Below are 56,833 nucleotides of genomic sequence, written 5' to 3'. Positions count from 1 at the left end.
ATTGCGATAAACACAATAAACCTGCTCCGGCTTTAACGCCTGGATAACATGAGATACGGCACCAATCACCTGCCCTTTAGGAAGGGTATCTAGCTGGGCGGGCGGTAAGTCCAACATATAAATATTCGAAAACTGATAGGCCTTGGCTGCCAGCTCAATTTCTTTCTGTCTTTGTTCAATTTGCTCAGCACTATACCCTGATGCTTCGCTCATCCCGGTAACCAGTAACCAACTGACCTGATACCCTTCTTGAATAAGGCGTAATATTGTACCGCCGCACCCTAATGTTTCATCATCGGCATGTGGAGCCACCACCAACACTGATTTATTCATAAAATTTTCCGGAAATTTCTTTACACCAGCTTTTCTTTGACCAACCACTTCGGATCAGACAAATCAATATCTTGGATAAACTGCTCAATAATTTGTGCCGCTTGGCCACTGCCATAAGGGTTTTCCAGTTGGGCCACAAAAGTACGATAAACATTATCAAAGACCGCTTGCTCGATAGCATTGACAATATCTTCCTCGCCGTAGCTGACAAACTTCACATTACCTGCATTCAACCGACCGCGTTGGCGATGGCCAATATTGATTACTGGCAACTGGTACATCGGGGCTTCCAAAATGCCCATACTGGAATTACCCACCAACGCTTTAGCATTGCGCAAGAGGTTGACGAAAATAGAGCGAGGCAATGTTTGCTGCAAAATGATTCTATCTGATTCAAACGCTTTGTATGCCTGAATAATTTCAAACGAGCCCGGATCGCTATTAGGCGTAATACATATGGCTTTCAAATCATGCTTAAGGCATGCACGGTCAATAGCAGTCAGTGCCGCTGTCATCTGTTCGTAGGCTTGGTTTTGCTCAGAAGAAAGAGGGTGCTTTAATACCACCATATAATTGTCTAACGTTGCACCTACAAAATCAGAGACAACCTTCATATCCAAAGCCGGTTCTTGACGAATATTATCTAATCCCGGCGTCCCACAAAATGCAATGCGCCAGCTGTCTTCACCCATTTTTTCTAAATTATCAGCATAGGACTTGGCCGTCGTAAAGTGGACATGAGCCAGCTTGCTCGCCGCCATCCGGATCGGATCATCGGCATTGCCCCATACAGGATCGCCACCACCAATGTGAGCTACCAATACATCCATGTAATTACCGACGATCGTTGTTGCAATGCTCTCTTCGCGATCACCTACCACCAGCAGCATGTCAGGTTGTTCCCTCTCGACTGTCTGGGTCAAGCCTGTAATCAATTGACCAACCGCTTTACTTCGCTGAGTCGCGCGGTTTGTCGTCAACAACGTATCAATTCGATCAGCAATCGTAAAACCATCACTGAGAATACGATCCGCCGTATTACCATGCCAATCAGACAAATGCGCACCAGATACCACAACTTTCAATTCGTAGTCATCGCTATCGTTAAATCGCTTAATGACTGGGTATAAGATGTCATACTCAGATCGAATTCCGGTAACCGCCAGTATGCGCTTAATTTTCTTCATTATTGATATCCAAAATATATGGTAGAGCCTGGCTTAAAGCCTGAATAGCCCCGACTCCCTCTCCCCCTAGCCACAACGCATTCAGCCCAGCACGCTTTGCGCCCAGATAGTCATTTTCGACATTGTCTCCCACCATAAGTGCCTTGGCTGCTGACACCTCGAAATGTGCTAACACTTGCTGGAAACAACGGGGATCAGGCTTCTCAATACCTTGTGAGTTATTCCTTGCATAAAATACAGCATCACACCAAGGTTCAATGCCCAAACTCTTTACTTTATTTTGTTGCACCGCAACTACACCGTTGGTAAGGAGAGCAATTTTACAACCACTCTCCTTCAGTATCTGCAGTACATACCGAGTCTCTGTAGGAAGCTCAAGTGTGGTTTCAATTGAACGGTAACAATCAAACAAATAGTCATGGTTCAGCTGACTATATATGTCGGCCCCGAGTAAAGTATCTTTAAGGATATCTCGGCTAACCTTACGATCAACGTGTTCAAACGCTTGACTCAAGATCCCATGCTGGTAACCGTAACACTGTTCAAAATGGCTGAAGACAGCTGAAAGGTAAGTCTTTTCCGGATACAACGTATCATCAAGATCGAAAATAGCCAGCCGTATCATCGTAAGAAGTATTCTTGGTAGGTACGATACATTTTCATGCCCCACTGAATAGGCACAGCAGGGAGCGACTCTCCATTTATAATACGGATAAAGTGCGGAACCCAGTTCTCTGTTGCAGCAAACCCCAAGGCCATCCCTCCGGCAATGCGCGGGTTAACCTCAACCAAAGAAACCTCGCCATCAAGAACAAAGCATTGCACATTGATAGGCCCAACGAAGTGCGTTGCGTTGGCCAACTTTCCTATCACTTGCTCAATGTATTCATTGCGCTCAACCACCCCTCCCATGGATTTACCATTAACGATACCCAACCTTTTTCTCGGCACAATATATATAGGCTGGCCGTCTGCATCAAAAAGACAATCGACGGTATACTCATCCCCTGATAGAACCGTCTGAGATATATTACCTTCGCCAAAGCGTTCAGCACGCAACGAAGGTGAGTGCTCAATGAATACTCCTACACTACCTCTCCCTTTCCTTGGTTTAACCAACGGATAATCAGACTGAAGTGAAGACTTGGCACAAGGTAGCCCATACAGCTCAAAAAATTGGGCCGTATGCCACTTATCCTGAAAGACTTCAACCGTCTTTACCGGTGAAACCAACACCTTGACTCCAATAGCAGCAAAAGCCTCACGCCTTTGTGCCCAACCGAGCAGCATCTCATCAAATGAAGGGATCACGATATCAATCCTGTTTTCTATCAGACGCTGCTCCACTTTCTCCCACAGTTGAGGGTCATCTTTACAAGGAAAGATCACAAATTCATCAGCAAACACATTTGCAGCGCAATCCGATGAAATGTCCGAGGCAATAGCAATATGCCCAGCTTCCTGAATCGCCTTAATCATGTAAGCGCTGACAGGACTTCCTGAGGCCTCGATAAGAACACGTCTAGGCATTTGACTCGTCTTCTCGGTTTGAAAGAACCATAAACGTTCTGACATCGTAGGGGGTTCTGGTCAGATCGTTAAAATCCGTAATCGTATTCTGAAACACAATACGAAATTGAGTATCAGCCAATAGCGCTTCCGTTTTGGCACTATCGAAATAAGACTGGATAGTTCCGAACTCATGGGCGGTCTGCACAACCTCCTCCAGACTTGTAGAATGGTTCATCGGCGCACCAACCAAACTAATAAATACATAACCATCCGTGACACGATCCAACTCCAAAAGGCTTCTTTGGGCAATATCAAAATGCATGCTATCCAGCACTGATTCTGCGATCGCAACGGAAAATTGGTTATCTTGAAAAGCTAACGTACCATCTCCAGTGATCAGACTAAAACGCTCAGCGAGATCCGGGTACAACGCTTTGGCCTTTTCGATCGCAGAGCTAGAAATATCGACCCCTGAAGGCATTAAGCCGAAATCGGCGAGAAGCTTCGTCTGAGCACCAATACCACAGCCGAAATCCAATGCTTGCGTCCCCGAAAAGTGCTCATCGTAATAAGCAACATGCTCAAGATCACAGCGCTTTCCAACAAAACGAGATAGAAATTTTACGCATTGCTCTTTAGGGTAAAAAATATGGTTTTCTTCCCTTAAATAACTGGCTTCCCAGCTGTTTTTATATACCTTCATCCCTATATCCCAAGCAAAAAATATTTGACGCAGAAATACACTCACCGAAAATGATTTTACTCATAAACAGCAACAGCGCAGTTAGGCTGGTGGGGGAAATGTTCAAAGCGTAGAGAGTTAATACCTAGCACTTCTTGCACAGCAATTGTCTCACCTGGCCAGCTGTCACAGCTAAGCTCGTCAAAAACCAATACAGAGCCTTTAAATAACCTCGGTTTAATCGCTTCCAAGACGTCCCGGGTTGGCTTGTAGATATCCATATCAAAAATAGCCATGCCAATAAGTAACCCCGGATGCTGCTCTAACCACGTATTAATCGTTTCGGATGCATCACCTTTAACCAATTCATTTTTCTTAATATGGCTCAGTGGGCTTTGCTGTTCGTGTGCATCAAGAATGGTTTGAAGTACATGTTCGTAACCAGCATCGGTTGCATAATCACCAACATTTGCACCCGCATCCAAGTCACAGACTTGGGGGAAGCCTTCAAACGTATCGAAACCAATAAGTTTCCGCTGGTGATTATAAGGTTCATACATACCACGAAGGCTTTGTAATATGCTTAGTCCGCTGCCCCACTGCACACCAAATTCGCAGATAACACCGGGCTTGCCCAACAACTTCTGGTAGATCCAATCATAATATAAAATCCTGGAGATACTCTGCCTACGCAATGTTACCAAAGCGTGCTGATTCCAATTTTCACCGAGTTTGGGAACAAGATTTAGATGAATATCTTTTAGCTGATCCAAGCTTGATTCTTCACTTTTACTGCGGATGAAGCCTTCACCCTTTTGGTTTTGTTTCATCTTTTCTCCAGATAATCGTTATTTGGGTGGCTCACCCTCAACCCATAACTGGTGAGCTAGGCAAATTCACCAAATGTGACTCGAGGTATTCTGAGTAAACCAAAGGGCCGCGCATCGCATTCGCGAACATCGGTAGCCTGTGCATTAGCTGCCAAACAGGACGAGTCATTACTCCGGCATTATTGGTTTCAGCGAGCAGGGCATCACGTGCCTCTACGCTTGGGCAGATAACAGCATTTAACCAGTAGTTTGAGCTAGCATAATCCGGCTCTTTAACAAATTGCCATTCACTGCTGGCAAAAAATGCTTGATATTGGGTGGCCAATATCCGTTTGTGCTGTAAACAAACATCGAGGCCTTCCATTTGTGCACAACCTAGGGCCGCATTCAAATTAGGCATACGATAATTAAAACCCGGCTCATCATGATAAAATTCATAGGGATGCGGTACCTTTGCCGTCGTAGTAACATGTTTGGTATGTGTTCCTTGCTGGACACTTTGACACAAGACCATTCCCCCACCACCCGTTGTGATGATTTTATTACCATTAAAGCTCAGTGCACCAAACATACCCAATTTACCGGTATGTTGGCCTTTGTAGTAGGAACCTAGGCTCTCTGCCGCATCTTCAACCATGACTAGCCGCCATTTTTGGCAAACGGCGAGTAACTCTTCAAGCTCGACAGGATGGCCAAAGGTATGCATCGGCATCACCGCCTTGATCCTCTGCCCTGTTTTTTTATGAAAACAGCCTTTTGCAGTCAATATCGCATTCTCAGCAAGATAACTTTCGACCGCTATTGGACATAGGCCTAAACTAACCGGCGATACATCAACAAAAATAGGCTCAGCACCCATGTGATACAACACATTACATGTCGCCACAAACGTCAGTGCCTGAGTCACGACTAAGTCCCCCCTCTTGAGTCCAGCCATGTGCAGCGCAGCATGTAAAGCCGCGGTACCATTCACTGTCGCCACCGCTTTGGCACATCCTGTATATGCTTCTATTTTATTTTCAAACTCATCGACATACCGGCCAACACTGGATACAAAGGTGCTGTCGAGCGTCTCGTTCACATAGGCTTTTTCATTGCCGTTGAATATTGGGGCATGAAGCGGGATAAACTCTTTTGACTGATAGGTATCTTGGATAAAGTTAACAATTGATGCAGGTTGCATTGTGACTCCTACATCTTACTGTCTAAGTACTTGCCAGTTTCTTTGTGAGCAAAGTCAGGAAGCATATAAAAAAACAACTCGATAATCTGTTCTTTGGTCCAAGCTTTATTTGCCTTCAGCTGGCATATTTTAGACTCAAATTCGCGCAACAAATCCTCATCAAAACTCAGTTCGTTTTTGATGATACCGAGGTCGGCAAAACGAGCCATATCTAAAGACTCATTTTCAGTAAAAAACTCCTCAAAGTCTTTTTCACCAGTTGTATCGCTTGTTGAAAATAAACACGGCCAATATCCTTTCGCAGGCAGTGTACTTACCAACTCTCTTGCTTCCTCTTCGCTTTGGCAGAGGTAAGGTTCGAACCCTCGCTGCTTAAGGTATTCAACCGCAATATCAGCAAAGGACATCAAGTGCAGGGCATCACTCAATTTAGGAAAAAAGATATCGCGGTTATCACCCAACAGACATGACATTAGACACAGCTCCCCGGATTCCTGCGGAGTAACAAAATAGCGTTTAATATCACTTGGTGCGACAAGCGGTTGCCGCTTTTGTATGCGCTGATTAAATCCATGAAGTAATGAACCATCAGAAAAAGCAACATTGGCAAAACGGGCCGTAGATATTGGAATTTCTTTGCTTCTACGCATAAGGAACATCTCCATGATCCTCTTTGATGCCCCCATCATGTTAACTGGGTTTGCTGCTTTGTCGGTGGAAACACAAAAATACTTTTTCACACCAGATTCAATTGATTGCTTGAGTGTTTTGTCTGTATTGAACACATTAACATCAATCATGCGCATTAAGGTGAAAGGGTCTTTCTCGCTGCGAACGTGCTTTAATGCTGATAAATTGAGAACATAGTCAAACTGACCATCAGCATTAATGAATGCGTCATATTCCACTGAGCCAATATCCAGCGCAAAGGTTTGAAAATCACCGTCGATATAACCAAAAGAACTGCGAATATCACGCACGAGTTCGACTAGGTTGTTCTCACTAAGATCAACGACATGGATTTTTTGAGGATTTCGTTTAAAGATTTCTTTGCAAACCGCCTGACCGATTGAGCCAGCACCTCCAAGCACCAAAAAGCGTGATTGCGAGACCAAACGAGACATCTCTTGTTCAAAACAAACAATATCACTTTCAAATAAAGGGGTTTCGCGTCCAATTAACGATAACATGGCACTCATATAGGTTCCTGTCGGTATCCTTAAAACTGTCATCCTTGCCAGCAAAGCGACCTAAATCATACTGGGTTTGGGCATGCCAAACACAATAAAGGCTTAGAAAAGAAGACATCTAAACTCATTTTTCAGAATGAAATTGTAATACGTCATTTTTTGAGATGAAAGAGGCTACACAGACTTATAACGGTCATCATCCACACTAATCCATGCACTAATGATATCCCATCATGCTAGCTCTAAGACACTTAATCCTTTAAGGCAATAGGGTGTCACTATCATGATGCAAGAACTGAAATTGCTCCCCCGAGAACGTACCAAAATAAAAAAACGGAAGAGTTTTCACCCTTCCGTTTCTCTTCTAATTCAACAGCCTGAATTAGCTGTTTGCTTCACGCTCTGCGATAAATGCCAACGCCATCTTGATACGAGCCGCTACGCGCTCTTTACCAATCAGCTGCATAACTGCATCAACAGATGGTGACTGACCTTGACCGGTAACCGATACGCGTAATGGCATACCTACTTTACCCATACCAAGTTCCAGCTCTTCACAAGTTTCTTTAATCACATTGTGAAGGTTTTCAGTCGTCCACTCTTCAAGTGCTTCAACCTTGGCCAGAGCCAACTCAAGTGCTCCCTTAGCCACTGGGCGTAGGTGTTTCTTCGCTGCGCCGGCTTCAAATTCACTGAAGTCTTGGTAGAAGTAACGAGACTGCTCAGCAAGCTCGATAAGCGTATTACAACGCTCACCCACCAACTTAATCACATCAGTGATTGCTGGGCCGTCTGTGATAGCGATTTCTTTTTGATCTAGATGCCACTGCAGGTACTCTGCAACGTACTCTGGCTCTGCCGTCTTGATATAGTGGTTATTCAACCACAATAGCTTGTCAGTATTGAATGCAGACGCCGACTTGCTGATTGAATCTAGGCTAAATAGCTTGATCATTTCTTCTAACGAGAAGATTTCCTGATCACCGTGTGACCAACCTAGGCGAACCAAATAGTTCAAAAGCGCTTGAGGCAAGTAACCTTCATCACGGTACTGCATCACACTAACTGCACCATGGCGCTTAGACAATTTTGCACCGTCATCACCCAAGATCATTGCACAGTGGGCAAACTCAGGTACAGGGGCACCCAGAGCTTCATAGATGTTGATCTGACGAGGAGTGTTGTTGATGTGATCTTCACCACGTACAACTTGAGTAATCCCCATATCCCAGTCATCAACAACAACACAGAAGTTGTAGGTTGGGCTGCCATCTGTACGGCGAATGATAAGATCATCCAGCTCGCTGTTGGCAATTTCAATACGACCACGTACATGGTCATTAAATACCACCGTACCCTCTTTCGGGTTACGGAAGCGAATAACAAACGGTGAGTCTTCTGTCGCTGCTGCGTTAGCCGCTACAATTTTTGGGTGGTTTGCATCATAACGAGGTTTTACACCTGCAGCCATTTGCTCTTCACGAAGCTCGTCCAGTAGCTCTTTCGGGCAGTAACACTTATATGCCTTGTCTTCTGCAAGAAGTTGGTCAATAAGCTGGTTATAACGATCAAAACGTTTGGTCTGGTAGTAAGGACCTTCATCCCAATTCAGACCCAACCACTCCATACCTTCAAGAATGGCGTCGATCGCTTCCTGTGTAGAGCGCTCAAGGTCAGTATCTTCGATACGAAGAACAAATTCGCCACCCATGTGTTTAGCGAACAACCAAGAATATAGAGCCGTACGAGCACCACCAACGTGCAAAAAGCCTGTTGGGCTCGGTGCAAAGCGAGTTTTAACCGTCATTGAACATTACCTAGTTTATGAAGGAGCAGCAGCACCGAAAGCGTGCCACTGCAAAAAAATATGGCTGATATTCTATCATTGTTAAGCAAATCTACAATCTTATCTCTTTAACGTAGCGCAATTGCCACGTACAGATTGGCCGCAACTCGCTGTAAGGTGTCACCTATACCCCAGCCCCTTGAAGTTGCTCGGGGATAAGTTCTCGTGCAAACGAATAAAGGCACTAATACACAGCACCCAAACAAAGTTTCATGAGGTAAAGAATTTTTTGTCAAAGCAAATGACAAAAAAATCAACTCTATACTTTTTTAGAAAAAGCCAAAAACACTGAATAACACCCACCATTTAAAAAACTTTATTTAATAAGCGAAAGAGCCTGAATTGGTTATTATTTTTCTTTGCTAAATTACCGATAAAAATTAATATCAACCCAAAGAGAAAGCAAAACACCAAAAATTAAAACCGTAAAAAAAGTTATATCTCAAAAATAAGATACTCTGTTTTTACACGTCTCCACACCACTCACAAACACAGAGTAAGCCACTGAATTAAAACAATAAAAAGCAAGCAGAAAAATTAAACTTAATTCTTTGTATAAATTTAGGTTAATTTTCGAAATTTTTTTGACCTTTCCCTTGTCCTATACATAAACTGAATTGAAGTGATAAGCAACGGAGTTAATTATCTGAATTTAAGCAATGGATAGCTTTACTCTCTTTATCTAAAGAACAACTGAGGTTTATATGAAAAGTGTAATTGTTGTAGCAATGGCCACATTTTTATTTATATCAGGTAATGCACTAGCAAACTCAAGCTCTAGTTCTGGTGGTGCAAAAGCATCATCTGCTGCAGGTCCATGGATCGACTGTATCCTGCCCGATGGCAAAGTTGAGTATATGCCACTGATGATTTGCAAAATTCAGAAGAATGGCAAAGTTAAATAGCACTTTGATTAGGGAGTGGTAGTCATACCCCACTCCCATAGAATTTTTTCTGCAGTTACTGAGACTGTGCCCAATGCAGGAAGGTTTGTTTCTGTTCAGCCGTCAGGCGAAGATAATCAGCCTGCAGAAGGATCAAAGCGTTATCATTTACCGCTAATGAAACTTTAGGCTGGGTTTGTTGTGTCTTAGTCGCAACAGCTTGCTGTGCTGCTGGCTCTGATGCGCTGGTTAGAAGCAACTGTGGCCTTACATCTTTGGCAACAAAACCTTGAGCAAGATTATAGTCGTCAAGCTCTTTTACATAATCGCGCATCATACCTGAAGTACGAAGTAGAATACCTTGATGAAAAGTGTCCAAAGATTGGCTTCCTTCATCAATTTTCATCACAGGATTTTTATCAAAGCCATTGATTTGATGGTCACGGACAATATGCCTTGTAGGGCCAACTGATAATTCAGTATCTGTAACATCAAACGTCAGCACGACGGGTTCTGAAATGAGCTTTTTATATTCACCGCTATATGACACAAGTTTTGATACTCGAACCACTAATTGATTAGCGCCATTATCCAGTGTTATTGATTCAGGGCTTTTGGCAAGAAGTCCCATCGACTCCCCATTGGCAACCAGCAATTCCAAGTCTTTATCAAATGTTACCTCTACTGCCGCGTTGGCTATTCCGGCAGATAATAAAGCAGTAGTGGCAATAAAGGTTTTCAGTGTGTTTTTCATATCTACCTCTAGAAGAAAAAAGCGAGCATCTGATCCCGATGCTCGCAGTTGTGTTTATACCGTTCTAAGCAAACTTAGAAGTAGTACTCGGCACCAAGTAGTACGCGTGTACCGTCATGCTCATCGCTATTGCCAAGCATGTCGTAGTTACGAACATCCAAGAACAGGTAAGTGCTTGGTAGTAAGTAACCTAGACGACCTGTGATTGCTTGAGAAGCAGTATCTTTAGTGAATACACCGTTACCATCACGGTCGACAGCCTTGTCTGCATCTGTTGTTGCAGCATAGCCGAGTTTGTAAACCCACTTATCATTCATGATGTACTGCGCAGTTGCAGAGTAGGCATCTTGTTGATTGTCAGTCAAATCATTCCACATTGGCTTATATGCAGCAGTGAACTGGAAATCACCTACCCACAAAGTACCACCAAGGATTGCATAAGAGACATCACCGGCTTTTTCGCCATCACTGTCCTTGTACGATGCTTGGGTATAGTAACCAGCATGGATATTGAACATATCTGTGGTGTAGCCAGCTGCAATACTTGATACTATTGCGTCGTTAGTCTCTGTCATACCACTTAGAGTTGCTTGCATCTTGAAGCCGCCCCAGTTAGCAGAGTCGTAGCGGACGACGTCGTTAGCACGGTCTTGGAAGCCAGCATCGATAGCATTGTGCCAATCGAATACGTTACCTAGACCTGGGTTTGAGTGAGGCCAATCGACGTAATCGTAAGCAGCGACTAGCTGACGACCGATTTTGACTTGACCAAAGTTATCAAACTCAAGACCTAGGTAAGTATCACGACCACCGAAAGAGCCTTGGCCATCGCCATTACCTTCACGGTTCCATGCGTTACCCGTTTCGATCTGGTAGATGAAAGCAGGGCCAAAGTTGTCATAGGCAACTTTACCACGTAGACCTAGACGAGATTCAATTTCAACAACAGTGTTGTCTTCTGCACCTTTTGCATCAGCTTGCCATAATTGCAAACTACCTGCTGCCTGACCGTATAGCACTACGCTCTCACCAGCAAGTTCGATTGCTGCATTCGCATTGCCTGCTACTGCGGTCATTGCAATAGCCGCACCCAATAGAGAACGTTTGAACATCTTATCCATGGAATAAACTCCTAAAAATACTAGCTGTGTTTACTTGTGCCCAAAAAGGTTGGCCGCCGTGGGCAACAAGTAACTCTCCCGATATGTTAGCCGGGTAGATACCCCGACCAATTCATATTTTTTCGTTTTAAGCTGAACTGCTATCTAACTTCACCCCTAAGACTACTTTCACAGCAAAAAACATCAAATAGAACTTAATTTATTGTTTAAAAAATATGACTCAGTGCAAACTTTAGGGCGATTAGTGATCCGGATCAACCCTACTCAACCTAAAACTAAAAATAACTAAAAAAACCTTTCCCAACATATACTTAAAGTTAACTAGCCTTGTATTTCATTGTTCAGGGATGTTTTTGACACATTCCTTTGTAATTGATTACATCTATTTCACCGGCCAAAAAACAGGTAAAAAGCCCTACTGGTTTCGAGTCAAAAAATAACTATAAAAAAATACCACCCCCATAAAAAAACAGCTCTAAGGACATAGCCTTAGAGCTGTTTAACGTTAATTCCGTCAATAAATTATATTTTAACGTTTTTAACGGGCCATGAAGTCTACAAGCTGTTGCTCATCCCAGACTTCGATGCCAAGTTCTTGAGCTTTGGCCAGTTTTGACCCAGCAGCTTCACCAGCAACCAGCAAGTCTGTCTTCTTAGAAACACTTCCCGTTACTTTGGCACCCAGATTTTGCAGTGCTAACTTGGCATCTGAACGCGTTAACTGCGACAAGCTGCCTGTCAAAACAACAATTTTTCCTTCCAGAGGCAATTCAGCATCATCAGCGCGCTTTTCAATCGCCGGCCAATGGATACCGACCTCGATAAGATCTTCAATCACTGTTAGGTTATGCGCTTCACGGAAGAAGTTATAAACATGGGCAGCAACTATCTCACCAACATCTGAGACTTCAACCAACTGCTCTTTGCTTGCGGCTTCAATCGCTGACAAGGTTTCGAAGTGACCAGCCAAGTTAGCTGCTGTCGCCTCGCCCACTTCTCGAATACCTAACGAATATAAGAAACGTGCAAGTGTGGTTAGCTTAGAGGCAGCCAGTGAATCCACAAGCTTTTGTGCAGACTTCGGCCCCATCCTTTCCAATACGGTTACTACACCCGCTGACAGTTTGAACAGATCAGCTGGCGTTGCCACCATTTCGCGATCAACAAGTTGTTCAATAATTTTTACGCCACAGCCATCCACATCCAATGCTTTACGAGATACAAAATGCTTCAAGGCTTCTTTTCGTTGTGCCTGGCAAAAAAGACCGCCAGAGCAGCGAGCAACAGCTTCACCTTCCACTCGTTCAACTTTTGAATCACAAACCGGGCAAGTCTGAGGAAAAACAATCGGCTTAGCATCGGCTGGACGACGGGATTCAATAACAGAGGCAATTTGCGGGATCACATCACCGGCCCGACGGATCACCACCGTATCACCGACCATTACGCCAAGACGGGCAATTTCATCGGCATTGTGCAGCGTTGCATTACTGACAGTCACACCACCAACAAAGACAGGCTCTAATTTTGCCACCGGGGTAATTGCACCGGTTCGTCCAACTTGGAACTCAACATTTTTCAACGTGGTGAGTTCTTCCTGAGCCGGGAATTTATAGGCAATCGCCCAGCGAGGGGCGCGAGCGACAAAGCCAAGCTGCTGCTGAAGCGCAATATCGTCAATCTTGATCACCACACCGTCGATTTCATACGGCAGGGCTTCACGCTTATCACCGATCATCTGGTGGTAAGCAATCACTTCATCCATGCTGCCCAATTGGCGGATCTCCGGACACATCGGCAGACCCCAGTCTTTTAGCTGGACTAAGCGTTCATACTGGCTTGGTGCCAGATCTAAACCTTCCACGATCCCCACTGAGTAAGCATAAAAACTCAAAGGGCGAGTCGCGGTGATCTTTGAGTCAAGCTGACGCAAACTACCTGCAGCTGCATTACGGGGATTGGCAAAAGCCTTTTCGCCTTTCTTCAACGCTTTTTCATTCAGCGCATCAAACCCTTTTTTCGGCATGAATACTTCGCCACGGACTTCAAGGCGAGCCGGCCAACCTTCACCGCGAAGTTTCAACGGTATCGAACGGATAGTACGAACATTCTCAGTAATATTTTCCCCGGTAGCACCATCACCTCGGGTGGCTGCCTGGATCAATACGCCATTTTCATACATCAAACTTACCGCCAAACCATCTAGTTTCGGCTCACAGCAGTAAGTCAGCGAGGATTCCGACAACAAGCGATCCAACATTCGTTTCTCAAACGCCTGAAGGTCGTCATCATTGAATGCATTGTCCAACGACAGCATCGGAATTTCATGGGTGATCTGGGTAAAGCCGTCAAGCGGCTTACCACCAACTCGCTGACTAGGGGAATCCACGGTCACAAGCTCTGGGGATTCAGCCTCAATTGCCAGCAACTGCTGCATCATACGGTCGTATTCAACATCAGGAATTTCCGGGTTGTCTTCTACGTAATAGCGGTGACCGTGATAGGCGAGAAGTTCACGCAACTCGTCGAGCTGCTGCTGAATGTCGTGGCTCATATATGTACCTGTTCTAATACCAAGTCGCTTTACCCTCTACGGGTTAGCTCGGAAAAGGATATAAAAAAACAAGGCCCCTTATACCAAAGCGTATAAAGGGCCAATTTGTATTCGTTCCACTCAACGTGGTTATAACTTATCAGTCAACAGTATAACGTTGGGCTTTATCTCGGTAGCCGCTGATCCGATGTGGAGTGATCAGGTTACGTTCATGATCAAGCACATCACCACCTAGGCTATCAGCTATACGCTGAACGGTTTGCAACATAACGTTGAAGCTCTGGTCTGCCCGACCAACCGCACAAGGAAGCATCAAATAAAATGCAACTCCCGGCGTTTCAAAGCTATCGCTACCGCCTTCAGGGAAATGCGCCGGATGTACCATATTGGTAACGCTAAAGATAGCAGGCCCAGTACCAGCCGCATCAACATGACGATGATAGACTGAGTTTTCACCAAAAATCAGGTGGTTTTGCTCAAAGGCATTGAACAAGCGGCTGCCGCGGAATAACTCACCATTACGAGCATGGATATTCAGCACCAGATAGTCAGGAGGAAGCACTTCGGCCTCCGCTGGTTGTTCTGGCTCTTCAACCGGCTCCGGGGCTTCGACGTCTAAGTTCGCTTCAACGACAGACTCGAACGCTGCAGGCGCTTCCGCCTCCGCTGTATTGGCTGGCTGGCTCAATTCAGGAACAACGGCCTTAACTTCTGCGGCAGAAGCATTCTGTTCTGGGTTAGTTAAACTAGCGGCGTGTTGAACAACTGGCTGAGCACTTTCGATTGACTCAATGGATACTGTTTCATTAACAGTTACTTGCTCTGCACTTTCAACATTTAATACAGGCTCGACTTTTTCAGCGACCTTATTGTTAGGCTGCTGAATAGGAGACTGCGGCGCGATCGGCTCTTGCTTCACAGCTTGCGGCTCAACTTGAGTATGAGACTGTGACTCAGCTAGCTGAGTACGACCCAAAGGCGCAGGTGCTGACACTTTCTCGACCACGGGCTCTTCAGTCGGTATGTTCTTAACTTCAGGAACAGTAGCCGCTTCATTTTGCACAGCTGCTGGAGGAGGAGTGGCAATAACTTGCCCGTCCAACAGCGGATCAGCACCCAGCTTCGCACCAAAGTGCAATTCTGGCTCTTTCCTTTCCTGGCGTGGCGAATCCGCAGTCGCGGTTTCAGAGCCTAAAACCCTGACATTACCAACACCATCCTTATCAAAACCTTCCGAATCTCGGGAAGCCTTATCCAACTTACCCAGTGGCTTCTCACCAAATTTTGCAGGCTTTTCCTTTCGGCTACTCCACAATCCGTGAAGTAATAGCCCTGCAATAGCAAGCGCACCAACAATAATAAGAACCAGACGCAATTCCTGCATATGAATACTCTGAATTTACTTTTAACCCATAACCGGGTAAATCAACATCAGGATTACATCCTCTGGCAAGCCAGTGTGTAACCTCAACTACTTAGCTTGGCACTTTTTATCACAAACTGACATGACATTATGACAATAAAGTGCAAATTAAAAAGCCAACGACAGCCCTACACTGAAGTCATTTACAACATTCATTATGGACTTAACTTTACTCTAATGTATCAAAACTCAAATCAGAATGAGAAGGCGAATGTCGTTATTCGTTCAAGATAGTGCTACCGAACACAAAAATGAACAAGCTTTGACCGTTTTTGCCATCATCTGGTCGACTCGAAACGGCGTTAATTTGCTTATAGCTATTAATCACCGTTACTATCAATGCCAACACAGATCACCCATTTTTGTATTCTGATTACTTGCCAAGGAGCCTATATGCAATCATCCCGGCAGCCCCACCCCCAACTTTCAGCCCCGTTGAGTGGTGCCGGTTATTTCTTTCGTGGTATTTCGCTGGCAACCCAGCCGGGTACACGGCGCTTCGTGCTATTCCCACTACTGATTAATATCGTTCTTTTCGGTACGGCATTTGGTTTAGTGCTAAGCCAGCTAGGGGCATGGATTGACGGTTGGATGAACCAGCTGCCAAGTTGGCTCGACTGGCTTTCCTATCTACTGTGGCCATTGCTTGCCATTGCTACCTTGGTCACCTTCTCCTACCTGTTCAGCACAATAGCCAACTGGATCGCCGCACCTTTCAATGGCCTACTCGCCGAGCACCTAGAAGCCAAGCTAACCGGCCAGAAAGCACCAGATACTGGGATCACAGGCGTGATGAAAGATTTTCCGCGGATCATGCACCGCGAGTGGATCAAGCTGAAGTATTACCTGCCCAAAGCTATCGGGCTATTCATTTTGCTGTGGATCCCTGCCGTTGGCCAGACAGTCGGTCCGGTACTGTGGTTCTTGTTCAGTGCCTGGATGATGAGTATCCAGTACGCCGATTACCCGTTTGACAACCACAAGGTCCCTTTCACGACAATGCGCGACGCACTGAAAACCAAGCGCGGTACATCCTTGAGCTTTGGTAGCTTGGTCATGCTGTGCACCATGACACCTATCGTCAATTTGTTCGTGATGCCAGTAGCCGTTTGTGGCGCAACGGCCATGTGGGTCGACCACTACCGCGAGCAGCACCGTTACTATTAATTATGGGGCTAGAGCCTAGTTCCTAGAGCTCTGGGCTCTGGGCTCTGGGCTCTGGGCTCTGGGCTCTGGGCTCTGGGCTTTACAGAAACCATTTACGATTATCATGGAGCGTCAAACTGCTACTTCCAATTTATACTCCTTCTAGGAACTAGGATCCCGTTCTTCCTGTTTTTCCTGTACTCCCTCTAGAAACAAGTTTCTCATTCCTAGCAGTCCCATATAACAATAAGATATAACTACAAATTACTTTGCAAACGTTGTTTAAAGGTTATGCTTAACGTGTCTTATGTTTTTAAACGCGTTACGAAGGAACGACAACAATGAGCAAGATCTACGAAGATAACTCCCTGACAATTGGTAACACTCCGCTCGTTCGCCTTAACCGAGTTAGTAAAGGAAACGTATTGGCTAAGGTTGAAGCCCGTAACCCTAGCTTCAGCGTTAAATGTCGTATCGGTGCCAATATGATTTGGGATGCCGAAAAGAAAGGTATTTTGAAAGAAGGTGTTGAGCTTGTTGAACCAACAAGTGGTAACACAGGTATTGCTCTTGCGTTTGTTGCTTCAGCCCGAGGCTATAAGCTAACGCTAACCATGCCAGAGAGCATGAGCCTTGAGCGCCGTAAGCTGCTAAAAGCGCTGGGTGCAAACCTTGTTCTGACCGAAGCACCAAAAGGTATGAAAGGTGCTATCGAGAAGGCAGAGGAAATTGTCGCTTCCAACCCTGAGAAATACCTGTTGCTTCAGCAGTTCAACAACCCAGCAAACCCGGAAATTCACGAAAAAACAACGGGGCCTGAAATTTGGGATGCGACCGAAGGCGACGTCGATGTGTTCGTTTCAGGTGTTGGTACCGGCGGTACACTGACAGGTGTTAGCCGATATATCAAACAGCAGAAAGGCAAGGCAATTACGACGGTTGCTGTCGAACCATCCGAGTCACCGGTTATCACTCAAGCGCTTAATGGCGATGAAATCAAGCCGGCGCCTCACAAGATCCAAGGTATTGGTGCAGGCTTCATTCCTGGCAACCTTGAACTTGATTTGATTGATGAAGTTGAGCTTGTGAGCTCAGAAGATGCGATTGATATGGCACGCCGCCTGATGGAAGAAGAAGGCATCTTGGCAGGTATTTCTTCTGGCGCGGCAGTAGTCGCAGCAAATCGCATCGCTGAACGTCCGGAATTTGCCGGCAAAAACATTGTTGTTGTGCTACCAAGTTCAGGTGAGCGTTATCTGTCATCAGCACTGTTTGCCGGCATCTTCACCGACAAAGAAACCCAACAGTGATCACACTTTTAGGTGTTACCACTCCGATAGTGACCCAAAAGCCTCCCTCTGGGGGGCTTTTTTGTTGCATTTTGACCGAAGCTTTAATATAAATCCGTTGTGTTTTATTTTTAGCTTCAAAATAAAAGGTCAAAAAACAAACTGGCCGAAGTTAGAAAGTGAGAAAAGTCACTAAAAATTGACTTGGATTAATCTCAAACACCGAACTGTTGGGTAGTTTATAATCCCAGTTAGCGAGCTTAGCGTAAACAGGTTAAGCTTACTTTCAGTTACGTTAATATTAAATAAATAATATCTATATCGGGGTGAAAAATGTATCAGAAGCAAGTTGAGATCACTGCAGAAAACGGTCTACACACTCGTCCAGCGGCTCAGTTCGTTAAAGAAGCAAAAGCTTTCGAAGCTGACATCACAGTGACTTCAAACGGCAAAAGCGCAAGCGCTAAGAGCCTATTCAAGCTTCAGACTCTAGGTCTAGTAAAAGGCACAGTAGTAACTATCGCTGCTGAAGGTGCTCAGGCTCAACAAGCTGTTGACCACCTAGTTGCTCTAATGGACGAACTGCACTAATACGCAGTCTGTTTATTACTTCCCCTAGTTTCAAGTATATTTTAAGGTAAGGCTATGATTTCAGGTATCCTGGCGTCTCCTGGTATTGCTTTTGGTAAAGCACTACTTTTGCAGGAAGAAGCGATTGTTCTAAACAAAGCGCCAATTACTGCGGACCAAGTTGAGAGCGAAATTCAGCGTTTCTTCGACGCTCGAAAAAAATCTTCTGAGCAACTAGAAGTTATCAAAGAAAAAGCACGCGTGACCTTCGGTGAAGAGAAGGAAGCCATCTTTGAAGGCCACATCATGTTGCTTGAAGATGAAGAGCTAGAAGAAGAAATCATAGCCTTCATTAAAGAAAACAATGCCTCTGCTGATCTTGCTATCTACAGCATTATCGAAGAGCAGGCAGCAACGCTTGAGTCATTGGATGATGAATACCTAAAAGAACGTGCTACCGACATCCGCGATATCGGTAACCGTTTTGTGAAAAACGCACTAGGTATCAGCATCGTCAACCTAAGCGCTATCAATGAAGAAGTTATCCTGGTTGCTAACGACCTGACACCTTCTGAAACTGCGCAAATCAACCTAGATTACGTACTTGGCTTCATCACTGATATCGGTGGTCGTACTTCGCACACCTCTATCATGGCCCGTTCTCTAGAGCTACCTGCTATCGTAGGTACAAACGACATTACAGCTCAGGTTAAGAACGGCGATATGCTGATTCTTGATGCAATCAACAACAAGGTTGTAATCAACCCATCTGACGCTGAAGTAACCCAATTCAAAGCGATCCGTGACGCAAACATTGCCGAGAAAGAAGAGCTAGCAAAACTTAAAGATTTGCCAGCTATCACTCTTGACGGTAAGCAAGTGGAAGTCTGCGGTAACATCGGTACAGTAAAAGACTGTGACGGTATTAACCGTAACGGTGGTGAAGGTGTTGGCCTGTACCGTACCGAATTCCTGTTCATGGACCGCGATGCACTTCCTACCGAGGAAGAGCAATACGCAGCATACAAAGACGTTGCAGAAGCAATGCATGGCGAGCCAGTGATCATCCGTACTATGGATATCGGTGGTGACAAAGATCTACCTTACATGGATCTGCCACAAGAAATGAACCCATTCCTAGGCTGGCGTGCGGTTCGTATCAGCCTTGACCGTCGCGAAATCCTACGCGACCAGCTTCGCGGTATCCTACGTGCATCTGCGCACGGCAAGATCCGTATCATGTTCCCGATGATTATCTCTGTTGAGGAAATCCGTGAACTGAAAGCGGCGATTGAAGAATACAAAGCAGAACTTCGCACTGAAGGCTTGGCATTCGACGAAAACATCGAAATCGGTGTAATGGTTGAAACACCAGCAGCAGCAGCAATCGCTCACCACCTAGCAAAAGAAGTTGAGTTCTTTAGTATTGGTACTAACGACTTAACCCAGTATACTCTTGCTGTTGACCGTGGTAATGAGCTGATTTCTCACCTTTACAACCCACTATCACCTGCAGTCCTAACAGTGATCAAGCAGGTTATCGATGCTTCTCACAAAGAAGGCAAATGGACAGGTATGTGTGGCGAGCTAGCGGGTGATGAACGTGCAACCCTATTACTTCTAGGTATGGGCTTGGACGAATTCAGCATGAGCGGAATTTCTATTCCACGCATTAAGAAGATTATCCGCAACGCTAATTTTGCTGATGTTAAAGCAATGGCTGAGCAAGCGCTTGCTATGCCTACTGCTGCTGAAATTGAAGCTCACGTAGAAAAATTCATCGCAGAAAAGACCATCTGCTAATATAGCTGCAGATAGAATAAAAACGCTTAGGAGCAACGATATGGGTCTGTTTGACAAATTAAAGAAGCTGGTTTCTGATGACAACACTGAAGCTGGTGCTATCGAAATCATCGCACCACTTTCTGGTGAAATCGTAAACATCGAAGATGTGCCAGATGTTGTTTTCGCAGAGAAAATCGTTGGTGACGGTATCGCTATCAAACCTGCTGGCAACAAAATGGTTGCACCAGTAAACGGTACTATCGGTAAGATCTTCGAAACTAACCACGCTTTCTCTATCGAGTCTGACGACGGCATCGAGCTATTCGTTCACTTCGGTATCGACACAGTTGAACTGAAAGGTGAAGGCTTCACTCGCATCGCAGAGGAAGGTCAAACTGTTAAAGTTGGCGACACTGTTATCGAATTCGATCTAGCACTTCTAGAAGAGAAAGCGAAATCAACTCTTACTCCAGTTGTTATCTCTAACATGGACGAAATCAAAGAGCTGAACAAACTTTCTGGCGCAACAACTGTGGGTGAAACTCCAGTTCTTCGCATCAAGAAGTAAGATTGTTTCAATCTTTGTTAAAAAGCGCTGCCCTCGGGCGGCGCTTTTTGTTTTGGGAAGAACCTGGTTTCTAGAAACAAAAAATCCCCGATCAAGGATCGAGGATTTATCATTTACTCTGGTTCTGCTTTTGCTCTTCCTAGGAACTAGGATCCAGAACCTAGGAACTCAGTTTCTATAACGAGTTAAGCATCTCGACTGAAGGTGCGAAGAAGTAAGCACCGGTTACGGCTGTCGTGAAACGCAGCAGCTGATCGGTTTTACCGTCTGTGTGACCATACATGCTCTCCAGCATCGCTTTGAAGTTATGCTGGGTGTGACAGTATGCGATGAACAACAAGCCGTGATCACCGCTTACAGAGCCATATGGCAAGCTATGACGAACTATCTTCAGTCCCTTACCTTCTTCTTTAATATCAACACGACCAACATGTGAGGCTGCCGGAACGTCTTCCAGTTCGATAGAGTCAGGTTTGGTACGGCCGACCACTTTCTCCTGTGCCTGGATATTCAAGCGATTCCAAGCCGGTAGGTTGTGGACAAAACGCTGTAGCATCACAAAGCTGCCACCAGCGAAGTCACCCTCTTTGATCAGTGCAACATCCTGGCGCGCTTCTAGCGTTTTCGGGTTCTCGGTCCCATCGACAAAATCAGTCATATCGCGTGAATCAAGGTATTTGAAACCGTAGGTTTCGTCCATGATTTCCACATGCTCGGCGATTGGTGAAATAAATTGGCGCAGTAGGTAGAAATTCAAGTCATGGCGGCTTGAGTTAAGGTGCAACAGAACATCGCCGCCAGTCGCTGGAGCCGTAACTTGACCTTCACCTAGCGCTTCGAAATCATCGAACTCTGCTGGCGCCCCTTTTTCTAGAGATGCCCAAAATGTCTTGCCGAAAGCAATACTGGCACGAAGTTCAGCGCCCGGCTGCTGGCTGTTGATCTCATCGACCAATGTATGAACTTGCTGGCAACGCTCAATAAGCGCCTTGGTGTCACCTGTTGCCTTCATGACAACATACAATGCGAACGGTCCTGCTTCAGGCAAAATCAAAGGTTGTGCCGTAGCCATATTTTTCTCCTAACTTATTATCGTCGTTCATACCCAAAATGGCTTAGGTATACAACATTATGATGCTCAAAGTATAACGAGATTACATCAAGGAAAATTGATCATTGTCAGCAGAGCTGAGCTTACACAAGGCAAATCAATCACGTAAATGCACAATATCACCAACGGTTATATCAATTATTACAAGGTCATACTCATCGTTCTCTCACCCAAGCAGCTTATAATAACGCTGAAAAGCTCTGAATTGTTCAATTAGTGTCTAATTTAACCTGCTATGATGGGGTGAAATTTATACAATCACAACATTAGCTCAAATCAATAATAAGGATAAGATCATGGAAACGGGTTCATCATCATTTCCGACTAAAGACGTAGCTGGCACCCTCTACCAAGCCAAACAAACCCAAAAACTGGTTGATACCCACCAGGCGAGTACAAACAAGTTTGAGGATGATCCGAAAAAAGATCCTGACACTGTTGTTATCTCGGCCGATAACAAAGCACAAACCCAAGAAGACCGATTAATCATCAAGAAAAAGGTGGCCGATGCCATTAATGATCATCGTCCCAACAAGCCTAACTTCTATAGCCAAAACATCACCCCAGACACGGGTACAGGCAGTGGCTCTGTGCTAGATACTGCAGTTTAAGCCTTCCAAGCTACAGGCAGCAAAAAGCCCGCAACCGCGGGCTTTTGAATATCTCAAGGTGATCTTTAGTGTTATACCGACGTCACTTCAACCTGAAGCTTCACCTGCTGATCACCACTGTTATCCAGACCTTCGAACTTCGTTGGCGTATTTAGGCCAGTAGATAGCGTTGGCGATACCAGTGTGCGCCAGCCGCCGTCATCGAGTCGCTCTTGGACCTTGAACGCAATTTTCACTTCCTCTGCTGACACTTCCAGCAATTCGGCACTGCCAACTAATTCTCGGCTGCTATCTTCGCTATCAAAACTGCTACCAAAGAAGACTGTCTCTTCTCCAGGCAATAATGACAGCGAGGTATTCACCGACTGGGTACTACCTGTCGCACCCGTCAGTTCAAAATTCACATCTAATAGCCAATCGGCCATGGCTAACGGGCTTAGCAGTGCGCTGAACAGCACCAACCCTTTACCCCAATCACTCATTGTACTTACCTCTCTACGGGCTTGTCCGCAAATGTATTTCTGACCCTAGAGCTTCTAAGCAGGTACCCTCCAAGCCAGAATGTCAGCAGCAGGCTGACCGCTCGGGTCCAGCTGAAGGCCCCGTGGGTCAACATCAGCTGATACATTTGCAAAACACAATCTGTTGTATAGGTCAGCAATAAGATCCCTTTCCCATGCTGCCATACCAAATTTATTAATTTATTATTTTTGTGTCGGTAACCGGCCAGCCACATATAGATAAGTGCAGGGAGTCCCAACAGCATTGCCAGATATAAGTTATCTCGCAAGGGATACAAAACTTCCAAGATTTGGGCACCTTGCTGGCGACTTGCTCCCGCCATGACAAAAATGACCCATCCCTTGGCACTGAACAACCAGCAAAGCCACAACATGGCTGATGGTTTCAACAAGCCATGCTTGTCGAAAGCTTCTATCGGATATAACACTTCTTTTCCCCGTATCTCACTGCTTAGTCTGCAATGGAGGTTTCACCATGGTATTTCAATAGCCAATTTTATCTTTGGCTGTGATAGGCATGATTTTATCTACGGGAGCCGATATAACAACACTGTTCAGTACTAGACACACCTTAATCTATCTGGTCACAACTACCACTCAGAGTGGTAATTTCTGTGGTTCAACGCACTATTTGAGCGTTCATCTTGTAGGTAAGATCACGTTTTGTGGGATGAGTAAGGTGATTTTTCTAGTTTTATTACAGAAATCACATCAGAAATAAATATGCTCACTTTCTAGTGATTTACCGGAATACCCATTAATATTCATCATGTTAATGGATATTAATACAAAATACCGCCTGTTCAGTATTTGTTCATGTGATGTAAGATTCCTACCTCTTTAGAAGGATGAAAATGACAGAGATGTGCGAATTGATATTGACGACGGTATAATCCAACGACAGAAAATGATGGATCGGATTAACGATGGTAAACAAGAAACCTCAAGGGACTCCGTCCCCAGAAACCCAAGCAGAAGCAATGAAGATTGCGCGTGCAACTCAAAAGCCAGGGCAAACCAAAGAACAAACTAAACTGATAGCCCAAGGGATCCAGCACGGTATCGAGCAATACAAAAAACAGCAGAAAGCCAAAGCCCGTGAACGTGATAAGCTACGCAAGAAGCAAACTAGGGATAGAGCCCAAGACATTGAGGACACGACTGTAGAAACCACAGAACCACGGCAAGAGATCGTCGAGAGTAAACAACACTGGCTCCCGTGGTTGTTGTTGCTTGCCTCTTGGCTGGGCTTTATTGGTTACCTTCAACTCGGTTAAATCTAACAAGGACTCACGGATGATTGAACAACATCGTTTTCGCTTTATTCCCTTAGTGGCCATGCTAGGAATGTTGGCGGGGTGCGGCAGCCCAGACTCGGCTTCTTATCACGATACAGTTAGAGTAAACCAGCCTTGTGGGGAAAAGCCTAACTGCGTCAGTACCATCGATACCCGAGCAGCGCACAATTTGTCACCGTTCGAACTGAGCCGCAGAGGCCTTGAGCAATGGGAGCACATTGAGCAGTTAGCACAGTCTCTTCCGGGAGCTTCCCTCGCTAGCAAGACAGACGATTATTTCCGGGTGGAATGTACCAGCAAGATCTTCCGATTTGTTGATGATTTCGAAGTCAAAAAACAGGCCAACCAACTTGTCGTCCGATCCGAGTCCCGTACCGGGTATTCCGATTTTGGTGTTAATCGCGACCGTGCTGATAGCTTTCGGATGATGCTGGAGAAGGAAGGATACCTACTAAGTAACAAATAGCGTAGAATACAAGACAAACTTGCAAATGATTATCATTTGAATCTAAAATCAAACGATAGCTTGATGGAGGATCGCAATGAGCATTGCCAGTTATCTGTTGTTCGGTGTTTTAGGCTTGCTAACCATGTTATTGGTCCAGGGATTTGAAGCCAGTTTCCTCTTGCAGGGCCCTGCTGACTCTTCAGCCCTCACTGGTAGTTTAACGTCATGGCTACTCATCGACGGCATCTGGTTAGCCCTGATTGCTATGGGCCTGTACCATAAGTACAGCAAAAATTAAAAAAGCCATGCTACTCAGCATGGCTTTTATTTATCGAAGGCTAGGTACGCCTCTAGATATTCTTATCCTTACCTAACGACAATAGCATGATAGAAATCACAGCTACAGCCGCAAAGCCAGACAGGATAATAACAGGCATGGCCGCATAACCCAGTACATGCCAGAAGATAGATTCTAATGTACTCATTGTTTCTCCTTATCCGAAGCTTACTGCCAACCTTCAATGTCTTTCATATCAGGCAGTTTATGGGCAATACCCTTGTGACAATCTACACAGGTCTTATCACCTGATGCTAGGGCCGTTGAGTGCTGTTTCGCACTTCGACTGCCCTGCTCGGAGAAGTCCATGTATTCGAATTCGTGACAGTTACGGCACTCCTGCGAATCATTTTCTTTCATCCTGTGCCATTCCCGATTAGCAAGGTGCCCCCGCCGCTCCTCGAACTTCTCTTGAGTGTCAATGGTACCGATTGCATGGGCCACCAGCTCTTTCGATGCCTGTACCTTACGAACGATTTTATCTGTCCAGTTATGTGGTACGTGACAGTCTGAACAGATTGCGCGCACACCCGAACGGTTTGAAAAGTGAACCGTTTCACGGATCTCTTTCACGATCGGTGCGTGGCAGCCAGCACAGAACTCTTCAGTATTAGTCGCTTCCATACCGGTATTGAACGCACCCCAGAACAGCAAGCCGCCCATAAAGCCCATAAAAAGAACCAGACCCACTGCGACCTTACTTGGTGAGGAAAACCTACGCCAAAAGGTTTTTAACATTTTCATTGATAGCCTCTCTTTAAACTGGCTAATTAACGCAGTGCGTCGACACGCTCAAAATCATTCTCAACCAACGGCTTAGCATCCGCTTGTGGCACATGGCACTGAAGACAGAAATAGCGAGCAGGTGATACATCGGACAGTACCTGTCCTTCACGCGGTGACTGGTAGTGCGTTACGCTGATCTTGGTTGCGCCCATTTCATTGGCATTTTTCCAGCTATGACAAGCCAGACATTTGTTCGCATTTTTTGATACTTCGTAGTTACGGATCGTGTGTGGTACCAACGGCGGCTGGTACACGTAATCGCTATCGATCGTACCTTGGTCACGAGGATAACGTTTCATTGGATCCGCAGCACGAGTGGCTTCCAGCTCGCTGGCACCACGCAGCGACTCAACGCCACCGATGCCACCTGGATTTTGCAGCTCTTCTGCACTATGTACAGCACCGGCCAGCATCATGCCCACAGCCATAACTGCTAGAACTAATCGTTTCATTGTATTCTCCGCCTACAGGCTAAATCAGGTCAAGGTAGGGCTGTCCGGCATGTAGCCAGACAACCAACCTATTCAATTTGCAGCTATTTATACTTTGGTGATCTTAATTGGACACTTTTTGAAATCCGTCTGCTTTGACAACGGATCGGTAGCATCCAGAATCAGCTTGTTCACCAAAATACGCGCATCAAAGAATGGGACGAAAACCAAGCCAACAGGTGGGCGGTTACGACCACGTGTTTCTACACGACAACGTACTTCACCACGGCGAGAAGCAAGCAGAACTTCATCCCCACGACGTAAACCACGCGCCTGAGCATCATCAGGGTGGATATAACACACCGCATCAGGAACCGCTTTATATAGTTCAGGAACACGACGTGTCATGGTGCCTGTATGCCAGTGCTCAAGTACACGGCCAGTACATAACCACATATCGTATTCTTTATCAGGCATTTCTGGTGCAGGCTCAAACGGAGCAAAAATAATGTCCGCTTTGCCGTCTGGCTTACCATAAAAACGGAAACCTTCACCTTTAGGTACATATGGGTCATGACCTTCAGAGAAACGCCACTGGGTTTCTTTGCCGTCAACAACCGGCCAGCGTAAGCCTCGTACTTTGTGGTAAGTATCGTAAGGAGCTAAATCGTGCGCCTTACCACGGCCAAATGCGGCATACTCTTCAAAAAGGCCTTTCTGAACGTAAAAACCTTGCGCTTGTGCATCATCGTTCAAAGGCTGAGTTTCAGACAGTGGGAACTTATCAACCTGGCCATTCTTGAACAGCACATCGTACATCGTTTTGCCACGGTACTGCGGTGCTTTCGCGAGCAGCTCTTCACCCCAAACTTCTTCAACGGTGAAGCGCTTGGAGAACTCCATGATCTGCCATAAGTCAGATTTTGCCTCACCTTGGCTTTCTACCTGCTGGTACCACACCTGGGTACGGCGCTCAGCGTTGCCGTAAGCACCTTCTTTCTCAACCCACATTGCGGTTGGCAAAATAAGGTCTGCAGCCTGTGCCGTTGCGGTTGGGTAAGGGTCTGAACATACAATGAAGTTTTCAGGGTTACGATAGCCCGGTAAACGTTCTTCGTTAATATTCGGGCCAGCTTGCATGTTGTTATTACACATTACCCAGTAAGCATTCAGCTTACCGTCTTTCAACATGCGATCTTGAAGTACGGCGTGGTAGCCTGGTTTTGGTGGAATTGTGCCTTCCGGCAATTTCCAGATTTTCTCAGCAACTGCACGGTGCTTAGGATTAGCAACCACCATGTCAGCAGGAAGACGGTGAGCAAACGTACCCACTTCACGCGCGGTACCGCACGCTGATGGCTGGCCCGTTAGCGAGAATGGGCTGTTACCTGGCTGAGAGATCTTACCGGTTAGCAAATGAATGTTATACACAAGGCTGTTCATCCACACACCACGGGTGTGTTGGTTCATACCCATGGTCCACAGTGACATCACTTTGGTTTTTGGATCGGCGTATTGTTTCGCCAACTCAATCAGCTTCTCTTGTGAAACACCTGACATCTCAGAGGCTTTCTCTACCGTGTATTCAGCAACAGAGGCTTTATACTCGTCGAATGTCATCGCATGCATCGCACCCGAGTTAGCATGTTTCGCTTTCTGCTGCAGCGGATGTTCATCACGCAGGCCATAGCCGATATCGGTTTCAGCACGCTTGAAGTTGGTGTGCTTGTTCACAAACTCCCAGTTAACCGCATCATTCTGGATGATGTAGTTGGCGATAAAGTTTGCAATCGCAAGGTCAGTTTGTGGTTCGAAAATCATACCGTTATCAGCCAACTCAAACGAGCGGTGGTAATAGGTAGACATCACATTCACTTTAACATGCGGATTGCTTAAGCGACGGTCAGTAATACGCGTCCATAGCACTGGGTGCATTTCAGCCATATTTGAGCCCCAAAGCACGAATGAATCCGCATTTTCGAAGTCATCGTAACAACCCATCGGCTCATCGATACCAAAAGTACGCATGAAGCCAACTACCGCAGACGCCATACAGTGGCGTGCATTCGGGTCAATATTGTTAGATCGGAAACCCGCCTTCATCATTTTTGATGCTGCGTAGCCTTCCATTACGGTCCACTGACCAGAACCAAACATACCAACACCAGAAGGGCCTTGCTTCTTCAGTGCTTCTTTCCATTTCTCAGCCATCACATCGAATGCTTGATCCCAAGATACTGGCTGAAAATCGCCGTCTTTAGCGTATTTACCATTCTGCATACGCAGCATTGGCGTTTGTAGACGATCCTTGCCGTACATGATCTTCGACAGGAAGTAGCCTTTGATACAGTTCAAGCCCTTGTTGACTGGTGCTTCAGGATCACCCTGAGTTGCCACAACGCGACCATTCTGCGTACCGACAAGTACTGAACAACCCGTACCACAAAAACGACAAGGCGCTTTATCCCACTTAATTTTGGTTTCGTCAGAACTAACGATTAAGTTAGTTGCTGATGCTGGCAACGAGATCCCCGCCACAGCTGCTGCCGATGCAGCGGCGTTTGCTTTCACAAACGCGCGTCTTGTCATTTTCATGAATCTTCCTCAGATTGCGAGTCGAACTGTTCGATTTGGTGATACACTAAAAACGTGGTTAAAACGTGTTCTAGATTATTTATTTTATCTATTGTGTCAGTAACATAGCCCTGATTTTCCGTTTCCAGAACCACGATAATCTTCCCTTCTTCACTGTCGCCGTATATTTCTGCATTCGGCATTGCTTCGATCTGCTCTTTAACAGAGGTCAGATACTCCGGCTTTACATGAACAACCAAGCTGGAAATGTGTACTTCTTGTAATGCCATCGCTAATTCTCTTCGTTATTGTGACTCACCATGGTGATCGCCGATGCCGGGCATACCGACACACACGCGCCACATCCTGTGCAGATTGACGTATCCAGTTCGGGCCGGGCGACACTGCCCACTTGCAGCCTGAACCGGATAGCCATTACCTCACACGCATCGCCGCAGCTTCGGCACTCAATTTTCTGGTGGGCAAGGCAACCCTCATTAACTTGCGCCACCAAAGGCCATGGCTGCTCTGATTTCGGCTGGAATAAGGGCTCGGGACAAGCCTCGGCACAGCGGTAACAGAATGTGCATTCACCACGCTGAAAGTCGACAGCAGGAAACCCACCGTCGCCTTTGGCAATAATCTGTGTTTCACACGCGTTGATACACTTGTTGCACCGGGTACAGGTATCGGTGAACGTCTCTTCATCCACCACCCAGGGCATTCGCTGCAGGTCAGGCTTGCGACGCCGTGTCATTAACCGACGACGGGAGCGATCAAACATTGACTCAGTCCTTCGTAAAATATTATTAATAAAAATAGTGATTACGGGCAGCAGCTTGGCTATAAAAGCAAGGTGTACCAATAAACAGCTTGCATGATTTACAACAAATAATCACAAGCTGTCATTTTTTTACACGACAAGTGTAAATCCCGTAATAAATGCTTAAATACCTAGTAAGGGCTAATTAGGGGCTAAATTTGTCTTGGATCAATAAATTCAAATGCGCACCCTCTCAATATAAAAAAGCAAAGTTTTCTTTGGGGTGGCTAACATTTATTCCAACAGCATTGAAAATCACCACTCCGTCCATTAAACATAGACCAGAAATCAAAAGAAAAACGCGTTCTATTTATCTTTAAGATAACGATTTAAAAGGAAAATTTGTGAAAAATAGGCCTCTAAAGCCCGTCACCACTACGATTGCCAGGGCCATGCTAGCAATCTTGCTTCTTTCTGTGGTCACAACCAGTTTTGCCCTGCTGACCTTAGCGTCTAGCTTAAATGATGCTGAGGCGGTGAATGTCTCCGGTTCATTGAGGATGCAAAGCTATCGGTTGGCCTATGATATCCAGACCCAGTCTCCCAAACTGAACGTACATTTAGATATGTTCGAGCAATCTCTGTTCTCACCGTCGATGGCAGCACTGGATCACTGGACAGTACCGACCAATATCAAGATGCATTACTACAATTTGATTGGACGATGGGAAGATTTACACCCCTTACTGCATGATGGAAATGAAAGGCTATTTCTCAGCGAAGTTGTTAACTTTGTCGACCGAATAGACCAATTTGTCTACGAGTTACAAGAATTTTCGATCATCAAATTGCAGGTTCTTTCGGTCGTTGGTGGGCTTGGGCTAAGTTTGATCTTGATAGCAGCCTTGTTCACTATCCATTTTACCCAACGCAAGATCGTAACCCCACTCAATCAAATGGTTACAGCCAGCGAGCAGATACAGGAAGGAAAGTTTGACCTCACCCTTGATGTCAAAAGTGATAATGAACTGGGGATCTTAGCCGGCACCTTCACCACCATGGCGGCAGAACTCGGCAAGCTCTACCGAAATCTCGAGATGAAGGTCGATGAAAAAACCCGGCGGCTGCGACAAGCCAATGACTCGTTGCAGGTCCTATATGACTGCTCTCAGGAGTTATCCCGAAGCCGCCTCAGCACCAAAAACTTTGCGGTAATGCTCGATACCCTGCTTGATATTGAAGGGCTAACCGCCGCCAAGCTGATCATCGAAGAAAGCAGTGGCAACAACACCGAAATCATCGCAGGCAAGCCGTGTGGCAATAACTGGCATTACCATGATCTCGAGCTAGACGGAAAAGTACTCGGTCAATTATGGTGGCAAGACGCCCTGCCTTGTCCTGATAAAAACTTGATAGAGAACCTATCCCGAACTTTAGCCCGGGGGATCTACTATAACCGAGCACAGAAGCAATCTGAGCAGTTATTATTGATGGAAGAGCGTGCTACGATTGCACGTGAGCTACATGACTCTTTGGCACAATCACTGTCTTACCTTAAAATCCAAGTAACCCTACTCAAAAGGCAACTTGGACAAGGTGATCAGCAGCAGACCATGGCAATCATCAGTGATATTGATCAAGGCCTTTCAGGAGCTTATACCCAGCTTCGAGAACTACTAAGTACCTTCCGCCTCACAATCAAAGAAGCTAATTTTGGTGAAGCACTTATCGAAATGCTAAAACCATTAGAGGAGCAGAGTAATGCTTTGCTGATCATTGATAACCAACTTTCATCATTGAGCTTGGATGCCCATCACCAGGTACACCTGCTGCAATTGATCAGAGAGGCCGTACTTAATGCAATAAAACATGCACAAGCTGATGAAATCATCGTCACCTGCCAACAGGAGTCGGACACAGTAACGATCAATATCAGCGATGATGGAATAGGCTTTGACCCGGCCAATGAAAAACTCAATCATTATGGCCTAGCAATTATGACCGAACGGGCTTCACGCCTTTACGGTACACTAGAAATCAATACAACCAAGGGGACTGGTTGCGAAGTCACCCTTCAATTTCAGCCTGAACCCCAAGGATAATAATATGACGTGTTGGAAAATTATGATTGTTGACGATCACCCCTTGATGCGCAGGGGGATCAGCCAACTTCTCAGCTTTGAAAACGACTTCGAAATGGTTGGTGAAGCGAGCAACGGTGCAGATGCGGTGTTACTTGCTCAAGAAAAAGAACCCGATCTGATCCTGCTTGACCTGAATATGAAGGGCATGTCCGGTCTCGATACCCTCAATGCCATGCGCGCCGAAGCGATCCAAGCTCGCATTGTCGTGCTGACGGTGTCTGACAGCCGCTCAGATGTTAAAGCACTGATCAATGCCGGTGCCGACGGCTACCTTCTTAAAGATACCGAACCCGATCAACTTATTGCTTTACTGAAACAAGCAATGTGTGGTGGCCAAGCCTTCAGTGATTTAGTACGCGAATATCTGGCTGACAACACCGAGCAAGACTCCCTGCTTGATACCCTGACTGATCGGGAAATGCAGATCCTAAAAGAGGTGGCAAAGGGATATCGCAACAAACAAATAGCCGATAACCTATTCATCTCAGAGGCAACCGTTAAGGTACACATGAAGAGTTTGCTAAAAAAACTCCAAGTGAAATCAAGAACAGCCGCCACGGTGCTTTATCTGGAATCACAGGGACAATAATGGGCAAAGCGGGACCACTGGCAATATTACTATCAGGGCTGGTATTGGCTGGTTGTAGTACAACGCCACTGTTGGATACGGCCCATGACATCGTACTGACTTGGGATACCAATGATGTACACAACACCTGTGAAAGACGGGGAACGCTTATTGGCTCCCAAGGCAGTTGGTACAACTATTGGCTCATCAGCGATAGGGATCTGACGCAAGGGGCACTGAACCAACTGCGTAACCAAGCCCACACTTTGGGTGCCAACCAGGTCTCGTTATACAGCCCACCGGACTTCTCGAGTTCAGTAACTTTGATTGGTAACGCTTATTATTGTGAAGGCGCTAAATAATAAAAAAACCGCACGAATGCGGTTTTTTTATTAACACGATACTGAAGAGATAATATCCCTTTCTTTCGATTCAACCCAGCTAACATCAAACGGCCCCCAATCACTGAGCTGATAGTAGCCATCGTTATGGCGCTTGCCATCTTGGACAAAAGCCAATTCAATGCCAAACCCTGGTAAGGCTTTAAGTACATCCTGAATGGTACGACGTGGCCAACCGGTAATTTCAATCAGCTTAGGAACATTGGGACGATCTAGCTGCTCAACAAGCAAAGCAAGATAAAGACGACGGGCAAAAACCGGATTCAATTCCATTGAGACCTCCATAATTTGAGGTTTTCATTATTCCGACTTCTGCCCAAAGGGTGTTGAGTTTGATCAATATGAGGGAGGATTTCCCTGTTTTGGTCGTTTTTTTCGGTGATCCAGGTCGCAATATTCAAGACCTTGTCATTCCGGAAACAAAAAATACATTTTTAAACAACAACTTGAAATATCACACAAAAATACAAATCTCTCTAGGTTTGATTGCAACCAACATTGCCCCCTCACCTCTGTGACCAATAAGATGTTGAATTAAAGACTATAACCGGCTGTCACCATATGGGCCGAAGAACCCATTATCCTTTACCTGATAACCAATACCCACATTGACTGCTAGACCCCACGAGTCTTCCAGTTTCAAATCGCAGGACTGGACACTCTCCTCAGTCGAGTTGAAATATTCATTGAATATGTCTACCGGTGCTTATTTACTCATGTTTCACCTTGTCATCTATACTTTGGCAATCTTCTATACATCCACCTCGAAGGTATCGACCACAGAGGTATCCAGCGAAAAGGAGCCACTATGATCCCAGCCTTCTGGTGTATTATCGTCATGATACTGATTAACTATTTGCTGGCGGGTATTGGTGGGTGGTTGACGGTTCGCCAGACCGGTAAGCTCGATATCAATCAGCCGCGCCTCCAAGACCGCGAACTCACCGGAGCGGCTTCCAGAGTAAAAGCAGCCCAGGCTAATGGCTGGGAGATCCTGTCCGTCTTCTCAAGCTGTGTGCTTATTGCCCACCTCTCAGGCGTGCCAGCCCATGAATCGGCCCTGCCCGCCTACTTATTTATCATCAGCCGGGTGCTCTATTTCATTTGCTATGCTTTCAAACTTAGCCCATGGCGAACTATAGTCTTTGTACTTGGGATCTTGGCCAATATGTGGCTGATAAAACTGGCTATCAGCTACGGCGGTTGAAGCCATTGCACCCCCCGCCTATTCCCGCTATAAAGAGAGACCAAGTTCACAAAACAAGTCAGCCAGAATAACTATGAGTACAATTGCTTACGGCATCAAAAATTGCGATACCATCAAGAAAATGAAGAAGTGGCTTGAAGCCGAAAATATCGAATATACCTTCCATGACTACCGTGTCGACGGCCTAGACCGTGGCATGCTCGAGCAGTTTGAATCAGAATTAGGCTGGGAAGCTATGGTCAACAAGCGCGGTACCACTTACCGCCAGCTAAGTGACGAGCAAAAAGCCAGCCTGAACCAGCAAAGCGCGATTGAGTTAATGCTGGAATATCCAGCCATGATCAAGCGCCCGCTGTTGGTTCACAACAACGGCTACCACTTGGGCTTCAAGCCTGCCCAATACCAAGAAGTTTTCCAAACAAATTAAGGAAGGATACAAGGATGTCAGATAGCCCGGTTCTCGCCCTGGCGAAAGACTTTATCAGCCGCCAGTCAGTGACCCCTGAAGATGCTGGTTGCCAAGACGTCATGATTGAGCGTCTGGAAAAACTCGGTTTTAACATCGAAACCATGGTGTTCGAAGATACCACCAACCTTTGGGCCCGCCGCGGCACTGAAGCACCGCTGTTTGTTTTTGCTGGCCATACCGATGTCGTGCCTGCGGGTAACCCCGATAAATGGCATACCGCGCCTTTCGAGCCAACCATTATTGATGGTTATCTCCACGGCCGAGGCGCTGCGGATATGAAAGGCTCACTGGCGTGCATTATTGTGGCCATCGAGCGCTTCTTGGCAGAAAACCCAGATCACAAAGGCTCTATCGCCCTGTTGATCACTTCAGATGAAGAAGGTCCTTTCATCAACGGAACAACCCGTGTCATCGATACGCTGGAAGCCCGTAATGAAAAAATCGACATGTGTATTGTTGGTGAGCCATCGAGCACCCACGCTGTGGGTGACGTGGTCAAAAACGGCCGCCGTGGTTCAATCACTGGTGATGTGAATATCAAGGGTACCCAAGGCCACGTTGCCTACCCTCACCTTGCCGATAATCCGGTTCACCGTGCAATGCCGGCACTGGCCGAGTTGGCCGCGACAACGTGGGACAATGGCAATGCCTACTTCCCACCAACCAGCTTCCAGATCGCTAACCTATCTGCTGGTACTGGCGCATCAAACGTGATCCCGGGCGAGTTCCATGTTCAATTCAACTTCCGGTTCAGTACCGAGTTGACAGTTGATGATATCAAACGCAAAGTCCACTCTGTACTTGATGCCCACGGCCTTGATTACGATCTCGCCTGGACCTTCAGCGGCCATCCATTCCTGACTGACGAAGGTACCCTGCTTGACGCTGTGGTCGAGGCGATTGAAGAGGTGAACCATAAAAAACCAGAGCTATTGACCACTGGCGGTACCTCTGACGGCCGCTTCATTGCCCGTACCGGAGCACAGGTTATCGAGCTAGGCCCAGTCAACGCCACCATCCACAAAGTGAATGAATGTGTGAAGGTGGCCGATCTGGAGAAACTCACCGACATGTACCAGAAAGTGATGGAAAAAGCCCTTTAATGGTTAACCACCCAAGCAAAGCCCGGCAACATACCGCCGGGCAACTTACCGGACAAGATACCAGCCATCTGGTCTCATTAAACCCAACTGGCGGGCACCCTTATGTCCACCAGCAAATGCTCCCGGCCTTTCAAGCGCTAAAAGAGGCAGCCAACCAAAACGGCTTTGACCTTCGGCTCGCTAGTGCCTTCCGCCCTTTTGAGCGCCAGTTGCTGATTTGGAATAACAAGTTTTCAGGCCAGAGACCGCTGCTCGATAGCAACAGCCAACCGCTTGATCCAAGCAGCCTCAGCGAGCTTGAGAAGATCCACGCGATTATGCGTTGGTCAGCCCTGCCAGGCGCTAGTCGTCACCATTGGGGCACCGATATCGATGTGTACGCGGCAAACTACTTACCCAATGATACACAGCTACAACTCGAGCCTTGGGAGTACGAAGAAGGTGGTCACCAAGCAGCCTTTAGCCAATGGCTAGCAGCCAATATGGCCGACTTTGGTTTCTATCCTCCCTATGCCGACGATCGCGGTGGCGTTGCGTGTGAGCCTTGGCATATCAGCTACTTCCCGGTTAGCAAATATTTACTTTTACAGCTCACGCCAGATCTGCTCAAGCGCACACTTAGCCAATCAGAGCTTGCAGGAAAGTCGCACATACTGGAAAACCTTGATAGTCTCTATAGTAAGTACATAGAGAATATCTGTGAGGTGTAAATGGAATGGCTACTCAACCCGTGGGTTATCAGCATCATTGTCGTCAGCGTGGTGGTCGGTAACATTGCGGCGCTGAAATACACCGCTAACATGAAATTTGGCTACAAGGACAAAGTCAAATACATGTACGATAAGAGTCGGCGCGAGCAAGAACTCGACGAGCTAATAGAAAAACAAACCGCCAACGATAAAAACCAAGACTTAAAAAACCTCAAAAATCACATATAAAAAAACGAGAGCATCACGCTCTCGTTTTTTGTTATAGCTCTTACAAACCGACATTCAATACCTTTCTTGCTGTGCCCTTAGCAAACAATTTATCTGCTAACATCGAGCTCGCCGCTCACGCTACGAGTACTCGCTGATTAATGAACACTACTTTCTTTCAAGTACGAAAACGGGAGCCAAAAGCTCCCGCTAAGAATGCTGATTGTTTTCTCTATGTCAGTTGCTGTGAGAACAAAGAACAAGCGCGGAGTTTACGATAGTAAATGAGCACTTGCGATAAAGTTATAGGCAAACTGACAACGAAATCATTGTTACGAACGAGGGAGGTAGTCAGCGATCCCCACCCACTTATAGCTTGTTAATTCTTCCAGCCCCATCGGACCACGGGCATGCAGCTTCTGGGTCGACACGGCAACTTCCGCGCCCAGGCCAAACTGCGCACCATCAGTGAAGCGGGTCGATGCATTGACGTAGACCGCTGCAGAGCCTGCCGCATTAACAAAGCGCTCAGCCGCTACCAGATCATTGGTCATGATGGCGTCGGAATGGCTGGCGTTGTGTTTGCGCATGTGGGCGATGGCTTCTTCCACATCCTTTACGATTTTGATCCCCAATGTGAAGCTTAACCATTCGGTGTCGTAGTCACCGTCGGTGACACGGCGTAGGCTGGCCGCTTTGCCTTCAAGTAGCTCGTAGGCATTCTCGTCAGCAACTAGGTCAACATTGCTCGCATTCAAGCGCTCAGTTAGACGAGGCAAAAAAGCTTCAGCGACTTTCTCATGAACCAATAGGGTATCAAGGGCATTACAGGCCGACGGACGCTGTACCTTGGCATTCTCCACTACATCTAGTGTACGCGAGAGATCAGCTGAGGCATCAACGTAGACATGGCTGATACCGAAACCGCCAATGATCACTGGGATAGTGCTGTTTTCCTTACACATCTTGTGCAGGCCTGCACCACCGCGCGGGATGATCATATCGACATACTGATCCATCTTAAGTAGTTGGGATACCAATTCACGGTCTGGTTTTTCAATGTACTGCACCGAAGCCGTTGGTAGACCTGTTTTCTCAAGGGCAGCCTGGATCACTTTAACGAGTTCCATATTGGAGTGGAACGTCTCGCGGCCACCACGAAGGATACTGGCGTTACCCGTTTTCAGGCACAAAGCAGCGATATCGATAGTCACATTCGGTCGAGCTTCATAAATCACGCCAACCACACCTAGCGGTACGCGACGGCGGCTCAGGCGCATGCCGTTTTCCAGCACTTTGCTGTCTAGTTCCGAACCCACAGGATCATTGAGGCTGATCACGTTGCGGACATCATTAGCAATACCTGCCAAACGCTCGGCATTGAGTAACAGGCGATCAACTAGCGCATCAGTCATACCGGCTTCTTTCGCAGCGGCAATATCTTTGGCGTTGGCCGACAAAATCACGTCTTGGTTTGCTTCTAGCTCATCGGCAATCACAGCCAATGCGTGGTTTTTCTGCTTTGTTGCTGCCGTTGCTAGCTCAAAGGCCGCCTGTTGCGCCGCTTGGCCCATCAGTTCAAGATTCATGTTCTTTTCCCTTACGTTTCAATACGAGTTAGATGACTACCAAGTCGTCACGGTGTACAGCAACAGGGCCATATTCATAACCCAACACCTGATAAATATCTTGACTATGCTTACCGGCAATTTTCGCCAGATCGTCGCTAGAGTAACGGCTGATCCCGCGGGCAAGCAGTTCGCCTTGGGTATTGAAAATCCGAGCCACTTCTCCACGCTCGAACTCACCTTTCACCTCGGTGATCCCTTTCGACAGCAGGCTACTTCCGCGCTGCTGCACAGCAACCGCTGCACCTTGGTCGATCACGATATCTCCAGCAGGTGGAGGACCGGCCAAAATCCAACGTTTACGGCTTTCCAGCGGTGACTCCAGTGGCAAGAAGCGCGTACCGACAGACGTGCCTTGTGCTAAATCTGCCACCACACCTGGACGGCTACCGGCAGCGATAATCACTTCAATCCCCGCACGACGTGCAACATCAGCCGCTTGCAACTTGGTTGCCATGCCGCCGGTACCCAGACCACCGACACTACCACCTGCGATCTTACGCAATGTTTCATCAATGGTATGAACTTCACGGATCAGCTCTGCATCCGGATTATTGCGCGGGTCGGCAGTAAAGAGGCCCGGCTGATCGGTAAGCAACAATAACTTATCGGCGCCAGCCAAGATACCGACCAATGCCGAGAGATTATCGTTATCACCCACCTTGATCTCTGTGGTCGCAACGGCATCATTCTCGTTCACAACCGGGATAATACCGTTATCCAGCAAGGCAACAATCATATCGCGGGCATTAAGGTACCGTTCACGATCATCAAGATCCGCACGGGTTAGCAGCATCTGCCCTACGTGCAGGCCATAGATACCGAACAGGCTTTCCCACTCTTGGATCAAGCGGCTCTGACCAACAGCTGCCAATAATTGCTTGCTAGCCATGGTTTTGGGCAGTTCGGGGTATCCTAAATGTTCTCGGCCAGCGGCAATTGCGCCTGACGTCACGATAATGACCTTGTGGCCCAGACGGCGCAACTGTGCGCACTGACGAACCAGTTCAACCATATGGGCACGATCCAGCTTTAACGTACCACCGGTCAATACGCTGGTACCCAGCTTGACGACGATAGTCTGTGAACTGTGCCTAGCCTCTTGGTTTTGAGACCCGTTTTTCGAGCCTGCGGTTACCAAGTCCTTGTTTTGTACATTTAGGATATTTGTCTCTGCCATGGGGATAAAACAAAAAGAATAAGTTGAATGATGTTGTATCAATACCCTTTATAAATCACAAGAAAAATGCGCCATGTAGGCGCATTTTTCTTCATTTAAGGTCAGGCTGGATAATTAGGCGACGCTACCTAACTCTGGCTCTTTCAGTACTTTTGAAGGCGATAAGATCAGTTCGAAGTCTTTTTGCAATAAACCTTCCAATTTTGGATAAAAATCTTCTAACGTTTGCTGTACCGCTTTCTCATGTTTGGCCGGGACCGGATCCTTCACCCATTCACCAGCACCATCGTAACGACCGAAGCCGTAGTGATATTCAAATCCCTCATCATTAGCTTCAATGATGAACCACCAGCCCCAGAATTCACGCTCATCAGGTGCCTTTTTTGCACTGACACAACTGGATAGGCAGTCAAAGAAAAAATGCCCTTCAGAAGACAGAGGCTGACGTAAATATGGTCCCAAGGCCGTCAGCTTCGTCATCAAACGCCCATGGGGCGGGAAAGTCTTTTCGGTCGTCATAATCATCTCCATCCCTAGCAATAATTTACCTATTCCATTTAAGCCATAAACCGCTCACTTGGCAACAATTTATTTACAAAACAGACATATTGATAAAGACTTCTTGATTATGGTACATGTTAGGCGAGCTTTTCCTTCAGCCAGTCGACGACCGTGGTCATCGCACGGTGATAACCATCGTGCAGCGGCTTCTCCGGTAACGTGATCGCCTTGCCGCCGCGACTCGACATCGCTATTAGCTGATTATCGAACTCAGAACACACCGGATCGCCCTTGAGGCCAATACCCAACATCGGGACATCAATTTTGCGGCGCCCCAATAAACCCTGGTGCTTGAGTGACCATGCAGGCAGATGGGAAACCAAACTGGATTTCGACACGCCATGTTTCCCCAACCGAGACGCAAGCATGTCGAGATACATCCTTGGCATTGCATCCAACCGCTTGGCATCAGCCAATCCACTGTGGATGATCCCGCCAACACTGACACAGGTTTTTAAACGAGTAGGCTCAAGGAACCCCAAACGAATAGCGGCATTGCCACCAAAACGCAGCCCCAACATAGCTACACGGGTATGATCGACCCAGGGCACATCCATGACTTGCTGCAACAGAGCTTGGTGTAAACGGCTGGTATCCTCGGTCAACGACCAATGGCTACTGTGACCGACCGAAGGCATATCCAGAGTGATCATCGCAAAACCAGCAGGCCCGAAGTACTTTTGATACAAACGCAATAGGTCTGACTGCAGGGTATCCAAACCACCACTGACGATCACTGTTGGTAATAGCTTGTCAGTACGAGGCAGGTGAATAAAGGCCTGGAAGGTCTTGTTCTCGTATTTGACATCAATGGTCCGCATTTGGTGTGGCATGTTTTCCATTGCATCGCGGTAAGCCTGATTGGCTTGCAGCTCTGCTTGTGCAGACAGAGCATCCCCTTTCAGGTGCGGGTAGGCACCGATACTGTAATACATACTGGCCGTGATTAACTGCTCTGCCGCCTTTTCCTTCTCGCCTTGTTCTAGCAAAGCACGTGCAGCCTTGTGGTACATCCCACCCGACTGGCACCATTCATACACCCAGTTGCCCGGTTTATAGCCTATCACGGTATCAAGCAGGTCATCGCGGGTACGCGGCGCTTCGGACTTGGCCATCCTGGAAAGGATCGCTTCGAGTTCTATCGGGTCTATCCCCTGCCAGATCCACTGCGGGCGGCGCATCACTCGGTACCAGCCTGCTTCACTGTCCCCATCAAGGGCATTGTGGATAGGGGTATCGGCAACATTGGCCAACTTCACCAAGCTCGAGGTTTCTTTAGAGGTTTGCCTCGGGGCAAAGAGCTTTTCGGAAAGATTGGTATTGGACGATTCAGACACGTTCAGCTCCATATTGATACGCACAAGCCGAACTAAACAAAATCAAACAAATTGGGTAGCCTCAGCATAGTCGCTAGAGTCCAATATCTGCTCAGTTATCTGCATGTGCTTATAGTGTTTATATTTTTAAAGTATACCACCCAACAGATACTTACAGTATGAGCCGATAAACAAATCCCACCAGTTGCAGATCCTGTACACAGCAATATAAAGAGTCAGCTATGCTTTTACTTACCTATCAGTACTTCATACGGTGGTAAGTATGCGATACGTCCTTTGCCTTTGTGCTTCGCTTTTTTTCTCTTCATCAGTACTCGCTTTTGGAAGTGGCGGCTCCTTGGGGGGCAACCCCGGCGAGGGTTCTGGCGGCATTAATGCCAAAACCCCTTTATGCCTGGATATATCAGGTGAACGAATCCCCGATAGCTTCCAAACTAAATACCAACGCCAATGTACAATCACCGGTAATACCATGGTTGACCTCATCAACTACAACAACTATTACCGCAACAAACCCAATGGCGAGTCCCTATCGGATATCAGAGCTAAAGCCAGCTAACCCGATTTTTCATGGCATCGCTTTTCAATAGCGTTTTTCAGGCATAAAAAAAGGAGCCATAGGCTCCTTTTTTACTTACTCAAGTTTACTCACTCAAGCGATATTATTTTTTTGCGATTGGATCTACGTAAGTCACGGCCATGTCCCATGGCTGCTCGATCCAAGTTTCCTGCGGGATGTCTACCACGTAGTCATCAACCAGGTGTTGGCCTGCAGGCTTAGCACATACAGTCACAAATTTTGCTTTCGGGTACATTTTACGGATCATTTCCGCGGTACCGCCGGTGTCCACCAGATCATCGATAACGATGAAGCCTTCACCATCACCTTCAGCTTGCTTCAGTACCGTCATCTCACGTTGGTGATCGTGGTCGTAGCTTGAGATACATACTGTATCAACATAACGAATACCAAGTTCACGTGCCAAGATTGCAGATGGAACCAAACCACCACGGCTAACGGCAATGATACCTTTCCACTGATCTGCAGGAAGTAGTTTCTCTGCTAGCTGACGGGTATACATTTGCATGTTGTCCCAAGTGATGATGAACTTATTACTCATATCCGATGAACCTCTGAGTCAGCAAAAAACTGCTGTATGTATTTATTTACTGTTATAGAAAAATAATTTTAGCAACAAATAGGGCTGCGATAACCCAAACACTAATATTTACATCACGACCTTTGCCACTCATCGTTTTGACGGCAGCGTAGGTGATAAAGCCAAGGCCAATACCTTCCGCGATGGAGTATGTTAACGGCATCAGTAGGCAAACTACAACTACTGGTGCTGCTTCTGTTAAGTCACGCCAGTCAACGCTAACCAATCCGGACATCATCAGGATGGCAACGTAGAACAACGCACCTGCTGTCGCATAGGCAGGAACCATACCTGCTAGCGGTGCAAAGAACAATGCCAACAGGAACAAAACGCCAACCGTCACCGCAGTCAGACCGGTACGACCGCCCACGGCCACACCCGACACACTTTCAACGTAAGACGTGGTATTTGATGTACCCAATACCGCACCAACAGATGTTGCTGTACTGTCGGCCAATAGCGCGCGGTTAAGACGCGGTAGCTTGCCATCTTTATCAATCAGATCCGCTTTCGTCGCGACACCGACCAAGGTGCCCGCTGTGTCGAATAGGTCAACAAATAGGAACGCAAAGACTACTGAAATCAAGCCCACTTCCAATGCACCAGAGAAATCCATCTGCATAAAGGTCGGAGCAATGCTTGGTGGTGCTGACATGATACCGGCATAAGTCACTTCACCCACCAGCACGCTGATTGCCGTTACGACCAAAATCGCAATTAACACAGCCGCTTTATAGCCACGGTGCACCAGCGCAATCGTTAGGAAGAAGCCCAATGAAGCCATTGCCGCTGGGAAGCTGGTGAAATCACCCACCTGTACAAGGGTTGCTGGGTTATCAACTACGATGCCAGAACTTTGCAAGGCGATAAAAGCCAAGAACAAACCAATACCCGCCGAAATCCCGATCCGCAGGGCATGAGGGATCGAGTTGATGATCCACTCACGTACCCGTAAAACGCTCAATGCTATAAAACACAAACCCGACAGGAACACTGCAGCCAATGCAACTTGCCAAGTATGGCCCATACCTAACACAACACCGTAAGTGAAGAAGGCATTTAGCCCCATCCCCGGTGCCTGTGCAACCGGATAGTTAGCCACAAACCCCATGATAAAACAGCCGACAACGGCTGCCAGACAAGTCGCGACAAAGACAGCGCCTTGATCCATACCCGTCGCCGACAGCATAGATGGGTTTACAAAAATGATGTAAGCCATCGTCAAGAAGGTAGTCAGACCCGCTAGCAGCTCAGTACGGACATCTGTACCGTGCTCTTTGAGTTTAAAAATTTTCTCAAGCATTGCTCTCGATTCCTTGGAGATATTAAGCAATTGGTTTTTGGGATGTACCGAACCCGTATCCCGGATTCCACACATCATGAACATTTAAAAAATAGTAAACGATTGCGTCCCTATTTTGGGTGGCGATTATATGCTCGATTATTATCAATTTCCAGTAAATAACGTATTTATCATCAATGAATACGGGCAACCGAATAAAAAACCAACCACAAAAAAGCGACGCAAAATAAATTCAATTAAAAACAAAGGTTTATTTAATTAACAGCATGATTACATTTCATTCGATTACTATTTTATACCTATGCGCAATCGTTAATATGAAGCAAAAGAGGTCTTCATTTAACAGCTAACATCAAATGTAATCGATAACACTCAAAAGGTATGAAATAAGGTGAAATAAAGCACGTATGAGTATGATAGGGGAATAGTGATGGGTGAATCAAAGAGATAAAAAAAACGCCACTTCAACTAGAAGTGGCGTCAAGAATGTAACTACAAACCGAAGAGCGGTTTTAGGAGATTCTTAAACAAAGGGGGGTGAACAAAAAATGGACCACGTAGATCTGCCCGGCCATATAAAACCGGACAAACCGTAGAATTAGTAGCCGAACGAGCTTGGGTACTTAAAGTTACCAGTGTATACAGCGCGGTTGTTCCAAAATTTATTTACAGATTCAAATACTTTCATTTTTATCACCTTAACTATTAAGCAATGAGTACACACATTTGGTGTGTTTGACCATCTTGGCCTGACTTCAACTCGGTTCCATGGAGGCGATATCTCGGGCTCATCCTAGAGCAAAATTTTGTGTCGTTCGTCTTCGTTCAGAAGATGGAACAACTATAGCCTTGCCGTAATAAACTTACAAGCATTTTCTTTAACTTCATCACACTTTTGCCAATACTGAGTGTTCGATCAACAATTTCTGTAATTAAATTACATCGCATGAGTTCACGTTTTCACCCTTTCGCGACCAAAGTGTAACGCCAGCCCTATTGAACACCAACATAGATACAACATACTTTACTCAAGCGAACACATATCGATAGCAGCGGGTGAGGGACAAGATGGCGGCATTTTCATATCTACGGAGAATCTCTATTGGCAAACGGCTCTATCTATTGAGCTTTATCGTGACAGCGTTGACCCTATTGCCACTGGTGGTGTTTATTGCCAACTACCAAACCAACATCATGGAACAAAAAAGGATCAAGACCCGCCACCTCGTAGAAAGTACCCATAGCCTACTCGCCTATTTCCATTCTCTAGAGCAGCAAGGCACGCTCACTCAAGCACAAGCCAAACAGCTGGCGATTGAAGCTCTAGCCACTTTACGTTACGAGCATAAGGATTATTTCTGGATCAACGATATGACCCCAACAATGGTGATGCATCCTTTCAAGCCTTCACTCAACGGTCAACGTCTGGACAGTTTTAAAGATCCTAATGGCACAGCCCTGTTTGTCGAGATGGCCGACACCGTCCGCCAGCAAGGCGAAGGCTTTGTCGATTACCACTGGGAAAAACCCGGCTTCAGTACCCCGGTAGAGAAGATATCGTTTGTGAAAGGCTTTGCACCATGGGGGTGGATTGTCGGCTCGGGGATCTATGTCGATGATGTCAGTGCACTATTTTATAGTGAAGTCCGGCAATTCAGCCTCTTCCTGTTTAGTGCATGGCTTTAAGTACGTTGCTCGCTTGGCGCATCACCCGCTCGATAACCATCCAGTGCCACGAAACGGCTCAGGCAATGCATGATATAGCAGAAGGTGACGGTGACTTAACCCAACGTTTACCCAGTCAGGGCGATGATGAACTCAGCCAGCTGGCTCGCTCCTATAACACCTTCTCAAATCATTTGTCCGGTATGCTACGTGACATAGCCCCGGTAAGTGATCAGATCAGTGCCGCTGCCAGCCAGCTCAACAGTGTTGCTACCCAGACCACAAGCAGTGCCAACCAGGCTTACCGTGGTATAGACAGCGTTGCCACTGCGATGAACCAGCTCCATGTTAATAATCAAGATGTCGCCCAGTCAGCTCAGCAAGCAGCCGACGCGGCTGATCAAGCACAGCAATACAGCAACAACAGTATTGCCGTTGTGTCCAACTCCGCCAAAGAGATGCACGCATTGTTGACCTTACTAGACGAGGCCAACCACAGTGCGCACGCATTAGAACGAGACTCACAAACTATCGGCTCGGTATTGGATGTGATCCGTGGCATTGCCGAACAGACCAACCTGCTGGCCCTCAACGCTGCTATAGAAGCAGCCCGGGCCGGGGAGCAAGGCCGTGGTTTTGCCGTGGTCGCCGATGAGGTTCGCACCCTCGCTACAAGAACCCAGTCAAGTACCAATGAAATTGAAACCATCATTGCCAGTCTGCAAAACAAAGCCAACAGTGTCAGCGGAGCCTTGGTTAAAACCCGTGAGCAATCCTCCAGCACCGCCGAGCATTCTGGTGAGGTTGCCCAAACCCTGAGCGCCATCGGCAAGCAGATCACCACAATACTAGCGCTCAACCAGCATATTGCCGAAGCCAGTGACCAGCAGTCACAAGCCGCTGAGGAGATCAACCAGAGCCTGCATCAGCTAACCGAACACAGCCACCAAACGGTTGAACATGGTGACCACATTGCCGCCGCCAGTGCCCAGTTGTTGACCAACGGACAAAGCTTGGAAAGCCATATCGGCCACTTTAAGATTTAGCTGTTACCGTTTCAGGCACAGTGGTATCCTTGAGGTTAACCGCAATAGTTAATTGTTCTGAATAACTTTGCAATATAGTTAATTTTTCACCAATTTATCGCCAATAACTAAAAGTTTATAAAGGAGACTGCTGTGTCTGAGATCAGTCAACTGTCACCACAGCCTGTGTGGCAATTCTTCGATCAAATCTGCTCAATCCCACACCCATCTAAGCATGAAGAAGCCCTAGCCCAGCACATCATCCAATTTGCTGAAGCTCAAGGCCTTGCTGTGCGTCGCGATACGGTGGGTAATGTCTTCATCAAAAAGCCGGCGACACCGGGCATGGAAGACCGCAAGGGTGTTGTTCTTCAAGCTCACATTGATATGGTGCCGCAAAAGAATGAAGATACCGACCATGATTTCCTGACTGATGCTATCCAGCCATACATTGATGGTGAGTGGGTGACGGCCAAGGGCACAACTTTGGGTGCCGATAACGGTATGGGTATGGCGGCTTGTCTTGCTGTACTGGCAGCTAAAGATATCGAGCACGGCCCGCTAGAAGTTCTGCTGACCATTGATGAAGAAGCCGGCATGACAGGTGCCTTTGGTCTTGAAGAAGGCTGGCTGGAAGGCGATATCCTGCTAAACACTGATTCAGAGCAAGAAGGCGAAGTCTACATGGGCTGTGCCGGCGGTGTTGACGGCTCCCTTGTTGTTGAGATCCAGCGCGATGAAACGCCTGCTGATTACCAAGCTATAAAGCTAATTGTTAAAGGCCTTAAAGGCGGTCACTCAGGCTGTGATATTCACACTGGCCGTGGTAATGCCAACAAGATCCTTGGCCGCTTCCTGTTTGGTCACGCCGAAGAGCTAGGCTTGCGCCTAACCTCTCTTACTGGTGGCAGCCTACGTAATGCTATCCCACGTGAAGCAAGCGCTGTTGTTGCCCTACCAGCAGAAAATGTCGATAAGCTGAACGAGTTGTTCGCCTACTACCAAGAGCTGCTAGTAGCTGAACTTGGCCGTGTCGAAACGGGCATCAACCTATTTACCGAAACAACTGAATTTCCTGCTGATGTGCTTGCAACCGCAGACCAACAGCGTTTCATCAACATGCTGAACGCCTGCCCTAACGGTGTGATCCGCATGAGCGATGCTATCCAAGGTGTAGTTGAAACGTCACTGAACGTCGGTGTGATCACGACTGAAGCTGATAAAATCACGGTGCTTTGCCTGATCCGCTCACTAATCGACTCTGGCCGTAGCAATGTCGAAGGCATGCTAAAAGCTGTCGCTTCTCTTGCGGGCGCAAGCTGTGAGTTCTCTGGCACTTACCCTGGTTGGAAGCCAGATGCGGATTCTGAAGTTATGCATCTGTTCCGTGAAACGTACGAAAGCATCTACGGCCGCGTACCTAACATCATGGTGATCCACGCCGGTCTTGAGTGTGGTCTGTTCAAGAAGCCATACCCGAACATGGATATGATTTCTTTCGGTCCAACGATCAAGTTCCCGCACTCGCCGGACGAGAAAGTTCAGATCGACACCGTTGCCCTATTCTGGGAACAAATGGTAGCGATCCTGAAGAATATCCCGGTTAAGGGCTAACCCTCCGCACGGAAATAACAAAAGCAGGCCGAGGCCTGCTTTTTTACTTCAAAACCCCTCAAACGACAACTGCTGTGCCCGGGTACCAAGTTCCAACCCGACACTGATCCCAATCAAACGGATCTCCCTGTCCTGCTGACGGGTCAAAGCCTCTTTCAACAATCCCACAAACTGGGCCTTGTCCAACTTGGGCTGGGTATGCTCAACCGTGGTTTGCTGAAAGTCTGCAAACTTCACCTTGACCCCCTGCTTGGCAATATTGAGCTCAGGGCGAACCCGCTTGAGGCGCTTTTCCAATTCAGGAAACAAGCGCTCTATCACTTCCCAGCATTGCTCATAGCTGCTGATATTTTGGGTGAAGGTTCGCTCTACCCCAACCGATTTGCGCTCACGCTCCACCACGACTTCCCGCTCATCAATACCGTGGGCGCGGGACCACAGTGACTGGCCGAACTTACCAAACTGCTGCAACAGCATATGCCTATCGTACTGCTGGACATCTTTGCCGACATATAAGCCTTTGTCATGAAGCTTCTGGATAGTGACCTTGCCGACTCCGGGGATTTTCTCAAGCTTCAAGTCGGCGACAAAGTCGGGGATCTGAGCGGGTGTCACGACATACTGGCCATCGGGCTTGTTGAGATCCGAAGCAATTTTGGCAATGAACTTAACCGGTGCGATCCCGGCTGATGCCGTGAGGTTGAGCTCCTCGCGAATGGTGCGGCGGATATCTTCGGCAATCAAGGTAGCAGAGCCATGACACAGATCGCAGTCGGTCACATCTAGGTAGGCTTCATCGAGGGATAGTGGTTCTATTTTATCGGTATAACGCTGGAAGATTTCGCGGATCTGAATCGACACTTCTTTATAGACAGCCATCCGGCCAGATACCAACGTAAGGTGCGGACAGAGCTGCATCGCTTTTCCGGTCGGCATCGCCGAGCGAACACCGTACTTGCGCGCCAGATAATTACAAGTGCTGATCACCCCTCGCTGCTCGGATCGCCCACCGATCGCAATGGGGATATCACGCAGCTCAGGATTGTCACGCATCTCGACCGCCGCGAAAAAGCAATCCATATCGACATGGATGATCTTTTTCTGCACCTTGGCAGAATTGGGGAACGACAACGGGGACATGCGAACTTACACCTAGTTACTGTTTTTTTATACAGTAACATTATAGAGGCTAGATCAAACGGTGTGAAGCATAACAAAAAGCCCGGCAATGCCGGGCTTCAAATCAGAGTATGCGAGCCGTTCTGGACTGCCCTGATCAGATGATCTGGTTTTTCTTCCACTCTGCTGCGCGAGCTTCGCGTGCTTCACGCTTCAAGCGCGCATCACATGGCTCAGGACAGTCACACTCTTTGGCGATGCCGATCCCGTCAAGGCCGCCACAGCTACCACTCACGCTTTTACGCTGGAAAATATAACCAACAGCCATCGCCGTGATGACCAGCAAAAACACAGCAAAGGTAGTTAAATAGATAACCATTATTCAATCTCTACTTTTGATTCATATAAGGGGCAAAAGCATCAGAGATATATTCCTTGAAGCCCTGCTCTGTTTTCACAACCAACAACAACGGAATCTGTTCTTGGTTGGCCAATGCCAGTGCCTTTTCTTCACCCATCACTGAAAACGCCGTCGCTAGCGCATCTGACGTCATGCTTGAAGGGTGTAGCACTGTTACCGATACCACATGGTTGGCAATCGGCATACCGCTGTTCGGATCGATCAAATGAGAGTAGCGTACACCATCTTCTTCGAAGTAATTACGGTAATCACCCGAAGTGGCGACCGCCATATCACCCGGCTCAATCACTTCTTGAATCGCTCGGCTACCATCTTCAGTAGGCTTTTCAATCGCGATGCGCCATGGCACACCTTCCAAGTTATTGCCCTTAAGGCTCAACTCACCGCCGATTTCGACCAGGTAATCTGCCACGCCTAGATCATCAAAGTAATCGGCCACGACGTCAACCCCAAATCCCTTGGCAATTGAAGACAAGTCTACGTACAGATCCGGAATATCCTTGGTCAGGGTGTTACCTTCCACGCTCAAGTGGTGAATACCCACTATCTCGCGACGCTCCGTCAGCTCCTGTTCTGTCGGAGTCTTCTCCGGGCGCGCTTCAGGGCCAAAGCTCCAAAGATTGACAATCGGGCCGACAGTCACATCCAATGCACCGTCAGTCAGCTTGGCAAGACGGATAGCCTCAGTCACTACCTTAGCAGTGTCGGCTGATACTTCAAACGGCTCGTTGGCGCGGAATTGGTTAAATTGGCTGAGCTCGGAATGCTTACGGTAAGTCGACATCTGATCGTTAACCAGTTCCAGTCGACGGTCAATTTCTGCCTGGATATCCGTGGCAGACGGTAAGCCTTCCTGCTTAATCAACTTAATTGAATAGTAGGTTCCCATTGTCGAACCGTTAAGGTGAATCAACTCACGCTGATCACTACAAGCTGATAGGGTAAATACCAACGCGAGCATCATCAATGCGCGGTGTAGCAATGTCTTCATCCAACTACTCCCCAAATGAAAGACAGTTAATAATATGCAAAAACCTTATCTTACATACTGTTATTATGCGCTTATTACGAAAAAAGGCTGACCCCAAAGGGGATCAGCCAGTTTTTCAGTGTGTAGCTAATTAGCCACCGAAGTCATCCAGTAGGATGTTTTCGTCTTCAACACCAAGATCTTTCAGCATGCCGATAACAGCTGCGTTCATCATTGGTGGACCACACATGTAGTACTCACAATCTTCAGGTGCTTCGTGATCTTTCAAGTAGTTCTCGTAGATCACGTTGTGAATGAAGCCTGTGTAACCATCCCAGTTATCTTCTGGTAGTGGATCAGACAGGGCAACATGCCACTCGAAGTTGTCGTTGTCCGCTGCTAGCGTATCGAAATCTTCAATGTAGAACATTTCACGCTTAGAACGCGCACCGTACCAGTAAGTCATCTTACGCTTAGATTTCAGGCGTAGAAGCTGGTCAAAGATGTGCGAACGCATAGGTGCCATACCTGCACCACCACCGATGAATACCATTTCGTTGTCAGTTTCTTTCGCGAAGAACTCACCGAATGGACCAGAGATAGTACACGTGTCACCAGCCTTAAGCGACCAGATGTACGATGACATAATGCCAGGTGGTACATCAGGATTGTTTGGCGGCGGCGTTGCAATACGTACGTTCAGCTTGATCAAGCCTTTCTCTTCTGGGTATGACGCCATAGAGTAAGCACGGATTGAATGCTCTTTCACGATAGACTCGTAACGGAACAGGTTGAACTTGTCCCAATCTTCGCGGTATTCCTCAGGAACATCGAAGTCAGAGTACTTAATGTGATGTGGTTCAGCTTCAATCTGAATGTAACCACCTGCACGGAAAGGAACTTCCTCGCCTTCAGGGATTTTAAGCACAAGTTCTTTAATGAACGTGGCTTCGTTATCATTCGAAAGAACTTCACATTCCCACTTCTTAACACCAAAAATTTCTTCTGGAAGTTCGATGTCCATGTCAGATTTTACGTTAACCTGACAAGCTAGACGCTCACCTTCACGTGCTTCACCTTTTGTGATGTGGTCAAGTTCTGTTGGCAGGATATCACCGCCACCAGATTTAACTTTAACGCGACACTGGCCACAAGAGCCACCGCCACCACAAGCAGAAGAAACAAAGATACCGCTAGCTGAAAGAGCATTTAGCAGTTTGTTACCGGCAGCGGTTGTAATCGCTTTTTCCGGATCGCCATTTACTGAGATAGTAATGTCACCTGATGGTACCAGCTTAGATTTAGCGAAAAGGATCACTAAAACTAGAGCCAGGATAATCAAGGTGAACATGACTACGCCAAGAATAATATCCATTGATTTTATTCCTTATTATCCTGATTACAGCTGAACGCCGGAGAAGGACATGAAGCCCAACGCCATAAGGCCAACGGTGATGAATGTGATACCTAGGCCGCGAAGACCAGGAGGTACATCTGAGTATTTCATCTTCTCACGGATACCCGCAAGAGCAACGATTGCTAGCATCCAACCGATACCAGAACCTAGACCATATACTACAGATTCAGCAAAGTTGTAATCACGCTGCACCATGAAAGATACACCACCGAAGATCGCACAGTTTACTGTGATCAATGGTAGGAAAATACCTAGTGCGTTGTATAGCGGCGGGAAGAAGCGGTCCAGAACCATTTCCAGGATCTGTACCAATGCCGCGATAACACCGATGAACGTAATAAAGTTCAGGAAGCTAAGATCAACACCAGAAACAATGGCACCGTCTTTTAGCAACAAGTTGTAAATCAGGTTGTTCACTGGAACAGCGATCGTTAGTACAACGATAACCGCTACACCCAGACCGAAAGAAGTTTTCACTTTTTTCGATACGGCTAGGAATGTACACATACCTAGGAAGAACGACAGTGCCAAGTTCTCGATAAAGATCGAACGAACTAGAAGGCTAAGATAATGTTCCATGTTCCCCTTACTCCTTCGCTTCGATTTGTTCTGGACGGATGATACGGATTGCCCAGATCATGAAACCAATCAGGAAGAACGCTGATGGTGCAAGGATCATCATACCGTTTGGCTGGTACCAACCACCGTCAGACACTAGCGGTAGGATTTCCACACCGAATAGTTTGCCTGAACCGAATAGCTCACGGAAGAAAGCAACTGTGATAAGTACGAAGCCGTAACCAAGACCGTTACCAATACCATCAACAAGTGATGGAAGTGGTGCAGACTTCATTGCGTATGCTTCAGCACGACCCATAACAATACAGTTCGTGATGATCAGACCAACGAATACAGAAAGCTGCTTAGAGATATCGTAAACAAAGGCTTTCAGTACCTGGTCAACCACGATTACCAATGAAGCGATGATCGCCATCTGTACGATGATACGTACACTGTTTGGAATGTGGTTACGGATCAGGGATACGAACAAGTTAGAGAAAGCACAAACGAACGTTACCGCAAGGGTCATTACGAATGCTGTCTCTAGTTTGGTAGTTACTGCCAGAGCAGAACAAACACCAAGAATCTGAAGCGCGATCGGGTTGTTGTCGAGAAACGGCGCAAACAGAATCTTCTTCATTTCTTTAGTATCAGCCATTGTTTAGGCCTCCTTCACGAACTTTAGCCAGGAATGGACCAAAGCCCATGTCACCCAACCAGAAGTCGAAGGTGTGCTGAACACCATTTGCAGTTAGGGTTGCACCAGACAGACCATCTACACCGTGGATGTCACCTTCAGGTGCACCACCTTTAACGACGCGGATAGCTGGCTTGCTGTTGCTGTCGAACAATTCTTTACCTACGAACTGTGCACGCCAGTTTGCGTTCTCGATCTCACCACCAAGTCCAGGAGTTTCACCCTGCTCGTAGTAAGTGATACCCGCAAGCGTGTTGCCGTCAGTTTCTACAGCGATGAATGCGTACATCATTGACCACAGACCACCACCGTGTACCGGTAGGATCAGCTTCTCGATGTTATCGTTCGCATCTTTCACTAGGTAAACTGTTGCAACGTTTGCACGACGAATGATCTTCGCCAGATCTTGTTCACCCGATAGGCGAACAGACTGAGCTGGATCTTTCGCTGCGTCACGCTGGCTGTACTCAGATGCAGTCGCACCTGCTTCAGTTTGCTCAACGAACGCACCTGTTTCTAGGTTAACAAGCTTAGGCTCGATGAACTGGTCATACGCTTCAGTAATGTTCGTGCCGTCTTGAAGAAGGCCCGCTACTGAAAGGATATTGCGCTGAACATCAAGCACCGCATTCTTCTGCTGCAGTGGACGCAGAGCAACCGCCGCTGCTGATACCACGATTGAGCACACTAGGCTCAGTGCGATAACAACAATTAGCGTCTTTTTAATGCTATCGTTATTACTTGACATGACGAGCTAGTCTCCGCTTGATATTGCCCTGAACTACTAGGTTGTCAAATAGAGGTGCGAATAGGTTAGCAAATAGGATTGCTAGCATCATACCTTCTGGGTACGCAGGGTTAACCACACGAACCATAACAGCCATTGCACCGATTAGCGCGCCGTACCACCACTTACCTTTATTGGTAAATGAAGCAGACACAGGGTCGGTCGCCATGAACATCATACCGAATGCAAAACCACCTAGAACTAGGTGCCAATGCCATGGCATGCTGAACATTGCGTTGGTGTCAGAACCAATAATGTTGAATAGCGTTGCTGTCGCGATCATACCAATCAGTGTACCCGCGATGATGCGCCATGAAGCGATGCCCATGAACACGATCATTGCGCCACCAAGGATGATAGCTAGCGTTGAAACTTCACCGATAGAACCAGGGATACGGCCGATGAACGCGTCCATCCAGCTTACTGCATCGCCTGTCACAGTGTTCATCACTGCAGCCTGACCACCGTGTGCCCACTGGCTTAGTGCTGTTGCACCAGAGAAGCCATCTGCCGCAGTCCATACTAGATCACCAGAGATCTGAGCTGGGTATGCGAAGAATAGGAACGCACGACCTGCCAATGCAGGGTTAAGGAAGTTACGACCAGTACCACCAAAGATTTCTTTAGCAACTACAACACCGAAGGTAATACCTAGTGCTGCCTGCCATAGTGGTAGTGTTGGCGGTACGATCAATGCGAAAAGGATCGAGGTTACGAAGAAACCTTCGTTAACTTCGTGCTTACGCACCATACAGAATAGAACTTCCCAGAAACCACCTACTGCAAATACAACCGCGTAAATAGGTAAGAAGTAGGTCGCACCCAGTAGCATTTTGCTACCCCAGCCAGCGTCTGCTGACATGGTGCCGCCTAACATTTCTGTTAACCAGTAGTGCCAGTCACCAGCAACAAGCGTTGCTAGCTGCTCACCCACGTACATGTGGTTAAGCGCAGTGATAGCCTGGTGGCCTGTGTTGTACATACCCCAGAACATTGCTGGGAAAACCGCAAACCACACCATAATCATGATGCGTTTTAGGTCAACGCTATCACGAACGTGTGCGCTTGTACGTGTTACTTGGCCTGGTGTGTACATCAAAGTTGCAAACGCTTCGTAAAGCGCAAACCACTTCTCGTGCTTACCACCTGGCTCAAAGTGGTGTTCAACCTGCTCGAGTAAATTCTTGAGGCTCATGAATTACCCTTCCTTCTCAATTGTGTCCAGGCACTGACGTAGCATAGGACCAAATTCATACTTACCTGGGCATACGAACGTACATAGTGCTAGATCTTCTTCATCCAGCTCTAGTGCACCTAGCTGCTGAGCACTGTCAACGTCACCGGCACATAGGTCACGAAGAAGCAGAGTCGGCTCAATATCAAGCGGCATTACTTTTTCGTAGTTGCCGATTGGCACCATCGCACGCTCAGAACCGTTCGTCGTCGTGGTCATGTTGAATAGCTGACCCGGGAAGAACTGGCTTAGGAAAGAGCGAGTAACTGAGAACTTGTTTTTACCTGGTACGATCCAGCCCAAGAATTCTTTTTCACGGCCTTCGCGAAGAGCAGAAATCTGCAGATGGTAGCGACCTAGGTAGGCATGAGGGCCTGCTGCATTAACACCGTTCAGTACAGAACCAGAAAGAATACGCAGTTCGCCTGGCATCATTTCAGAGTCTGTGATCTGCTCGATAGACGCACCAATTTGAGTACGAACTAGACGAGGGTTGTTAACAACAGGACCAGCCAGAGATACCACACGATCAGTGAATAGCTCACCAGTCAGGAACAATTTACCGAATGCGATAACGTCCTGATAGTTGATGTGCCATGCCACGTTCGCGATGCTTGCACCGAACAACGTGTGGATGTGAGTACCAACCAGACCCGCAGGGTGCGGACCGTTGAATACATGCTCTTCCACATTGGCTTCACTGCAGCGAGGTAGACTTGCACCAGACTTACAAACCAATACTTTACCGCTTGTTAGGCGTGACAATACAGTCAGACCTGCAATAAATGCATCATTTTGCTCGTTGATAACAACTTCTGGGTTAGCTGCTAGAGGATTGGTGTCGATAGCCGTTACAAAGATAGCCTGAGTTTCAGCATCGATCGCTGGGACCCTGCTGAAAGGACGCGTACGAAGCGCTGTCCACATACCAGACTCAACAAGCTGATCGACCAGTACAGAACGCTCAAGTTGAGCAATCTGACCAGCGTCATAGCTGTTGAATGTAACCTGCTCGTCGCCTTCTACATCAATCACTACGGATTGTAGAACACGCTTCGCACCACGATTGATTTCTGCAACCTTGCCGCTGGCTGGAGCAGTGAATTTAACGCCAGGGTTCTTCTTGTCTTCAAAAAGAACCTGACCTTTTTTCACTACATCCCCTACGCGGGTATGCATTGTAGGACGCATACCAACATATTCTTCGCCAAGCAAGGCGACACGTGTGATGGCCTTGCCATCATTTATCGCCTGGGTAGGAGTCCCTGAAATTGGGATATCCAGACCCTTCTTTATTGTAATCATACGCACTTGCACTACATTAACGGGAAAAAAATTTTCTATTGCGCAATTTAGACACGACTTTCCTTCGTCCGAAGCCGGTTTGATCCAAAACCAGCAACGCAACATCCTATTCACTTACTCATCACACTTTGAGTGTCGAGTAATTTTGAGGCCGGAATTTTAGCACTATTCCGTTGGATTTTACCATGGCAAACAACGCTAATCGGACTGAAAATCGGCTAACTCTTTAAACGCAATATCATTGTTGGGTCATTATTTTGAACTAACACACAAAAGTGACAATACTGAGCACTTATCATTTTT

General features: G+C 46.9%; 61 protein-coding genes (1 of these 61 running past the window's edge). 22 read left to right on the top strand and 39 right to left on the bottom strand.

Features of this window, described 5'->3' with window-relative positions; translation table 11 throughout:
• The 9 genes from ACVA58_RS16000 to gltX form a co-directional block, all read right to left on the bottom strand.
• Positions 1-333: the 5' end (the start) of a PIG-L deacetylase family protein gene (locus tag ACVA58_RS16000; RefSeq protein WP_446511406.1), read on the bottom strand. It extends 339 nt beyond the left edge of the window; 333 of the gene's 672 nt are visible here — the first part of the coding sequence; it begins with the start codon at positions 331-333; its stop codon lies beyond the left edge, outside the window.
• Between the two features lie 20 nt (positions 334-353).
• Positions 354-1,520 carry a UDP-N-acetylglucosamine 2-epimerase gene (gene neuC / locus ACVA58_RS15995; protein ID WP_446511405.1) on the bottom strand — a complete coding sequence of 389 codons (1,167 nt, stop codon included), beginning with the start codon at positions 1,518-1,520 and terminating at the stop codon, positions 354-356.
• Entirely contained in the window at positions 1,507-2,145 is a 639-nt protein-coding gene (locus ACVA58_RS15990; RefSeq protein WP_446511404.1) for an HAD family hydrolase, read from the bottom strand. Before ACVA58_RS15990 ends, neuC begins: the two co-directional genes overlap by 14 nt.
• On the bottom strand, positions 2,142-3,050 hold the full coding sequence (locus tag ACVA58_RS15985) for an ATP-grasp domain-containing protein (protein WP_446511403.1): 909 nt from the start codon (positions 3,048-3,050) through the stop codon (positions 2,142-2,144). The genes ACVA58_RS15990 and ACVA58_RS15985 overlap by 4 nt, the downstream gene beginning before the upstream one ends.
• Positions 3,043-3,735 carry a class I SAM-dependent methyltransferase gene (locus ACVA58_RS15980; protein WP_446511402.1) on the bottom strand — a complete coding sequence of 231 codons (693 nt, stop codon included), beginning with the start codon at positions 3,733-3,735 and terminating at the stop codon, positions 3,043-3,045. Before ACVA58_RS15980 ends, ACVA58_RS15985 begins: the two co-directional genes overlap by 8 nt.
• A gap of 56 nt (positions 3,736-3,791) precedes the next feature.
• Entirely contained in the window at positions 3,792-4,544 is a 753-nt protein-coding gene (locus ACVA58_RS15975) for a TylF/MycF/NovP-related O-methyltransferase (RefSeq protein ID WP_446511401.1), read from the bottom strand.
• A 37-nt stretch (positions 4,545-4,581) separates the two neighbouring features.
• Entirely contained in the window at positions 4,582-5,727 is a 1,146-nt protein-coding gene (locus ACVA58_RS15970) for a LegC family aminotransferase (protein ID WP_446511400.1), read from the bottom strand.
• A gap of 8 nt (positions 5,728-5,735) precedes the next feature.
• Positions 5,736-6,926: a UDP-N-acetylglucosamine 4,6-dehydratase gene (locus ACVA58_RS15965; RefSeq protein WP_446511399.1), complete on the bottom strand. Its 1,191-nt coding sequence runs from the start codon at positions 6,924-6,926 to the stop codon at positions 5,736-5,738.
• A 373-nt stretch (positions 6,927-7,299) separates the two neighbouring features.
• Positions 7,300-8,724: a glutamate--tRNA ligase gene (gene gltX, locus ACVA58_RS15960; protein WP_446511398.1), complete on the bottom strand. Its 1,425-nt coding sequence runs from the start codon at positions 8,722-8,724 to the stop codon at positions 7,300-7,302.
• Positions 8,725-9,467: 743 nt separating this feature from the next.
• Between gltX and ACVA58_RS15955 the strand changes: the two genes are divergently transcribed.
• Complete coding sequence (locus tag ACVA58_RS15955; protein WP_446511397.1) at positions 9,468-9,668, top strand: hypothetical protein; 201 nt, start codon at positions 9,468-9,470, stop codon at positions 9,666-9,668.
• A gap of 55 nt (positions 9,669-9,723) precedes the next feature.
• Here the strand turns inward: ACVA58_RS15955 and ACVA58_RS15950 are convergent, their stop codons facing one another.
• The 4 genes from ACVA58_RS15950 to zipA form a co-directional block, all read right to left on the bottom strand.
• Positions 9,724-10,401, bottom strand: coding sequence for a DUF2057 family protein (locus tag ACVA58_RS15950; RefSeq protein WP_446511396.1), 678 nt, complete (start codon positions 10,399-10,401; stop codon positions 9,724-9,726).
• Positions 10,402-10,475: 74 nt separating this feature from the next.
• Entirely contained in the window at positions 10,476-11,522 is a 1,047-nt protein-coding gene (locus ACVA58_RS15945; protein ID WP_446511395.1) for a porin, read from the bottom strand.
• A gap of 538 nt (positions 11,523-12,060) precedes the next feature.
• Positions 12,061-14,076: an NAD-dependent DNA ligase LigA gene (gene ligA / locus ACVA58_RS15940; protein WP_446511394.1), complete on the bottom strand. Its 2,016-nt coding sequence runs from the start codon at positions 14,074-14,076 to the stop codon at positions 12,061-12,063.
• A 139-nt stretch (positions 14,077-14,215) separates the two neighbouring features.
• A complete protein-coding gene (zipA, locus tag ACVA58_RS15935; RefSeq protein WP_446511393.1) occupies positions 14,216-15,460 on the bottom strand; it encodes a cell division protein ZipA in 1,245 nt (414 codons plus the stop codon).
• A 432-nt stretch (positions 15,461-15,892) separates the two neighbouring features.
• Between zipA and cysZ the strand changes: the two genes are divergently transcribed.
• The 5 genes from cysZ to crr all read left to right on the top strand — a co-directional run bounded on the left by cysZ (position 15,893) and on the right by crr (position 20,857).
• The gene (gene cysZ / locus ACVA58_RS15930; RefSeq protein ID WP_446511392.1) at positions 15,893-16,666 is read left to right on the top strand and encodes a sulfate transporter CysZ; all 774 of its coding nucleotides are present in this window, start codon (positions 15,893-15,895) and stop codon (positions 16,664-16,666) included.
• A gap of 320 nt (positions 16,667-16,986) precedes the next feature.
• Positions 16,987-17,955 (top strand): cysteine synthase A, encoded by a 969-nt coding sequence (gene cysK / locus ACVA58_RS15925; protein WP_446511391.1) that lies wholly within the window; start codon positions 16,987-16,989, stop codon positions 17,953-17,955.
• Positions 17,956-18,267: 312 nt separating this feature from the next.
• Positions 18,268-18,525, top strand: a complete 258-nt coding sequence (locus tag ACVA58_RS15920; RefSeq protein ID WP_446511390.1) for an HPr family phosphocarrier protein — start codon at positions 18,268-18,270, stop codon at positions 18,523-18,525.
• Positions 18,526-18,579: 54 nt separating this feature from the next.
• Positions 18,580-20,307, top strand: coding sequence for a phosphoenolpyruvate-protein phosphotransferase PtsI (gene ptsI / locus ACVA58_RS15915; RefSeq protein ID WP_446511389.1), 1,728 nt, complete (start codon positions 18,580-18,582; stop codon positions 20,305-20,307).
• Between the two features lie 40 nt (positions 20,308-20,347).
• Positions 20,348-20,857, top strand: a complete 510-nt coding sequence (crr, locus tag ACVA58_RS15910) for a PTS glucose transporter subunit IIA (RefSeq protein ID WP_428655123.1) — start codon at positions 20,348-20,350, stop codon at positions 20,855-20,857.
• 175 nt (positions 20,858-21,032) lie between these two features.
• Here the strand turns inward: crr and ACVA58_RS15905 are convergent, their stop codons facing one another.
• Positions 21,033-21,929 carry a Dyp-type peroxidase gene (locus ACVA58_RS15905; RefSeq protein ID WP_446511388.1) on the bottom strand — a complete coding sequence of 299 codons (897 nt, stop codon included), beginning with the start codon at positions 21,927-21,929 and terminating at the stop codon, positions 21,033-21,035.
• Positions 21,930-22,264: 335 nt separating this feature from the next.
• Here ACVA58_RS15905 and ACVA58_RS15900 point away from each other — a divergent pair, with 335 nt between their 5' ends.
• Entirely contained in the window at positions 22,265-22,579 is a 315-nt protein-coding gene (locus ACVA58_RS15900) for a hypothetical protein (RefSeq protein WP_446511387.1), read from the top strand.
• A 71-nt stretch (positions 22,580-22,650) separates the two neighbouring features.
• On the opposite strand, the gene ACVA58_RS15895 is transcribed toward ACVA58_RS15900, so the two are convergent.
• Together ACVA58_RS15895 and ACVA58_RS15890 are read right to left on the bottom strand one after the other, a co-directional pair.
• A complete protein-coding gene (locus tag ACVA58_RS15895) occupies positions 22,651-23,061 on the bottom strand; it encodes a hypothetical protein (RefSeq protein ID WP_446511386.1) in 411 nt (136 codons plus the stop codon).
• A 5-nt stretch (positions 23,062-23,066) separates the two neighbouring features.
• Entirely contained in the window at positions 23,067-23,528 is a 462-nt protein-coding gene (locus ACVA58_RS15890; protein ID WP_446511385.1) for a DUF2919 domain-containing protein, read from the bottom strand.
• A gap of 498 nt (positions 23,529-24,026) precedes the next feature.
• On the opposite strand from ACVA58_RS15890, the gene ACVA58_RS15885 reads away from it, so the two are divergent.
• The 3 genes from ACVA58_RS15885 to ACVA58_RS15875 all read left to right on the top strand — a co-directional run bounded on the left by ACVA58_RS15885 (position 24,027) and on the right by ACVA58_RS15875 (position 25,144).
• Entirely contained in the window at positions 24,027-24,377 is a 351-nt protein-coding gene (locus ACVA58_RS15885; RefSeq protein WP_446511384.1) for a DUF2956 domain-containing protein, read from the top strand.
• Between the two features lie 61 nt (positions 24,378-24,438).
• A complete protein-coding gene (locus ACVA58_RS15880; RefSeq protein ID WP_446511425.1) occupies positions 24,439-24,864 on the top strand; it encodes a DUF1499 domain-containing protein in 426 nt (141 codons plus the stop codon).
• Positions 24,865-24,940: 76 nt separating this feature from the next.
• The gene (locus ACVA58_RS15875) at positions 24,941-25,144 is read left to right on the top strand and encodes a hypothetical protein (RefSeq protein ID WP_446511383.1); all 204 of its coding nucleotides are present in this window, start codon (positions 24,941-24,943) and stop codon (positions 25,142-25,144) included.
• A gap of 52 nt (positions 25,145-25,196) precedes the next feature.
• Here ACVA58_RS15875 and ACVA58_RS15870 read toward each other — a convergent pair whose 3' ends face one another.
• From ACVA58_RS15870 to napF, 6 genes are all read right to left on the bottom strand, one after another.
• Complete coding sequence (locus ACVA58_RS15870) at positions 25,197-25,331, bottom strand: TIGR02808 family protein (RefSeq protein ID WP_446511382.1); 135 nt, start codon at positions 25,329-25,331, stop codon at positions 25,197-25,199.
• 20 nt (positions 25,332-25,351) lie between these two features.
• Positions 25,352-25,927, bottom strand: a complete 576-nt coding sequence (locus ACVA58_RS15865) for a NapC/NirT family cytochrome c (RefSeq protein WP_446511381.1) — start codon at positions 25,925-25,927, stop codon at positions 25,352-25,354.
• A 26-nt stretch (positions 25,928-25,953) separates the two neighbouring features.
• Complete coding sequence (locus ACVA58_RS15860; RefSeq protein WP_446511380.1) at positions 25,954-26,421, bottom strand: nitrate reductase cytochrome c-type subunit; 468 nt, start codon at positions 26,419-26,421, stop codon at positions 25,954-25,956.
• A gap of 87 nt (positions 26,422-26,508) precedes the next feature.
• Complete coding sequence (gene napA / locus ACVA58_RS15855) at positions 26,509-28,995, bottom strand: periplasmic nitrate reductase subunit alpha (protein ID WP_446511379.1); 2,487 nt, start codon at positions 28,993-28,995, stop codon at positions 26,509-26,511.
• On the bottom strand, positions 28,992-29,264 hold the full coding sequence (locus tag ACVA58_RS15850; protein WP_446511378.1) for a chaperone NapD: 273 nt from the start codon (positions 29,262-29,264) through the stop codon (positions 28,992-28,994). Before ACVA58_RS15850 ends, napA begins: the two co-directional genes overlap by 4 nt.
• 2 nt (positions 29,265-29,266) lie before the next feature.
• Entirely contained in the window at positions 29,267-29,758 is a 492-nt protein-coding gene (napF, locus tag ACVA58_RS15845) for a ferredoxin-type protein NapF (protein WP_446511377.1), read from the bottom strand.
• A 383-nt stretch (positions 29,759-30,141) separates the two neighbouring features.
• On the opposite strand from napF, the gene narQ reads away from it, so the two are divergent.
• From narQ to ACVA58_RS15830, 3 genes are read left to right on the top strand one after another with little or no spacing between them, the layout of a single operon-like run.
• Positions 30,142-31,839 (top strand): nitrate/nitrite two-component system sensor histidine kinase NarQ, encoded by a 1,698-nt coding sequence (narQ, locus tag ACVA58_RS15840; RefSeq protein ID WP_446511376.1) that lies wholly within the window; start codon positions 30,142-30,144, stop codon positions 31,837-31,839.
• A 4-nt stretch (positions 31,840-31,843) separates the two neighbouring features.
• A complete protein-coding gene (locus tag ACVA58_RS15835) occupies positions 31,844-32,470 on the top strand; it encodes a response regulator (protein ID WP_446511375.1) in 627 nt (208 codons plus the stop codon).
• A complete protein-coding gene (locus ACVA58_RS15830; protein ID WP_446511374.1) occupies positions 32,470-32,811 on the top strand; it encodes a DUF4156 domain-containing protein in 342 nt (113 codons plus the stop codon). The genes ACVA58_RS15835 and ACVA58_RS15830 overlap by 1 nt, the downstream gene beginning before the upstream one ends.
• 30 nt (positions 32,812-32,841) lie before the next feature.
• Here the strand turns inward: ACVA58_RS15830 and ACVA58_RS15825 are convergent, their stop codons facing one another.
• Together ACVA58_RS15825 and ACVA58_RS15820 are read right to left on the bottom strand one after the other, a co-directional pair.
• Positions 32,842-33,123 carry a winged helix-turn-helix domain-containing protein gene (locus ACVA58_RS15825; protein WP_107350603.1) on the bottom strand — a complete coding sequence of 94 codons (282 nt, stop codon included), beginning with the start codon at positions 33,121-33,123 and terminating at the stop codon, positions 32,842-32,844.
• 268 nt (positions 33,124-33,391) lie between these two features.
• Positions 33,392-33,544 carry an OmpW family outer membrane protein gene (locus tag ACVA58_RS15820; protein WP_446511424.1) on the bottom strand — a complete coding sequence of 51 codons (153 nt, stop codon included), beginning with the start codon at positions 33,542-33,544 and terminating at the stop codon, positions 33,392-33,394.
• 114 nt (positions 33,545-33,658) lie between these two features.
• Here ACVA58_RS15820 and ACVA58_RS15815 point away from each other — a divergent pair, with 114 nt between their 5' ends.
• The 5 genes from ACVA58_RS15815 to ACVA58_RS15795 all read left to right on the top strand — a co-directional run bounded on the left by ACVA58_RS15815 (position 33,659) and on the right by ACVA58_RS15795 (position 36,567).
• Positions 33,659-34,057: an MAPEG family protein gene (locus ACVA58_RS15815; protein WP_446511373.1), complete on the top strand. Its 399-nt coding sequence runs from the start codon at positions 33,659-33,661 to the stop codon at positions 34,055-34,057.
• Between the two features lie 73 nt (positions 34,058-34,130).
• Positions 34,131-34,484, top strand: a complete 354-nt coding sequence (locus ACVA58_RS15810) for an ArsC family reductase (RefSeq protein ID WP_446511372.1) — start codon at positions 34,131-34,133, stop codon at positions 34,482-34,484.
• Between the two features lie 14 nt (positions 34,485-34,498).
• Positions 34,499-35,629 (top strand): succinyl-diaminopimelate desuccinylase, encoded by a 1,131-nt coding sequence (gene dapE, locus ACVA58_RS15805; protein ID WP_446511371.1) that lies wholly within the window; start codon positions 34,499-34,501, stop codon positions 35,627-35,629.
• Complete coding sequence (locus tag ACVA58_RS15800; RefSeq protein ID WP_446511370.1) at positions 35,629-36,339, top strand: M15 family metallopeptidase; 711 nt, start codon at positions 35,629-35,631, stop codon at positions 36,337-36,339. Before dapE ends, ACVA58_RS15800 begins: the two co-directional genes overlap by 1 nt.
• Positions 36,340-36,567: a DUF2897 family protein gene (locus tag ACVA58_RS15795; protein WP_255040709.1), complete on the top strand. Its 228-nt coding sequence runs from the start codon at positions 36,340-36,342 to the stop codon at positions 36,565-36,567.
• A 311-nt stretch (positions 36,568-36,878) separates the two neighbouring features.
• On the opposite strand, the gene ACVA58_RS15790 is transcribed toward ACVA58_RS15795, so the two are convergent.
• From ACVA58_RS15790 to frsA, 4 genes are all read right to left on the bottom strand, one after another.
• A complete protein-coding gene (locus tag ACVA58_RS15790) occupies positions 36,879-38,135 on the bottom strand; it encodes a glutamate-5-semialdehyde dehydrogenase (protein ID WP_446511369.1) in 1,257 nt (418 codons plus the stop codon).
• Positions 38,136-38,163: 28 nt separating this feature from the next.
• Entirely contained in the window at positions 38,164-39,354 is a 1,191-nt protein-coding gene (gene proB / locus ACVA58_RS15785) for a glutamate 5-kinase (RefSeq protein WP_446511368.1), read from the bottom strand.
• Positions 39,355-39,468: 114 nt separating this feature from the next.
• Positions 39,469-39,873 carry a sigma factor-binding protein Crl gene (gene crl, locus ACVA58_RS15780; RefSeq protein WP_446511367.1) on the bottom strand — a complete coding sequence of 135 codons (405 nt, stop codon included), beginning with the start codon at positions 39,871-39,873 and terminating at the stop codon, positions 39,469-39,471.
• 119 nt (positions 39,874-39,992) lie between these two features.
• Positions 39,993-41,252 carry an esterase FrsA gene (gene frsA, locus ACVA58_RS15775; protein ID WP_446511366.1) on the bottom strand — a complete coding sequence of 420 codons (1,260 nt, stop codon included), beginning with the start codon at positions 41,250-41,252 and terminating at the stop codon, positions 39,993-39,995.
• A gap of 262 nt (positions 41,253-41,514) precedes the next feature.
• On the opposite strand from frsA, the gene ACVA58_RS15770 reads away from it, so the two are divergent.
• Positions 41,515-41,811: a hypothetical protein gene (locus ACVA58_RS15770; protein WP_446511365.1), complete on the top strand. Its 297-nt coding sequence runs from the start codon at positions 41,515-41,517 to the stop codon at positions 41,809-41,811.
• Between the two features lie 103 nt (positions 41,812-41,914).
• On the opposite strand, the gene gpt is transcribed toward ACVA58_RS15770, so the two are convergent.
• The gene (gpt, locus tag ACVA58_RS15765) at positions 41,915-42,373 is read right to left on the bottom strand and encodes a xanthine phosphoribosyltransferase (protein WP_255040703.1); all 459 of its coding nucleotides are present in this window, start codon (positions 42,371-42,373) and stop codon (positions 41,915-41,917) included.
• A 52-nt stretch (positions 42,374-42,425) separates the two neighbouring features.
• Positions 42,426-43,715, bottom strand: coding sequence for an NCS2 family permease (locus ACVA58_RS15760; RefSeq protein WP_446511364.1), 1,290 nt, complete (start codon positions 43,713-43,715; stop codon positions 42,426-42,428).
• A gap of 1,068 nt (positions 43,716-44,783) precedes the next feature.
• Between ACVA58_RS15760 and ACVA58_RS15755 the strand changes: the two genes are divergently transcribed.
• The 3 genes from ACVA58_RS15755 (at position 44,784) to ACVA58_RS15745 (ending at position 48,019) form a co-directional block, all read left to right on the top strand.
• On the top strand, positions 44,784-45,401 hold the full coding sequence (locus tag ACVA58_RS15755) for a cache domain-containing protein (protein WP_446511363.1): 618 nt from the start codon (positions 44,784-44,786) through the stop codon (positions 45,399-45,401).
• Positions 45,392-46,426: a methyl-accepting chemotaxis protein gene (locus ACVA58_RS15750; RefSeq protein WP_446511362.1), complete on the top strand. Its 1,035-nt coding sequence runs from the start codon at positions 45,392-45,394 to the stop codon at positions 46,424-46,426. Before ACVA58_RS15755 ends, ACVA58_RS15750 begins: the two co-directional genes overlap by 10 nt.
• A 132-nt stretch (positions 46,427-46,558) precedes the next feature.
• Entirely contained in the window at positions 46,559-48,019 is a 1,461-nt protein-coding gene (locus tag ACVA58_RS15745; protein ID WP_446511361.1) for an aminoacyl-histidine dipeptidase, read from the top strand.
• Positions 48,020-48,067: 48 nt separating this feature from the next.
• Here ACVA58_RS15745 and dinB read toward each other — a convergent pair whose 3' ends face one another.
• From dinB to ACVA58_RS15700, 9 genes are all read right to left on the bottom strand, one after another.
• Positions 48,068-49,159 carry a DNA polymerase IV gene (dinB, locus tag ACVA58_RS15740; protein WP_446511360.1) on the bottom strand — a complete coding sequence of 364 codons (1,092 nt, stop codon included), beginning with the start codon at positions 49,157-49,159 and terminating at the stop codon, positions 48,068-48,070.
• A gap of 136 nt (positions 49,160-49,295) precedes the next feature.
• Entirely contained in the window at positions 49,296-49,517 is a 222-nt protein-coding gene (gene nqrM, locus ACVA58_RS15735) for a (Na+)-NQR maturation NqrM (RefSeq protein ID WP_107299250.1), read from the bottom strand.
• Between the two features lie 10 nt (positions 49,518-49,527).
• Positions 49,528-50,550, bottom strand: a complete 1,023-nt coding sequence (locus ACVA58_RS15730) for an FAD:protein FMN transferase (RefSeq protein WP_446511359.1) — start codon at positions 50,548-50,550, stop codon at positions 49,528-49,530.
• A gap of 130 nt (positions 50,551-50,680) precedes the next feature.
• Positions 50,681-51,904: an NADH:ubiquinone reductase (Na(+)-transporting) subunit F gene (gene nqrF, locus ACVA58_RS15725; RefSeq protein WP_446511358.1), complete on the bottom strand. Its 1,224-nt coding sequence runs from the start codon at positions 51,902-51,904 to the stop codon at positions 50,681-50,683.
• Positions 51,905-51,928: 24 nt separating this feature from the next.
• A complete protein-coding gene (gene nqrE / locus ACVA58_RS15720; protein WP_039460611.1) occupies positions 51,929-52,525 on the bottom strand; it encodes an NADH:ubiquinone reductase (Na(+)-transporting) subunit E in 597 nt (198 codons plus the stop codon).
• 7 nt (positions 52,526-52,532) lie between these two features.
• Complete coding sequence (locus ACVA58_RS15715; RefSeq protein ID WP_446511357.1) at positions 52,533-53,165, bottom strand: NADH:ubiquinone reductase (Na(+)-transporting) subunit D; 633 nt, start codon at positions 53,163-53,165, stop codon at positions 52,533-52,535.
• Complete coding sequence (locus tag ACVA58_RS15710; protein WP_446511356.1) at positions 53,158-53,952, bottom strand: Na(+)-translocating NADH-quinone reductase subunit C; 795 nt, start codon at positions 53,950-53,952, stop codon at positions 53,158-53,160. The genes ACVA58_RS15715 and ACVA58_RS15710 overlap by 8 nt, the downstream gene beginning before the upstream one ends.
• Positions 53,942-55,186 carry an NADH:ubiquinone reductase (Na(+)-transporting) subunit B gene (locus ACVA58_RS15705; RefSeq protein WP_428655044.1) on the bottom strand — a complete coding sequence of 415 codons (1,245 nt, stop codon included), beginning with the start codon at positions 55,184-55,186 and terminating at the stop codon, positions 53,942-53,944. The genes ACVA58_RS15710 and ACVA58_RS15705 overlap by 11 nt, the downstream gene beginning before the upstream one ends.
• 3 nt (positions 55,187-55,189) lie before the next feature.
• On the bottom strand, positions 55,190-56,530 hold the full coding sequence (locus tag ACVA58_RS15700) for a Na(+)-translocating NADH-quinone reductase subunit A (RefSeq protein WP_446511355.1): 1,341 nt from the start codon (positions 56,528-56,530) through the stop codon (positions 55,190-55,192).
• Positions 56,531-56,833: the final 303 nt, after the last annotated feature.

Source organism: Photobacterium sp. DNB22_13_2, assembly GCF_052873915.1.
This window is presented reverse-complemented; position numbering and strand designations above follow the sequence as displayed.

Bases quoted from the DNA above. Each gene is read 5' to 3' on its own strand.
- neuC (WP_446511405.1), bottom strand. From the start codon at position 1,520: ATGAAGAAAATTAAGCGCATACTGGCGGTTACCGGAATTCGATCTGAG.
- ACVA58_RS15990 (WP_446511404.1), bottom strand. From the start codon at position 2,145: ATGATACGGCTGGCTATTTTCGATCTTGATGATACGTTGTATCCGGAA.
- ACVA58_RS15985 (WP_446511403.1), bottom strand. From the start codon at position 3,050: ATGCCTAGACGTGTTCTTATCGAGGCCTCAGGAAGTCCTGTCAGCGCT.
- ACVA58_RS15980 (WP_446511402.1), bottom strand. From the start codon at position 3,735: ATGAAGGTATATAAAAACAGCTGGGAAGCCAGTTATTTAAGGGAAGAA.
- ACVA58_RS15975 (WP_446511401.1), bottom strand. From the start codon at position 4,544: ATGAAACAAAACCAAAAGGGTGAAGGCTTCATCCGCAGTAAAAGTGAA.
- ACVA58_RS15970 (WP_446511400.1), bottom strand. From the start codon at position 5,727: ATGCAACCTGCATCAATTGTTAACTTTATCCAAGATACCTATCAGTCA.
- ACVA58_RS15965 (WP_446511399.1), bottom strand. From the start codon at position 6,926: ATGAGTGCCATGTTATCGTTAATTGGACGCGAAACCCCTTTATTTGAA.
- gltX (WP_446511398.1), bottom strand. From the start codon at position 8,724: ATGACGGTTAAAACTCGCTTTGCACCGAGCCCAACAGGCTTTTTGCAC.
- ACVA58_RS15955 (WP_446511397.1), top strand. From the start codon at position 9,468: ATGAAAAGTGTAATTGTTGTAGCAATGGCCACATTTTTATTTATATCA.
- ACVA58_RS15950 (WP_446511396.1), bottom strand. From the start codon at position 10,401: ATGAAAAACACACTGAAAACCTTTATTGCCACTACTGCTTTATTATCT.
- ACVA58_RS15945 (WP_446511395.1), bottom strand. From the start codon at position 11,522: ATGGATAAGATGTTCAAACGTTCTCTATTGGGTGCGGCTATTGCAATG.
- ligA (WP_446511394.1), bottom strand. From the start codon at position 14,076: ATGAGCCACGACATTCAGCAGCAGCTCGACGAGTTGCGTGAACTTCTC.
- zipA (WP_446511393.1), bottom strand. From the start codon at position 15,460: ATGCAGGAATTGCGTCTGGTTCTTATTATTGTTGGTGCGCTTGCTATT.
- cysZ (WP_446511392.1), top strand. From the start codon at position 15,893: ATGCAATCATCCCGGCAGCCCCACCCCCAACTTTCAGCCCCGTTGAGT.
- cysK (WP_446511391.1), top strand. From the start codon at position 16,987: ATGAGCAAGATCTACGAAGATAACTCCCTGACAATTGGTAACACTCCG.
- ACVA58_RS15920 (WP_446511390.1), top strand. From the start codon at position 18,268: ATGTATCAGAAGCAAGTTGAGATCACTGCAGAAAACGGTCTACACACT.
- ptsI (WP_446511389.1), top strand. From the start codon at position 18,580: ATGATTTCAGGTATCCTGGCGTCTCCTGGTATTGCTTTTGGTAAAGCA.
- crr (WP_428655123.1), top strand. From the start codon at position 20,348: ATGGGTCTGTTTGACAAATTAAAGAAGCTGGTTTCTGATGACAACACT.
- ACVA58_RS15905 (WP_446511388.1), bottom strand. From the start codon at position 21,929: ATGGCTACGGCACAACCTTTGATTTTGCCTGAAGCAGGACCGTTCGCA.
- ACVA58_RS15900 (WP_446511387.1), top strand. From the start codon at position 22,265: ATGGAAACGGGTTCATCATCATTTCCGACTAAAGACGTAGCTGGCACC.
- ACVA58_RS15895 (WP_446511386.1), bottom strand. From the start codon at position 23,061: ATGAGTGATTGGGGTAAAGGGTTGGTGCTGTTCAGCGCACTGCTAAGC.
- ACVA58_RS15885 (WP_446511384.1), top strand. From the start codon at position 24,027: ATGGTAAACAAGAAACCTCAAGGGACTCCGTCCCCAGAAACCCAAGCA.
- ACVA58_RS15880 (WP_446511425.1), top strand. From the start codon at position 24,439: ATGCTAGGAATGTTGGCGGGGTGCGGCAGCCCAGACTCGGCTTCTTAT.
- ACVA58_RS15875 (WP_446511383.1), top strand. From the start codon at position 24,941: ATGAGCATTGCCAGTTATCTGTTGTTCGGTGTTTTAGGCTTGCTAACC.
- ACVA58_RS15870 (WP_446511382.1), bottom strand. From the start codon at position 25,331: ATGAGTACATTAGAATCTATCTTCTGGCATGTACTGGGTTATGCGGCC.
- ACVA58_RS15865 (WP_446511381.1), bottom strand. From the start codon at position 25,927: ATGAAAATGTTAAAAACCTTTTGGCGTAGGTTTTCCTCACCAAGTAAG.
- ACVA58_RS15860 (WP_446511380.1), bottom strand. From the start codon at position 26,421: ATGAAACGATTAGTTCTAGCAGTTATGGCTGTGGGCATGATGCTGGCC.
- napA (WP_446511379.1), bottom strand. From the start codon at position 28,995: ATGAAAATGACAAGACGCGCGTTTGTGAAAGCAAACGCCGCTGCATCG.
- ACVA58_RS15850 (WP_446511378.1), bottom strand. From the start codon at position 29,264: ATGGCATTACAAGAAGTACACATTTCCAGCTTGGTTGTTCATGTAAAG.
- napF (WP_446511377.1), bottom strand. From the start codon at position 29,758: ATGTTTGATCGCTCCCGTCGTCGGTTAATGACACGGCGTCGCAAGCCT.
- ACVA58_RS15835 (WP_446511375.1), top strand. From the start codon at position 31,844: ATGACGTGTTGGAAAATTATGATTGTTGACGATCACCCCTTGATGCGC.
- ACVA58_RS15830 (WP_446511374.1), top strand. From the start codon at position 32,470: ATGGGCAAAGCGGGACCACTGGCAATATTACTATCAGGGCTGGTATTG.
- ACVA58_RS15825 (WP_107350603.1), bottom strand. From the start codon at position 33,123: ATGGAATTGAATCCGGTTTTTGCCCGTCGTCTTTATCTTGCTTTGCTT.
- ACVA58_RS15815 (WP_446511373.1), top strand. From the start codon at position 33,659: ATGATCCCAGCCTTCTGGTGTATTATCGTCATGATACTGATTAACTAT.
- ACVA58_RS15810 (WP_446511372.1), top strand. From the start codon at position 34,131: ATGAGTACAATTGCTTACGGCATCAAAAATTGCGATACCATCAAGAAA.
- dapE (WP_446511371.1), top strand. From the start codon at position 34,499: ATGTCAGATAGCCCGGTTCTCGCCCTGGCGAAAGACTTTATCAGCCGC.
- ACVA58_RS15800 (WP_446511370.1), top strand. From the start codon at position 35,629: ATGGTTAACCACCCAAGCAAAGCCCGGCAACATACCGCCGGGCAACTT.
- ACVA58_RS15795 (WP_255040709.1), top strand. From the start codon at position 36,340: ATGGAATGGCTACTCAACCCGTGGGTTATCAGCATCATTGTCGTCAGC.
- ACVA58_RS15790 (WP_446511369.1), bottom strand. From the start codon at position 38,135: ATGAATCTTGAACTGATGGGCCAAGCGGCGCAACAGGCGGCCTTTGAG.
- proB (WP_446511368.1), bottom strand. From the start codon at position 39,354: ATGGCAGAGACAAATATCCTAAATGTACAAAACAAGGACTTGGTAACC.
- crl (WP_446511367.1), bottom strand. From the start codon at position 39,873: ATGACGACCGAAAAGACTTTCCCGCCCCATGGGCGTTTGATGACGAAG.
- ACVA58_RS15770 (WP_446511365.1), top strand. From the start codon at position 41,515: ATGCGATACGTCCTTTGCCTTTGTGCTTCGCTTTTTTTCTCTTCATCA.
- gpt (WP_255040703.1), bottom strand. From the start codon at position 42,373: ATGAGTAATAAGTTCATCATCACTTGGGACAACATGCAAATGTATACC.
- ACVA58_RS15760 (WP_446511364.1), bottom strand. From the start codon at position 43,715: ATGCTTGAGAAAATTTTTAAACTCAAAGAGCACGGTACAGATGTCCGT.
- ACVA58_RS15755 (WP_446511363.1), top strand. From the start codon at position 44,784: ATGGCGGCATTTTCATATCTACGGAGAATCTCTATTGGCAAACGGCTC.
- ACVA58_RS15750 (WP_446511362.1), top strand. From the start codon at position 45,392: ATGGCTTTAAGTACGTTGCTCGCTTGGCGCATCACCCGCTCGATAACC.
- dinB (WP_446511360.1), bottom strand. From the start codon at position 49,159: ATGTCCCCGTTGTCGTTCCCCAATTCTGCCAAGGTGCAGAAAAAGATC.
- nqrM (WP_107299250.1), bottom strand. From the start codon at position 49,517: ATGGTTATCTATTTAACTACCTTTGCTGTGTTTTTGCTGGTCATCACG.
- ACVA58_RS15730 (WP_446511359.1), bottom strand. From the start codon at position 50,550: ATGAAGACATTGCTACACCGCGCATTGATGATGCTCGCGTTGGTATTT.
- nqrF (WP_446511358.1), bottom strand. From the start codon at position 51,904: ATGGATATTATTCTTGGCGTAGTCATGTTCACCTTGATTATCCTGGCT.
- nqrE (WP_039460611.1), bottom strand. From the start codon at position 52,525: ATGGAACATTATCTTAGCCTTCTAGTTCGTTCGATCTTTATCGAGAAC.
- ACVA58_RS15715 (WP_446511357.1), bottom strand. From the start codon at position 53,165: ATGGCTGATACTAAAGAAATGAAGAAGATTCTGTTTGCGCCGTTTCTC.
- ACVA58_RS15710 (WP_446511356.1), bottom strand. From the start codon at position 53,952: ATGTCAAGTAATAACGATAGCATTAAAAAGACGCTAATTGTTGTTATC.
- ACVA58_RS15705 (WP_428655044.1), bottom strand. From the start codon at position 55,186: ATGAGCCTCAAGAATTTACTCGAGCAGGTTGAACACCACTTTGAGCCA.
- ACVA58_RS15700 (WP_446511355.1), bottom strand. From the start codon at position 56,530: ATGATTACAATAAAGAAGGGTCTGGATATCCCAATTTCAGGGACTCCT.